Origin of the sequence: Pontiella sulfatireligans (assembly GCF_900890705.1) — a bacterium.
Classification (GTDB): Bacteria; Verrucomicrobiota; Kiritimatiellia; order Kiritimatiellales; family Pontiellaceae; genus Pontiella; species Pontiella sulfatireligans.
In genome coordinates this window covers 2,941,243-2,998,913 of sequence record NZ_CAAHFH010000001.1, presented here as the reverse complement: position 1 = coordinate 2,998,913, position 57,671 = coordinate 2,941,243, and the positions used below count along the sequence as shown (strand labels likewise).

50 protein-coding genes, 1 other RNA gene and 1 pseudogene (2 of these 52 only partly in view) are annotated in these 57,671 nt (G+C 56.1%); 33 read left to right on the top strand and 19 right to left on the bottom strand.

Annotated features, from left to right (window positions below; translation table 11 throughout):
- The 4 genes from SCARR_RS10320 to SCARR_RS10305 all read right to left on the bottom strand — a co-directional run.
- A protein-coding gene (locus SCARR_RS10320) for an efflux RND transporter periplasmic adaptor subunit (RefSeq protein ID WP_168433219.1) crosses the window boundary here: on the bottom strand, positions 1 to 226 show its 5' portion. Its footprint begins 821 nt before the window's first position; 226 of the gene's 1,047 nt are visible here — the first part of the coding sequence; its start codon is at positions 224 to 226; its stop codon lies beyond the left edge, outside the window.
- Between the two features lie 386 nt (positions 227 to 612).
- The gene (locus SCARR_RS10315; protein ID WP_168433218.1) at positions 613 to 1,782 is read right to left on the bottom strand and encodes a porin; all 1,170 of its coding nucleotides are present in this window, start codon (positions 1,780 to 1,782) and stop codon (positions 613 to 615) included.
- Positions 1,783 to 2,021: 239 nt separating this feature from the next.
- The gene (locus SCARR_RS10310) at positions 2,022 to 3,698 is read right to left on the bottom strand and encodes a Na/Pi cotransporter family protein (RefSeq protein ID WP_136061501.1); all 1,677 of its coding nucleotides are present in this window, start codon (positions 3,696 to 3,698) and stop codon (positions 2,022 to 2,024) included.
- A gap of 155 nt (positions 3,699 to 3,853) precedes the next feature.
- Positions 3,854 to 5,569, bottom strand: coding sequence for a Na/Pi cotransporter family protein (locus SCARR_RS10305; protein WP_136061500.1), 1,716 nt, complete (start codon positions 5,567 to 5,569; stop codon positions 3,854 to 3,856).
- Between the two features lie 220 nt (positions 5,570 to 5,789).
- On the opposite strand from SCARR_RS10305, the gene rpe reads away from it, so the two are divergent.
- The 4 genes from rpe to rpsT all read left to right on the top strand — a co-directional run bounded on the left by rpe (position 5,790) and on the right by rpsT (position 9,928).
- Positions 5,790 to 6,446, top strand: coding sequence for a ribulose-phosphate 3-epimerase (gene rpe, locus SCARR_RS10300; protein ID WP_168433217.1), 657 nt, complete (start codon positions 5,790 to 5,792; stop codon positions 6,444 to 6,446).
- Positions 6,443 to 8,248: a translation elongation factor 4 gene (gene lepA / locus SCARR_RS10295; protein ID WP_136061498.1), complete on the top strand. Its 1,806-nt coding sequence runs from the start codon at positions 6,443 to 6,445 to the stop codon at positions 8,246 to 8,248. The genes rpe and lepA overlap by 4 nt, the downstream gene beginning before the upstream one ends.
- Positions 8,249 to 8,295: 47 nt before the next feature.
- Positions 8,296 to 9,555, top strand: coding sequence for a signal peptidase I (gene lepB, locus SCARR_RS10290; RefSeq protein WP_136061497.1), 1,260 nt, complete (start codon positions 8,296 to 8,298; stop codon positions 9,553 to 9,555).
- Between the two features lie 109 nt (positions 9,556 to 9,664).
- Complete coding sequence (gene rpsT, locus SCARR_RS10285) at positions 9,665 to 9,928, top strand: 30S ribosomal protein S20 (RefSeq protein ID WP_136061496.1); 264 nt, start codon at positions 9,665 to 9,667, stop codon at positions 9,926 to 9,928.
- Positions 9,929 to 10,087: 159 nt separating this feature from the next.
- Here rpsT and lptE read toward each other — a convergent pair whose 3' ends face one another.
- Positions 10,088 to 10,597, bottom strand: coding sequence for an LPS assembly lipoprotein LptE (lptE, locus tag SCARR_RS10280; protein WP_136061495.1), 510 nt, complete (start codon positions 10,595 to 10,597; stop codon positions 10,088 to 10,090).
- 121 nt (positions 10,598 to 10,718) lie between these two features.
- Between lptE and SCARR_RS10275 the strand changes: the two genes are divergently transcribed.
- Genes SCARR_RS10275 through SCARR_RS10265 form a run of 3 tightly spaced genes read left to right on the top strand, consistent with a single transcriptional unit; the run spans position 10,719 to position 13,401 of the window.
- Complete coding sequence (locus tag SCARR_RS10275; RefSeq protein WP_168433216.1) at positions 10,719 to 12,296, top strand: NAD(P)-dependent oxidoreductase; 1,578 nt, start codon at positions 10,719 to 10,721, stop codon at positions 12,294 to 12,296.
- 32 nt (positions 12,297 to 12,328) lie between these two features.
- Positions 12,329 to 12,886, top strand: coding sequence for a chromate transporter (locus tag SCARR_RS10270; RefSeq protein WP_136061493.1), 558 nt, complete (start codon positions 12,329 to 12,331; stop codon positions 12,884 to 12,886).
- Positions 12,883 to 13,401, top strand: a complete 519-nt coding sequence (locus tag SCARR_RS10265) for a chromate transporter (RefSeq protein WP_136061492.1) — start codon at positions 12,883 to 12,885, stop codon at positions 13,399 to 13,401. The genes SCARR_RS10270 and SCARR_RS10265 overlap by 4 nt, the downstream gene beginning before the upstream one ends.
- Here the strand turns inward: SCARR_RS10265 and SCARR_RS10260 are convergent.
- Together SCARR_RS10260 and SCARR_RS10255 are read right to left on the bottom strand one after the other, a co-directional pair.
- A complete protein-coding gene (locus SCARR_RS10260; protein ID WP_136061491.1) occupies positions 13,376 to 13,861 on the bottom strand; it encodes a GGDEF domain-containing protein in 486 nt (161 codons plus the stop codon). The two genes, SCARR_RS10265 and SCARR_RS10260, sit on opposite strands and share 26 nt — an antisense overlap.
- Positions 13,862 to 14,512, bottom strand: a complete 651-nt coding sequence (locus SCARR_RS10255) for an ElyC/SanA/YdcF family protein (protein ID WP_168433215.1) — start codon at positions 14,510 to 14,512, stop codon at positions 13,862 to 13,864.
- Between the two features lie 135 nt (positions 14,513 to 14,647).
- Here SCARR_RS10255 and rplM point away from each other — a divergent pair, with 135 nt between their 5' ends.
- The 17 genes and pseudogenes from rplM to dapB all read left to right on the top strand — a co-directional run bounded on the left by rplM (position 14,648) and on the right by dapB (position 31,108).
- Positions 14,648 to 15,082 (top strand): 50S ribosomal protein L13, encoded by a 435-nt coding sequence (gene rplM / locus SCARR_RS10250; protein WP_136061489.1) that lies wholly within the window; start codon positions 14,648 to 14,650, stop codon positions 15,080 to 15,082.
- A gap of 15 nt (positions 15,083 to 15,097) precedes the next feature.
- Entirely contained in the window at positions 15,098 to 15,496 is a 399-nt protein-coding gene (gene rpsI / locus SCARR_RS10245) for a 30S ribosomal protein S9 (RefSeq protein WP_136061488.1), read from the top strand.
- A gap of 212 nt (positions 15,497 to 15,708) precedes the next feature.
- Positions 15,709 to 16,890, top strand: coding sequence for a bifunctional glutamate N-acetyltransferase/amino-acid acetyltransferase ArgJ (gene argJ / locus SCARR_RS10240; RefSeq protein ID WP_136061487.1), 1,182 nt, complete (start codon positions 15,709 to 15,711; stop codon positions 16,888 to 16,890).
- 14 nt (positions 16,891 to 16,904) lie between these two features.
- Positions 16,905 to 17,167, top strand: a pseudogene (locus SCARR_RS29260) (DUF4160 domain-containing protein).
- An 8-nt stretch (positions 17,168 to 17,175) separates the two neighbouring features.
- Positions 17,176 to 17,472, top strand: a complete 297-nt coding sequence (locus SCARR_RS10230) for a DUF2442 domain-containing protein (protein ID WP_136061486.1) — start codon at positions 17,176 to 17,178, stop codon at positions 17,470 to 17,472.
- Between the two features lie 41 nt (positions 17,473 to 17,513).
- Positions 17,514 to 18,386, top strand: coding sequence for an acetylglutamate kinase (gene argB / locus SCARR_RS10225; RefSeq protein ID WP_136061485.1), 873 nt, complete (start codon positions 17,514 to 17,516; stop codon positions 18,384 to 18,386).
- Positions 18,387 to 18,416: 30 nt separating this feature from the next.
- Complete coding sequence (locus SCARR_RS10220) at positions 18,417 to 19,658, top strand: aspartate aminotransferase family protein (RefSeq protein ID WP_136061484.1); 1,242 nt, start codon at positions 18,417 to 18,419, stop codon at positions 19,656 to 19,658.
- A gap of 465 nt (positions 19,659 to 20,123) precedes the next feature.
- A complete protein-coding gene (locus SCARR_RS10215; protein ID WP_136061483.1) occupies positions 20,124 to 20,486 on the top strand; it encodes a DUF3127 domain-containing protein in 363 nt (120 codons plus the stop codon).
- Positions 20,487 to 20,506: 20 nt separating this feature from the next.
- Positions 20,507 to 22,534 carry a plasmid pRiA4b ORF-3 family protein gene (locus SCARR_RS28590; RefSeq protein ID WP_222846256.1) on the top strand — a complete coding sequence of 676 codons (2,028 nt, stop codon included), beginning with the start codon at positions 20,507 to 20,509 and terminating at the stop codon, positions 22,532 to 22,534.
- A gap of 26 nt (positions 22,535 to 22,560) precedes the next feature.
- A complete protein-coding gene (locus SCARR_RS10205; protein ID WP_136061482.1) occupies positions 22,561 to 23,769 on the top strand; it encodes an argininosuccinate synthase in 1,209 nt (402 codons plus the stop codon).
- A gap of 115 nt (positions 23,770 to 23,884) precedes the next feature.
- Entirely contained in the window at positions 23,885 to 24,700 is an 816-nt protein-coding gene (locus SCARR_RS10200; protein WP_136061481.1) for an NYN domain-containing protein, read from the top strand.
- Positions 24,701 to 24,713: 13 nt separating this feature from the next.
- Positions 24,714 to 25,244, top strand: a complete 531-nt coding sequence (locus SCARR_RS10195; RefSeq protein ID WP_136061480.1) for a hypothetical protein — start codon at positions 24,714 to 24,716, stop codon at positions 25,242 to 25,244.
- A 49-nt stretch (positions 25,245 to 25,293) separates the two neighbouring features.
- On the top strand, positions 25,294 to 25,650 hold the full coding sequence (locus SCARR_RS10190; RefSeq protein ID WP_136061479.1) for a c-type cytochrome domain-containing protein: 357 nt from the start codon (positions 25,294 to 25,296) through the stop codon (positions 25,648 to 25,650).
- Positions 25,651 to 25,957: 307 nt separating this feature from the next.
- Positions 25,958 to 27,613: an IS1634 family transposase gene (locus tag SCARR_RS10185; protein ID WP_222846255.1), complete on the top strand. Its 1,656-nt coding sequence runs from the start codon at positions 25,958 to 25,960 to the stop codon at positions 27,611 to 27,613.
- 355 nt (positions 27,614 to 27,968) lie between these two features.
- Positions 27,969 to 29,234 (top strand): diaminopimelate decarboxylase, encoded by a 1,266-nt coding sequence (locus SCARR_RS10180; protein WP_136061477.1) that lies wholly within the window; start codon positions 27,969 to 27,971, stop codon positions 29,232 to 29,234.
- 98 nt (positions 29,235 to 29,332) lie between these two features.
- Entirely contained in the window at positions 29,333 to 30,202 is an 870-nt protein-coding gene (dapA, locus tag SCARR_RS10175) for a 4-hydroxy-tetrahydrodipicolinate synthase (protein WP_168433214.1), read from the top strand.
- A gap of 93 nt (positions 30,203 to 30,295) precedes the next feature.
- Positions 30,296 to 31,108 carry a 4-hydroxy-tetrahydrodipicolinate reductase gene (gene dapB, locus SCARR_RS10170; protein WP_136061475.1) on the top strand — a complete coding sequence of 271 codons (813 nt, stop codon included), beginning with the start codon at positions 30,296 to 30,298 and terminating at the stop codon, positions 31,106 to 31,108.
- Between the two features lie 75 nt (positions 31,109 to 31,183).
- Here the strand turns inward: dapB and SCARR_RS10165 are convergent, their stop codons facing one another.
- Entirely contained in the window at positions 31,184 to 32,143 is a 960-nt protein-coding gene (locus SCARR_RS10165) for a formylglycine-generating enzyme family protein (protein ID WP_222846254.1), read from the bottom strand.
- A 129-nt stretch (positions 32,144 to 32,272) separates the two neighbouring features.
- Between SCARR_RS10165 and SCARR_RS10160 the strand changes: the two genes are divergently transcribed.
- Positions 32,273 to 33,013 carry a nuclease-related domain-containing protein gene (locus SCARR_RS10160; protein ID WP_136061474.1) on the top strand — a complete coding sequence of 247 codons (741 nt, stop codon included), beginning with the start codon at positions 32,273 to 32,275 and terminating at the stop codon, positions 33,011 to 33,013.
- 67 nt (positions 33,014 to 33,080) lie between these two features.
- Positions 33,081 to 33,623, top strand: coding sequence for a DJ-1 family glyoxalase III (locus SCARR_RS10155; protein ID WP_136061473.1), 543 nt, complete (start codon positions 33,081 to 33,083; stop codon positions 33,621 to 33,623).
- A 69-nt stretch (positions 33,624 to 33,692) separates the two neighbouring features.
- On the opposite strand, the gene SCARR_RS10150 is transcribed toward SCARR_RS10155, so the two are convergent.
- Positions 33,693 to 35,981, bottom strand: a complete 2,289-nt coding sequence (locus SCARR_RS10150; RefSeq protein ID WP_136061472.1) for a Tex family protein — start codon at positions 35,979 to 35,981, stop codon at positions 33,693 to 33,695.
- Positions 35,982 to 36,085: 104 nt separating this feature from the next.
- Positions 36,086 to 37,744: a glutamine--tRNA ligase/YqeY domain fusion protein gene (locus tag SCARR_RS10145; protein WP_136061471.1), complete on the bottom strand. Its 1,659-nt coding sequence runs from the start codon at positions 37,742 to 37,744 to the stop codon at positions 36,086 to 36,088.
- A 368-nt stretch (positions 37,745 to 38,112) separates the two neighbouring features.
- On the opposite strand from SCARR_RS10145, the gene nifJ reads away from it, so the two are divergent.
- From nifJ to rnpB, 4 genes are all read left to right on the top strand, one after another.
- Positions 38,113 to 41,637, top strand: coding sequence for a pyruvate:ferredoxin (flavodoxin) oxidoreductase (nifJ, locus tag SCARR_RS10140; protein ID WP_136061470.1), 3,525 nt, complete (start codon positions 38,113 to 38,115; stop codon positions 41,635 to 41,637).
- A gap of 102 nt (positions 41,638 to 41,739) precedes the next feature.
- A complete protein-coding gene (gene pyrE, locus SCARR_RS10135; protein ID WP_222846253.1) occupies positions 41,740 to 42,318 on the top strand; it encodes an orotate phosphoribosyltransferase in 579 nt (192 codons plus the stop codon).
- Positions 42,319 to 42,400: 82 nt separating this feature from the next.
- Entirely contained in the window at positions 42,401 to 43,111 is a 711-nt protein-coding gene (locus tag SCARR_RS10130; RefSeq protein WP_136061469.1) for a zinc ribbon domain-containing protein, read from the top strand.
- Positions 43,112 to 43,195: 84 nt separating this feature from the next.
- Positions 43,196 to 43,555, top strand: an RNA gene (rnpB, locus tag SCARR_RS10125) — RNase P RNA component class A.
- Between the two features lie 260 nt (positions 43,556 to 43,815).
- Here the strand turns inward: rnpB and SCARR_RS10120 are convergent.
- Positions 43,816 to 44,484, bottom strand: a complete 669-nt coding sequence (locus SCARR_RS10120) for a response regulator transcription factor (RefSeq protein WP_136061468.1) — start codon at positions 44,482 to 44,484, stop codon at positions 43,816 to 43,818.
- A gap of 122 nt (positions 44,485 to 44,606) precedes the next feature.
- The gene (locus SCARR_RS10115) at positions 44,607 to 45,611 is read right to left on the bottom strand and encodes a permease (RefSeq protein WP_136061467.1); all 1,005 of its coding nucleotides are present in this window, start codon (positions 45,609 to 45,611) and stop codon (positions 44,607 to 44,609) included.
- Positions 45,612 to 45,727: 116 nt separating this feature from the next.
- Between SCARR_RS10115 and SCARR_RS10110 the strand changes: the two genes are divergently transcribed.
- A complete protein-coding gene (locus SCARR_RS10110; protein ID WP_136061466.1) occupies positions 45,728 to 47,200 on the top strand; it encodes an excinuclease ABC subunit UvrC in 1,473 nt (490 codons plus the stop codon).
- 99 nt (positions 47,201 to 47,299) lie between these two features.
- Positions 47,300 to 48,493: an aldo/keto reductase gene (locus tag SCARR_RS10105; RefSeq protein ID WP_222846252.1), complete on the top strand. Its 1,194-nt coding sequence runs from the start codon at positions 47,300 to 47,302 to the stop codon at positions 48,491 to 48,493.
- Between the two features lie 59 nt (positions 48,494 to 48,552).
- Here SCARR_RS10105 and SCARR_RS10100 read toward each other — a convergent pair whose 3' ends face one another.
- Entirely contained in the window at positions 48,553 to 48,735 is a 183-nt protein-coding gene (locus SCARR_RS10100; protein WP_136061465.1) for a hypothetical protein, read from the bottom strand.
- A gap of 451 nt (positions 48,736 to 49,186) precedes the next feature.
- Here SCARR_RS10100 and mnmA point away from each other — a divergent pair, with 451 nt between their 5' ends.
- Positions 49,187 to 50,269: a tRNA 2-thiouridine(34) synthase MnmA gene (mnmA, locus tag SCARR_RS10095; RefSeq protein ID WP_136061464.1), complete on the top strand. Its 1,083-nt coding sequence runs from the start codon at positions 49,187 to 49,189 to the stop codon at positions 50,267 to 50,269.
- On the opposite strand, the gene SCARR_RS10090 is transcribed toward mnmA, so the two are convergent.
- The 6 genes from SCARR_RS10090 to SCARR_RS10065 form a co-directional block, all read right to left on the bottom strand.
- On the bottom strand, positions 50,266 to 50,676 hold the full coding sequence (locus tag SCARR_RS10090; protein WP_136061463.1) for a sirohydrochlorin chelatase: 411 nt from the start codon (positions 50,674 to 50,676) through the stop codon (positions 50,266 to 50,268). The genes mnmA and SCARR_RS10090 overlap by 4 nt on opposite strands.
- A gap of 34 nt (positions 50,677 to 50,710) precedes the next feature.
- Entirely contained in the window at positions 50,711 to 51,970 is a 1,260-nt protein-coding gene (locus SCARR_RS10085; RefSeq protein ID WP_136061462.1) for a type II secretion system F family protein, read from the bottom strand.
- Between the two features lie 33 nt (positions 51,971 to 52,003).
- Positions 52,004 to 53,689: a GspE/PulE family protein gene (locus SCARR_RS10080; protein ID WP_136061461.1), complete on the bottom strand. Its 1,686-nt coding sequence runs from the start codon at positions 53,687 to 53,689 to the stop codon at positions 52,004 to 52,006.
- Positions 53,689 to 55,335 (bottom strand): GspE/PulE family protein, encoded by a 1,647-nt coding sequence (locus SCARR_RS10075; RefSeq protein WP_407984776.1) that lies wholly within the window; start codon positions 55,333 to 55,335, stop codon positions 53,689 to 53,691. Before SCARR_RS10075 ends, SCARR_RS10080 begins: the two co-directional genes overlap by 1 nt.
- A 263-nt stretch (positions 55,336 to 55,598) precedes the next feature.
- Positions 55,599 to 57,488, bottom strand: coding sequence for a PAS domain-containing protein (locus tag SCARR_RS10070; protein WP_168433213.1), 1,890 nt, complete (start codon positions 57,486 to 57,488; stop codon positions 55,599 to 55,601).
- Between the two features lie 37 nt (positions 57,489 to 57,525).
- On the bottom strand, positions 57,526 to 57,671 hold the end of the coding sequence (locus SCARR_RS10065; RefSeq protein WP_168433212.1) for a type I phosphomannose isomerase catalytic subunit. It continues 823 nt past the right edge of the window; 146 of the gene's 969 nt are visible here — the last part of the coding sequence; its start codon lies off the right edge, out of view; the stop codon is at positions 57,526 to 57,528.

The following is a 57,671-nucleotide window of genomic DNA, read 5'->3' as shown; positions in this document are numbered from 1 at the left end:
TGGGCTGTCCGGCCTTGACAGGGGAGCCGATATCGACGAGCACGGCTTTCACATAGCCGGTAACACGGGTGCCGATGCTGGCCGTGTGGAAGGCCTCGATGCTGACGGGCTGGGTGGTGGTGACGGCCAGATCCTTCTTTTGGACGGGTACAAGTTCCACGGGCGCGGCGGCGTAAGCCAGTGTGCCGGCGAGAATGCCTGCTGCTGTAAGGATGGTCTTTTCCATTTGTATCTCTCCTGGCGTTGGATGGATTCTTTTCATCGTAAAAAAGATGAAAAAGCAAAATATGACAAATATTATCATGTATTGCTAGTGAGAACGTCGCTGGATGCTGAAAGATGGACAGAATAAGGCGGAATTTACATAAAATTGGAATAAACCCCTGTAATAGAGTGAAAACGGCATTGTTAAGATTTCTTCAAGGGAGCGGAGGAGCGCTCCAGAAGTGCGGAGGGCCGGTGTTTTCGCCGGCCATGGTGCACAAGTTTTTCCTCATGCAAACATAATGGAGGGAATCTCTGTGGAACCGACTTTCGATCTGCTGGTTTGTGAAACAAAAAAGGGCTCCCGGATGGGAGCCCCTGATTCGGTTGTGCGGTGTGCGCGTCGCCTTACCAGCTGAGGCGGAGTCCGGAGGTGAGGCCGTATCCTTTGTAGGTGCCTCCTCCGTCAGCCAAGCGGTCGCCGTGGTTGTATTCGATCGCATTCTGCCATTTCAGCTTGTGGCCGTAGAGGTACCAGTTGAAGCCCAGCAGCAGGTTGTGCGCTGTTTCAACCTTCTGACCGGAATTCTTGCTGGCATAGCGCGCCATGTTGACATCCGATTTGTTGTTCAGACTGGAAACGCCGGCATACTGAAGAACCAACTGAAGCTCTTCGGTTAAGTTGTAGAAAGGCATGAGGTCGATGCCGACCAGATCGCTTTGGCCGGAGATGCCCTGCGCCCAGGAAATGTCGGACCAGAATCCAAGCTTTTCGTTCAGCATGTCTTTATAGACGAGGGAGACAACATGTTTGAGGTTTCTGGTGCCCACGCTGTAGTCGGTGCTGTAATCCGGGTCGTTATACACGTAGTCGAGGCGAAGCGATCCATCCTCTCCGATCGTGTGGCCGGCGGACAGCAGGGCAAAGTAGCCGCTGTCAAAGTGGCCGAACTCATCTTCGCCGCTGGACGAAAAACCGCCTACGTTGTAGGACCAATCATTGTTTTTCCCCGTCACGGATGCGCCGGTGAAATACTCGGTGCCGAACCAGATGTTTCGGGCCACGATGCTGCGTTCCGGAACGATGAGCTTTTTGGACGAGGTTGCACCGTCGAGGGTGAAGCCGGCGGACTGTTTGCCCACTTTTAGGCTCAAATCTTTGGAAGGGGCCCATTTAAGGTAGGAGTCGGTCAGGCGTTTGTAGAATTTATCCCATGAGTCGGAGTCTGCTTCGTTCATGTTCAGGTCCATTTCACTATGCAGGGTGAAATCGTCGAATACCTTGGCTTTGAAACCGAGGCGCAGACGTCTCCAGTCTGTATCGTCATGGGAGGAGTCTTCGTTTTGGAAGTTGACGGCGTCGCCCTGCAAGCGTCCGGTAAAGGCCAGGCTTTGGAGAACTTTTCCGTCGTTGTTTTTGTATAATTCAGCCGCACCCCATATTTTGTCGTAAATCGACTCTTCGGAGGCCGCTTCGGCCGCTTCTGCGGGAACCTGTGCGACTGCTTCTTCTGCAAATGCGGCCGATGCGGATACCGCAAGGCCGAGTGCTATGATAGCTATGTGTTTTTTATTCATCTTATTCATCCTCTCGTTGGAGTTATACGTTTCGTTATAAATGTGCAGCAAAGGAAAGCGGAAGGCACCTTTTCAGTCCCGGAGATTCCGAGCTCGCCATTCCAGTTTTTTCCTTTGCATGTGCGAAAAAGTAAATTCCGAATGTTAGGAGAGTATTAGGAGGCCGTTAGATATTAGTGGGCAGTGTTTAATGTTTGAGAAGTGTGGGCGGGGGCTTTTTATGGGGAGGGTGCATCCGGCTATTTTTCCCCGGCCACGACTTCGGCAATATTGAGGGCATGGTCTTTCATGCGGCGGTAGTCGTTGAGCATGTCGGTGAAGACCAGGCTGTGCAGCGGGGAGGACTTGCTTTCCGATAGACGCAGCAGGTGCAGGCGCCGGTATTCCTTCATTTGGCGCGTGATGACATCGCTGTCGGTCTGCGCCCGGCCAAGGATATCCTTGTTTTCGTTGCGCTCGGCATTGTTTACCATCTTAATGTAATCGAAGACCTTGTTGTGCAGGTCAATAAGTTCTGCGCGGCCTTTTTCCGAGACCGTCAGCTGGTTGGTCCGCAGTTTCACATGCCCTTTGAGGACATTCATGAGGTAGTCGCTAAGGCTTTCGAGCTCATCGGCCAAGCGCATTTGGCGACGCGCCTCTTCCATCACATCGTGCGTCACTTGGCCCGTCATCATTTCGCTCAGGAATACCACGATTTCCTTCTGCACGTTGTCGAGAATGCCTTCGTAGTGGAAAATCTTGCTTTCAAGCTCGTCGAGCTGCTCGTTGCTGGCAAGCACTTCGCCAAGCCATTCCGCCATCTTTTCGACGCTCTCCGCCATGAATAGCACTTGTTTTTTCGACTGCACGATGCCGAGCGCCGGCGTGTCGAGCATGCGGACGTCGAAGTAGGCGAGGTGGTTGATTTCGTCGGCCTTCTTTTCGGGGACGAGCCATTCAACCAAGCGGGCGAGCGGTTTCATTAGCGGCAGGAAGATGATGGTATTGATGAGGTTGAAGCCCGTGTGCACCAAGGCGATCTTTGCCGTGACGTCGTCGGCCATCTCGGGATTCTTTGCCATGAACCCATGGACGTGGCCGAAGATCCAGTCGATGCCTTTTACATAGGAAAAAAAGATGGGGATGAGCCAGAGTGTTCCGATGACGTTGAAGATAATGTGGGCGTAGGCCGCGCGTTTGGCGTTGGTAGAGGTGCCGATGGAGGCGAGGAAGGCGGTGATGGTGGTGCCGATGTTCAGGCCGAGCACCAGCGCCGCCGCCGTGCCGAAGTCGATGATGCCCCCTTGCGCTAAAACAATCGTTACGCCGATCGTGGCCGAGGAGGACTGCACGATCATAGTGGCCAAGCAGCCGAAGAAGGCGCATTTAAGCACGCCCGGGATCGTGGTTCCGTTCATGACGGAAAAGGCCTGTCTGAGGTATTCGTTGACTTCCGGGGTTTTGAATGCGCCGCCCATGGTCTGGAGTCCGAAGAAAACCATGCCCACGCCCAACAGTGCCATGGCGGTGTAGCGCACGCGCTCCTTTTTGGAAAACAGGAAGAAAAAGACAGCCACTCCAAGCACGGGCAGCCCGAATTTTCCGATCTTAAGCGCAATGATCCAAGCGGTTACGGTTGTGCCGATGTTTGCGCCGAGAATTACGCCGATCGCCTGCATCAGGGTCATGACACCGCTGTTCACGAATCCGACCACCATCACCGTGGTTACCGAGCTCGACTGGACAATGCCGGTAATCAGGGTGCCGATCGCGCACGCGGCGAAGCGGTTGTCGGTTACGGCGCTGATCATCTTGCGCAGGCGGCTCCCGGCCACGGCCTGCATGCCTTCCGACATGTATTTCATGCCCAGCAAAAAGATGCCGAGTCCCCCGACGACCTTGAAAAGGATATCCTGAATCGCGTGCCACTCCATGCTTTCCCCCGCAGTTGAAAATGCGCAAAGAAACTAACAAAATCCTGACCGTTTGCTAATCAATTATGCTGGCGTTTCCATTGCGGACGGCTCAGGTGCAAAAAAAGCTCTCCCGTTCCCGGAAGAGCCTTTGCGTAAACAGGAATGTTTATTCCTTATTTGTCGCCTGAGACCACCTCTGCAATGTTGAGGGCGTGGTCTTTCATGCGGCGGTAGAAGTTGAGCATGTCGGTGTAGGCCAGGCTGAAGTAGGGCGAAACCTCCTCTTTCTGCAGGCGGGCGAGATGCTCGCGGCGCGTTTCCTTCATGAGCTTCCCGATGGCCGCGCCTTCGGTGTTGGCCCAGGCAAGGTGGTCCGCGTTTTCGTCCTTCATGTGCTGATCGACCGTAGCGATGTACGAAGCAACCCTCTCGTGGAGCACCAGCAGCTTGTCTTTGGCGGGGCCGTCGAGGTGGAGTTTGTTTTGCTCCATTTTCTTGATCCCTTTTAGCACGTTTGCGATGTAGTCGGAGAGCGACTCGTATTCATCGGCGATACGCATCTGCATATGGGCCTTGGTGGTGACCTCGTGCGGAACCTGTCCCGAAACCATATTGCTGAGAAACAGGAAGATTTCCTTCTGGACGTTGTCGAGGATTTCCTCGCGGTGGAAAATTTTGCTTTCGATTGCTGTCGTTGCCTTTCCGCCGAGACATTCCTTCAACTGATCCATCATGCCTTCCACGCTCTCAGCCATGAAGTTGAGCTGTCCCTGCGACTGAACAATACCCAATGTCGGGGTGTCGAGCATGCGAATATCCAGATAGGTGAGGTGTGCGGATTCTTTCGTCTCTTTTTCCGGAGCCAACCAGGTAACAAATTTGGCCAGAAAGCCGATGAATGGCAGGAAGATAAGCACGTTCGCCACGTTGAACGTGGTGTGAGTAAGAGCAATTCCTGAGGTAATGACCAGTCCGAACTCCTTTTCATCCATCGAATCAATACTGATGTCCAGTGGGTTAAATCCGGTTTTGGAGGCAACCAGGGCCGAAAGCCCTTTTATGGCAATCGGGAATAGGGCAATAAACCAGATGGTTCCCAGAACATTAAAGAAGAAGTGGGCATAGGCCGCCCGTTTGGCATTGGTTGTTGTGCCGATAGAGGCTAATAGGGCAGTTATGGTGGTTCCGATGTTTTCGCCCATCACTAGGGCGGCGGCGGTTTGGAACTCAATCACACCGGTGGCTGCAAGGCCGATCGTGATGCCCAGTGTTGCCGAAGAAGACTGCACAATCATAGTCAGCACCATCCCGACGAGGGCGCATTTGATGATGTCACCATATGCTGCGAAAATTCCTCCATCCAACGTGATGTGAAAGGTTTGGAACCAGGCGCTGAATTCTTCCATGGAGCGTAGTGGCTTAAATCCGTTCTTCATCAGTTCAAGTCCGAAGAAGACCATGCCGATGCCCATAATGGTCATGCCGATATAGCGGATACGCTCGCTTTTAGAGAAGAGGAAAAAGAATGCTGCAATTCCAAGGATTGGAAGTCCCCATTTGCCAATGTTCAGCACCAGAATCCAGCCGGTAATCGTTGTGCCGATGTTTGCTCCGAGAATGACGCCGATGGCCTGCATCAGGTTCATGATGGCGGAGTTAACAAAGCCGACAACCATTACGGTGGTAACCGAACTGGATTGTACCAGACAGGTAACCAGAATGCCCATGAGCACACCCATGACCCGGTTGTTGGTGGCGACGCTGATAATTTTGCGCAAACGGTCGCCGGATACAGCCTGAAGGCCTTCCGACATGTGTTTCATTCCCAGGAGGAAAATACCCAATCCTCCCACTACATTTAGTGCAATTTGCAGGAAACTTACGTTCATTATCCTCTCCCGGTTCTGGTTGTTTTTGGAATGCGCGGTGAACCTAACAAAATCTTAATGGGAATCTAGCAAGAAAATGCGAACATTTGAGAGGCTCGCTTTTTTCCTTTTGCAGGAGTCCATTTGCTGAAGGTGTGGAACCTTGACCTTTGGAGCGGGGTTGGGTAGCTTCTGCGTTCATTTTTTCAAGGGAACGAGCAAAATGCCGGATATTCAGATTATGCCATCCATTCTAGCCGCCGACTTTGGCCGATTGGCCGAAGGTTGCGCGCGAGCGGAAGCGGCGGGGGCGGATCAGATCCATGTGGATGTGATGGACGGCGTGTTTGTGCCGAACATCAGTTTTGGGCCGGATGTGGTTAAAATGTCGGTTGCAGCGGTTCAGATTCCGCAAAACGTGCATCTGATGGTGACGCAGCCGCAAAACCACATTAAGGCGTTTGCCGAGGCAGGATCGGACACGATTCAGATCCATATCGAATCGAAGTGCGATGTTCGGGAGACGCTGGCGGCCATCCGTGCGCTGGGCAAGCGACCTGCGATTACGTTGAATCCGGAAACGCCGGTGGAGAGCATTTTTGAATGCCTGGAAAACCGCTGGGTGGACGAGGTGCTGGTGATGTCGGTGCATCCGGGCTTTGGCGGACAGAAATACCTCTCCTATGTAGAAGGGAAGGTGGCCGTGATTCGCCGGATGGCGGATTGGGTGGATATTGCCATCGACGGCGGCATTGACAACACAACGGTTGAACGCGCCGCGGCCTGCGGGGTCAATCTGTTTGTGGCGGGCTCGTATCTTTTTAAGCAGGACGACATGAAGCCGGCGGTTTCCGATTTGCGGAAGACCGCCCAAGACAACTATTGCAAGGCTGTATGAACGATCTATCTTTAGTACGAAATTTTTCAATCATTGCGCACATCGACCACGGCAAATCAACGCTGGCCGACCGTATGATGGAGCTGACTCATACCGTTGAAGACCGCAAGATGAAGGAGCAGCTTCTCGATTCAATGGATCTTGAGCGCGAGCGCGGCATCACGATCAAGGCGCATCCAGTGACGATGAAATACAAGGCGAAGGATGGAAAAATCTATACCTTCAACTTGATCGACACCCCCGGTCACGTGGACTTTTCCTATGAAGTGTCGCGTTCCTTGCAAGCGTGTGAAGGCGCGATTCTGGTGGTGGACGCTTCGCAAGGCGTGGAGGCGCAGACCGTTTCAAACACCTATCTGGCCAACGACAACGGCCTCAGCATCATTCCCGTGCTCAACAAAATCGAGATGCCTAATGCGGATATCGACGAGGTTTGCCAGCAGATCGAGGATATTCTCGCCATCGAGGCAACGGATGCGCTGCAGATCAGCGCCAAGAAGGGCATCGGCATTGAAGCGGTGCTCGAAGCCGTGGTGGAACGCTTCCCGCCGCCGACGCCGGGCAAGGACAAGTTTACCCGTGCGCTGGTTTTCGATTCGAAATACGACGCGTTCCGCGGTGTGGTGGTTTATATGCGCCTGTTCAGCGGCCGGCTCAAAGCGGGCGACAAGGTGCAGGTGATGAGCACCGGCGAAAGCTACGAAATCAAGGAAGTCGGTATTTTTACGCCCGAAATGGAAAAATGCCCGGTGCTGGAGGAAGGGTCCGTTGGCTATGTGATTGCCAACATTAAGGATGCCTCCGAAATCCAGATCGGCGACACGCTTACGATTGCAAAGACGCCCGCTCCGGACGCTTTGCCGGGCTTCAAAGAAATCCACCCGATGGTCTTTTCGGGCATCTATCCGGTGGAAACGTCCGACTACGAAAAGCTCGGCGCCAGCATGGATAAGCTGCGCCTGAACGACGCATCCTTTTCATTCCAGGCGGAATCCTCGATTGCGCTGGGCTTTGGTTTCCGTTGCGGCTTCCTCGGCTTGCTGCACATGGAAATCATCATGGAGCGCCTGCGCCGCGAGTTCAACCTCGATATTATTTCGTCGTACCCGAACGTGGTTTACCGCGTGATTCTGAAAAACGGCGACGTTCAGGAAATTGATAATCCGATGTATCTGCCCGATATGAGCAATATTGAGCACATCGAGGAGCCCATGATTAATGCCACCATCATCTGTCCGACGGATTATTTGGGTGAAATGATGAAACTGATCATGGAGCGTCGCGGCGACATCACCAAAACGGACTCTATCGACGGGCATCGCGTTATGCTCACGTGCTACATGCCGCTGAATGAGGTGCTGATCGATTTCTACGACAAGTTGAAAACCATCAGCCGCGGTTATGCCTCGATGGATTATGAGTATTCCGATTATCAGCAATCCGAGCTGGTGAGGATGGACATCATGATTCACAGCGAGGTCGTGGATGCCTTTTCGAGCATATTGCATCGCTCCAAGGCCGAGTCCCGCGGACGGCAGATGTGCAAGTCGCTGCTGGATGTTATCCCTCGCCAGGCCTTTGCTGTGGCGGTGCAGGCCGCGGTGAACGGCAAGATCATTGCCCGCGAGACCATCAAAGCCTACCGCAAGGATGTGACGGCCAAGTGCTACGGCGGCGATATTTCCCGTAAGCGCAAATTGCTTGAACGCCAGAAAGAAGGCAAAAAGAAGCTCAAGAAAATCGGCAAGGTGAACATTCCGCAGGAGGCGTTTATCGCTGTCCTGAAAACCAATACGCAGTAGGGAATGTCGAATAGAGAACAAGGAATTTTGAATTCCGAAGGGAAACAATGATTGATTTGCTGAAAAAGCGGAAGCTGCGCAAGCAGCTGAAGGAATATCTGCACGCGGCGCAGCATGCGCGGCACATGCGCGAAGACATTGCCGCCCCGGCGGACATCGAGGCGCTCCAGGCGGCCGAGGAGGTGGTGCGGGATATCCGCAACGGCGGGCAGGGCGATGTCGAGAAGGCGGTTGAAGTGCTGGCTGCGGCGTCCGACAAGGTTTATCCCACGCAAAACACATCGGGCATGCGCGAAAACATCGAAGTCATCATCGTCGCCCTCGGCGCCGCCATGGCGATCCGGGCCTTCTTTTTCCAGCCCTTCAAAATTCCAACCGGCTCGATGCAGCCCACCTTGAACGGCATCAATGCCTTTGCGCAGACGGGGCCGACCTGGAATGAGCGCCAGCCCTTCAAGCTGGTCAACTGGCTGGTCGCTGGAGAATCGTATAAAGTGGTGAAGGCAAAGGCTTCGGGCTATCTGACGAGCGGGGTTGGCACACGCGACAACAGTGTGGTCTACATCAATAACGTGCCGCACAAGATTCCCGTCTATTTGCGCGGTTTGGGGCAGATCGATTACGGGCACGAATATGCCAAGGGCGACATTCTGATTCCCGGGCCGAAGGGCACGGAAATCTGCACCCAGGCGGCGGGAACCATTCAAGGCATTAAAATCGATGCCAATGGCGACTATATTGTTATGATTGGCGCGACGCCCCACAGTGTTCCCGCCTACATGCTGCAGCCCAACAATAAGAAATTCTACAACAAGGGCGACCCCATTCTGGCGGGCAGGGTGGTGGCCGGCGACCATATCCTGGTCAATAAAATTAAATACAACTTCATGCGCCCAGAGCGTGGCGACATTTCGGTGTTCGACACGAGGCACATCGATTATGACGGGGTTCGCAGCGACACGTTCTACATCAAACGCATGGTCGGCCTCTCCGGCGAGAAGATCCAGATCCAGAACCATCGGATTGTGGCGGACGGGGAAGTTGTTTCCGACCCGCCCATGTTTGAAACGATCGCCACCGACCCGATCTACAGCGGCGGGCATGCAACCACGCCGGGGTCTCGATTGCAGGATGCGGATGATTTTATCCAGCTGGCGGAGGATGAGTATTTGATGATGGGCGACAACACCAGACCGAATATGAGCTTGGACGGCCGCTTCTTCGCCGGCGTCCCCCGCGATGATTTTCAAGGGCCTGCGTTTTTTGTTTATTGGCCTTTTAGGGATCATTGGGGAATCATTCGCTAGTTAAATAAAAATGCTCGATTTGCGGGTTGACTTCGATGCGCCCTGCGCTACTATCCCAACCTTCTTTTCCAGAAAATAGAACAAATTTGAATAAACGGAGTGATTTGATATGCCGAATCTTATAAGCGCCAAAAAGAGAATGCGCCAGAATGTAGTTCGCCACGACCGCAATCAGCAGGTGCGTACCCGCATCAAGACTGCTCGTCGCGAAATGTTTGAAGCATTGGAAGCCAAAAACACCGAAGCAGGCGAAACCGCACTGCGCAGCTATAGTTCGGTGCTCGATAAAGCGGCCAAGGCTGGGGTCATCAAGAAAAACACCGCAATCCGTCGCAAGACAAACGCAGCGAACGGCCTGCGTAAGATTGCCTAGTTGACGCAACCAAGCGTTCGACTAAAAACCCGCCATTGAGCGGGTTTTTTTGTGCCTGGATAGTTTCTAGGTGGTTGGGTTTTAAGGTGCCGTTGTTCCGAGAGGGGGGGCTTAAAAAACCTAAAGCTTAACGCCTGAGTCTTCGAGCCTTTGGCTCGCTTACCATTGCTCGATCAGATCATCAACCATGTATTCGGCCAGCTCGTAGGCCGCCCGAGGGGTGGCCTGCCGCTTGGCGTTGGTGAGGTCGGAGTCAAAGGTGAAGTTCGCGTTTCCGTAGGTTTTTGACTCCGACAGGATTTCATCGGTGGTGGTGCTCTTGAGGGATGCCACTGCGTCGATGCGCATGCGGAACTCTCTGGCGGTAGTCTTCTGTTTGCGTTGAAAGGCGATGGCTTTCAGTTTGAACTTCACGAGTTCAACTTCGATGACGGCATCGGCTTGGCTGGCATCGTTTACCAGTTTCAGCCGTCCGTCGTTCTGGATGCGCTCGCGCAGCGCTTGGGTGACGGGCAGTTCGATGGCCGTTTCGCCGGTTTTGTTCACGACCGGGGCAAGGTAGACTGTTTCAATCCCGTCCGGACGGGAGCCCCCCAGTTGATAGCCCATGCATCCGGTCAGAAACAGGGTGGCGACCAAGCTAGTTAGTAAATGGATTCGTCTCTTCATAGCGTCGTTAAATGGAAGTGGTAGACACTCTCAGCAAAAAATGGATTTGTCAAAGCTTGATTCTGCAGGGAAGCCTGCTCTAGGGTGGTTCTCGCTTTTTAACCCCAACCGAGAGGAAACAATGAAAAAGGTACTGATCCCGACCAAGCTGAATGCGGTTGCCCGCGAGACCCTCAACGCTCATGGAGGCTACGAAGTTGTTCAGGACGATTCTCAGGAACTCAGTACCCTTGCCTCTCAGCATCCCGACACGTATGCGCTGTTTGTGCGCTCCGAAAAGGTGACGCCGGAAATCATCGATGCCATGCCTATGCTCAAGGTCGTCATTCGCGCCGGGGCCGGCTACAATACGATTGATACGAAATACGCCCGCTCTAAGGGCATCGATGTTATGAACACGCCGGGCGCCAATGCCAATGCCGTGGCCGAAGAAGTAATTGCCCTGATGTTGGCCGATGCCCGCCATATCGTCCTCGCCGACGCCTCCACCCGCGTTGGAAAATGGGAAAAGAAAAACTTCATGGGTAAGGAAATCACCGGCAAAACCGTCGGTATTGTCGGCTTTGGTGCCATTGGCCAGTTGGTCGCCAAGCGCCTGTTCGGTTTCGATGCCAAGGTGCTGGCCTACGATCCCTTTCTCTCCGACGAGCGCGCCCGCGACCTTGGTGCTGTGCCTGCTGAACTCGGCGAGATTTTCGAGCAGTGCGACTATATTTCGCTCCACATGCCGGAAAACGATGATACCCGCGGGGTTATCAACAAGTCGCTCTTTGCCCGCATGAAGAATGGCGCCACACTCATCAATTGCGCCCGCGCCGGCATTATCAATGAAGACGATCTGCGCGAGCTGAAGGCCGACAAGGGTCTGCGTTTTCTGAACGATGTCTATGCCAAAGATGCCGAGGGCGACAAATCCGTTTCCGACATTGCCGACATCATGCTGCCGCATCTTGGAGCCAGCACCAATGAAGCCAACTTTAATGCGGCGCAACGCTCCGCCACCCAGCTCATTGGCTACGACGACAAGGGCATTGCCTCCTATGTCGTGAACCGCGATGTGCCGGAAGGTCTCGATCGCGCTTACTCCGAACTGGCCTTTGCTCTGGCGCACACCTGCCGCGGCATTGCCGGCGGCAACAAGCAGATGAAGCTCATCGAAACCAGTTTCTACGGCGACCTCGCCAAGTTCAGCGGCTGGTTGCTCGTGCAGATCGTGGCGGCGCTCTCCGATGACTTCGACCGCACGCAGGGCTACGATGCCGCGCTCGAATACCTCAAGGAGATGGGCGTGGAATATTTCAACCGCGAGACCGATACCTCCAAGGGCTACGGCGATTCCATCACCGTGGACGTCACCACCTCCGTCGATGCGGCCACCTTCAAACGCATCAGCGTCCGCGGCACCGTGGCCGAAGGCAACATGATGATTTCGCGCATCAACGATTTCGACAAGCTCTACTTCGAGCCGGTCGGAACTGCCGTGCTCTTCATCTATCAGGACCGTCCGGGAGTTGTTGGCCGGATCGGCAACGCGCTTGCTGAGGCCGGCATCAATATCAACGACATGCGCAACCCGCACGACCCGTCCGGCAAAAACTCACTGGCCCTCCTGCGGATCAGCGGGAAGGTTGACTGTGAAGTGGTTGAAAAAATTGCGGAACAAATCGAAGCGCTCCACGCCTCCTGCGTGAGCTACTAGGCATCGGCTTAGATCAAAAGAGAAAGGCTCCAATGGCTGAAAAATCGGAACGTCCGAAGCTGTTGGAGCTTTTTTGCGTCTTTGCGCGGGTGAGCGCCGTTACCATCGGCGGTGGCTATGTCATGTTTCCGTTGCTTAAAAGCGAAGCGGTCGACTCCAAGGGGTGGATCACCGACGAGGAGATGGTCGATTACTATGCCCTCGGCCAGTCGGTTCCCGGGATTATTGCCATGAACACCGCGGCCCTGATCGGCTACCGCAAGCGCGGGATTCCCGGCGCAGCCGCCTCGGCCTGCGGCATGGCCGCGCCTTCGCTGGCGGTTATTCTGCTGGTTGCCGCGTTTTTGACGCCGTATTTCGAGCATCCTTGGGTGCAGAAGGCCTTTGCCGGCATCCGCGCTGCGGTGGTGGCAATGATTGTGACGGCCGTTTGGCAGGTGGGCAGAAAGTCGGTAGACTCGATTACGAAGGGCGCGATTGCCGTCGGCGCCTTTTTGGCGATTGTCGGGATGCACTGCTCTCCGGTGCTGATGATTGTTGCCGGCGGTCTGCTTGGATTCCTTCTTTTCAGGAAGGAGGCCGGGGCGTGAGCATCCTGTTTCAGATGTTCTCCGCCTTTTTCACCATCGGGCTCTTCGCGTTTGGCGGCGGCTATGCGGTGCTTTCTTTTCTTCAGCAGGAGGTCGAGCGGCGCGGGTGGATGACCACCGAGCGCTTTGTCGATTTTATCGCCATTTCCCAAAGCACGCCGGGGCCGATTGCGATCAACATGGCGACGTTTGTCGGCTATGAGGTGGCCGGCGTTCCGGGGGCGCTGGCGGCCACGCTGGCGGTAGCCCTGCCGGGAATCATATTAATCATGATTTTCGCCCTTTTCGTATTCCACTTCTACGAACGCCCGGCCGTGCAGGCGGTATTCTTGGGGTTGCGCCCGGCCGTAGTGGGTTTGGTGGCGGCCGCCGCGTGGCAGATCGGAAAGGTGGCCGTGGTCAATTGGGTGGCTGGCGGTGTCTCGATCGTTTGCATTCTGCTCATTGCCAAATGGAAGGTCAGTCCCGTGATTCTCGTAATCGGTTCAGCTATCGCCGGGATTCTTTTTTTCTGAAAATCAAATGGGCGTCGGCTTCAGCTACGAGATTTTCGCAGGGGAGGGCGGCGATGCCGGCGGTGATTGTAGGGAACATTTGTTTCGCGGCAACCCGCTCCGCAAAGTGTTCCGCGCTGGCCTTGTTGGTTTCGGGAAGGATGACGGCGAATTCATCGCCGCCGTAGCGGCAGACGATGTCCGCGGCGCGGGCGGTGGAGGTCAGCAGTTCAGCAAAATGTTTCAGTGCGCTGTCGCCGGCTTCATGCCCGTTCTGGTCGTTGATTTGTTTGAACTGGTCGATGTCGAACAGCGCGAGGCTGAGTTCGCGGTCGTAGCGGTTGGCGGCGGCAACGTGATCGGCAAGCGTTTCTTCAAAATAGCGACGGTTGCGGAGGCCGGTCAGCCAGTCGCGGGTGGCCTGTTCGTTCAACGAAAGAAAGGCGAGCCAGAGGGGCAGGTTGGTTTCGGCGTCGCTCATTTATGGAAGAAAGAGGACTTTGGCGTAGGCGTAGGCGATGCATTCGCCGATGACTTTGCGGACGCCCTGGCTGTAGGCATACCATCGGTCGGGCTCATAGCCGGCGTCGTCGAGGCAGGTGACGCCGATGTGGTAGTCCTTGCCGAGCGCCTGCTGGAAGAGCAGGCGGCTGCGCCGGCCGTGGGGGCCGGTGGTGATGAGGTGGAGGTTGGTCTCTTCAATGTTGTAGGCCATGATGGCCTCCCGAAGCGCGACGGCAGCGAGATAGGTGCGGTCTTTCTGCGCTTCGTCCGCCACGGCGACGATGATTTGGTCGTTGGGGATGCCGAGCTTGCGTAGGCGGGCGGCGGTCATTTCGGGGTAGGATTTGAATTGTTGGATGTAGCTGCCGGTTTCAATTTGCACGCCGGTGCAGGCGATCCGGGTGTAGTTTCCGGTGCGGTACATCGCAACGGCTTCATCGAGTGCAAAGTCGTGGATCCACCCCTCCACAACCATAAGCCCTTTGTTGGGGTTGGCATTGGGTGCCAGAAAACCGTATATATTGGTTAGAAAACCGAAGGCAAGGCCTGCAAGCAGGATCGCAATCAGCAGCCAGCAGAGTCCTGTTGGCCTTCGGGCCGGCTCAATCTTTATTAGGGCGAATTTCATAGGGTTCATTTGTAGCACGGGGGCGGGGTTGTAAAAACAAGAAACTTCTTGCTCGGAGGGGTTGACACACATGCCCGCCTACTATAACTTCCCCGACCTTGTGTTTATACCGAACAGAGCTAGAGGACGTTTTAAATGAAAACTTTTATGCCCAAAGAGGCTGATGTCGTACGTGAGTGGTACGTCGTTGACGCCACAGATAAGCCGGCCGGACGTTTGGCCGTTGTTATTGCAGACGCATTGCGCGGACGCGACAAGCCAACCTACACGCCGCACGTCGATACCGGCGCATTCGTTGTTGTGCTCAACTGCGATAAAATTAAGCTGACCGGAAACAAAGAAGAAAATAAAATCTATCAGGATTATACGGGTTATTCCAGTGGCCGGAGGGAAACCAAGGCCAAGGATATCCGCGAAAAGAACCCTGAGCGCATCATCACGCAGGCCGTTAAGGGCATGTTGCCGGTCAACCGCCAGTCGCGTCAGACCCTGACCCGCCTTAAGGTTTATACCGGTGCCGAGCATCCGCATGCGGCGCAGCAAGTGAAAGAGCTGAAACTCAACTTCTAAGCAGGAATAATCATCATGGCAAAAGATACTTTGACACTAGAAGCAACCGGCCGCCGCAAAACCTCCGTTGCCCGCGTACGCATGACCGAAGGTTCCGGGACGATCACCGTCAACGGCCTAGAGTCTGATAAATATTTCAACACCGCCTTGCAGCAGGAAGTGCTTAAGAAGCCGTTTCAGGCTCTTGGAATCGAAGGAAAGCACGACATTATCGCTACCGTAAAAGGTGGCGGAAAGTCAGGGCAATGCGGAGCGGTGGTACACGCTGTTTCCCGTGCATTGGCGGCTTCCGATGAAGAGATGAGGGAGCTTCTCAAAAAAGCTGGATTCCTTACTCGTGACGCTCGCATGAAAGAACGAAAAAAACCGGGTCAGCCGGGTGCGCGTAAACGCTTCCAGTTCTCCAAACGTTAATCTTTGGAAACTGCAAGTGGCAAAAGCCTCCCGAAGCCGGGGGGCTTTTTTGCGTTGGGAGGTTAAGGTTCGCAGTTCCGCCTTCAGGCGGTTTAGGTTGAGCGGCAATGCGGGCGAGCCGCCTGAAGGCGGGTCTACAAACAATTATCTTCCTTCCAATTGCTTAGCAATCTCTTTAAGCTTAATCTTCATTCTCAATACAGGACTTTTAAATGTACTCAAACATCCATATGCCGAAAGGCTTTAAGTGCGCGGGGGTTTCCGCGGGCATCAAGCTGGGCGGCGCAAAAGATATGGCGTTGATCCTCTCCGATTTCCCCGCAACGGCCGCCGGCGTTTTTACGCAGAATCAGGTTTGTGCGGCGCCGGTCAAGGTTTGCCGGGCGCATTTGGAGCATGGTGTCGCTCGGGCGATTGTCATGAACAGCGGCATTGCTAACGCATGTACCGGTTCCGAGGGCATGGTGGCAGTGCGCGATATGGCCGCCGAGACCGCTAAGATCATCGGTTGCGAACCTCAGGAAATCTTTGTTTGCTCTACGGGGCGGATCGGCCCCCAGCTGCCCTTGGACAAGATTGTTCCGGGCATTGGGACGCTCTTCGAGTCAGCGTTGATCGAGCATGTGCAGGAGACTGCGGAAGCGATGATGACCACGGACACGCGACCGAAGGTTTCTGTTGCCCAGCTGCAGATTGAAGGCCGGGCAGTGAAGATCGTGGGTTTTGCCAAGGGCGCCGGAATGATCGAGCCGAACATGGCCACGATGCTTTCCTACATCACCACCGATGCCGCGGTGGAGCGCCACGCGTTTCAAAACGCGCTCAAGAAAGCAGTCGATGCCAGCTTCAACCGGATCTCCATCGACGGGGACCAGAGCACCAACGACACCGTGCTGGCGCTGGCCAACGGCGCCTCGGGCGTTAAGACGCTCGATGAATCGTCGGATGACTGGGACGCTTTTTCCCGTGCGCTGGAAAAGGTTTGCTTCGAACTGGCCATGATGATCGTCCACGACGGCGAGGGTGCGGACAAGTTCGTGACGGTCAACGTTGCCGGCGCCGTTTCGGACGCCGATGCCGACCAGGCCGCGCGGTCGGTGGCCAATTCCATGCTGAACAAGACCGCCTGGGCTGGGACGACGCCCAACTGGGGCCGGATCATGGATGCCGTTGGCTATTCTTTGGCGCGGGTCGAGGAGGAGAAGGTGGGTGTCTTCTACGACGACGCCCAAGTGGTGGCCGGCGGCGTGCGGACGGATATTGCGGTGGAGGAGCTGATTAAGGTGGTTTCCCAAACTGATTTTGCTATAAACATCGACCTGCATCTCGGGGACGGCGCGGCCACGGTTTACACCTGCAACTGCACCGAGGAATATGTGCGGATCAATTATTAGCTGTTTTGGGGTGGATGGATGCCGGTTGTTTCCATTTTTTTAGTATTTTCGTGCGGATGTATTATGATGACCATAATCCACCGCGCATACATGTTGAATATCAGAAAAATAAGCCGTGGTTGACTTTCAAGGCAATGTCCTGAAAGGGGGATTAGGTTCGCGAACGGCATTAAAGCTTGTTCGTGAATGGATCGATCTACACACCGTGGAGTTAGCGGACGATTGGGCGGTTGCGCGGAACGGTTGCGAGATTAGGAGAATTGATCCGTTGGATTGAGGTGATTTATGTGGGACATGAATGATGTCTGTAAAATCGAATGCCGGGGCGCCTACTCCTATTGGATTCAGTTTGACGACGGGCATTGCGGGGAGGTGGATTTTTCTTCCTATCTCGGGAAGGGGCCGGTTTTCGAGCCATTGAAGGAACTGGGTTTTTTCAAGCAGGCAATTATTGATGGCGGAACAATCGCATGGCCGAACGGAGCGGATATTGCTCCAGAAACACTTTATGAAGAGTTGGAGGAGCCGGTTTCCCGTGTGGCAGAAGAGCCTCCGGAATACAACGCAGGAAGCGGCAAGTAGGGATTGGGCAATACGTAATACGAAATACGCAGGGGAAATTAATGGACAAATTTATTGAAAAGGCCTCGGTGCTGATTGAGGCGTTGCCGTTTATTCAGCAGTTCCGCGGCGAGACCGTGGTGGTCAAGCTTGGCGGCAGCATCATGGAGCATAAGGACGGCTACAGCCGCATCATGCAGGACATTGCTTTCATGGAATGCGTCGGTCTCCGCCCGGTTGTGGTGCATGGCGGCGGGAAGGCCATTTCGCGTGCGATGAAGGAAAACAGTATTGCGACAAACTTTGTCCATGGCCTGCGCGTGACGGATGAGAAAACCATTCATGTGGTCGAGCGGGTGCTCAATCGCGAGGTCAATCCGCATTTGGTGGGAATCATCCAGCAATACCACGGCAAGGCGCGCGGCATTTATGGCGAGGATATTATTCGCGTCGAAAAAATGACGGGCAAGGATCCAGAAACCAATGAAGAGCTGGACTGGGGCTATGTTGGTAAAGTGGAGGAAGTCGATGTGGAGCCCGTTCGCGCCTACCTGAGGTCGGATATTGTTCCGGTCATCACGCCGCTGGGCAAGGGGCCCGACGGCCATCTTTATAATATTAATGCCGACGATGCCGCCACAGCCATTGCCTGCGCGCTGAATGCCCGCAAGATTGTTTTCCTAACGGACGTGCCGGGCTTGCTGCGCGATGCGGAAGACAAGTCCACCCTGATTTCCTCGCTGCATTTAAGCGAGATTGACGAGTTGATCAATCGGGGCGTGATTTCCGGCGGGATGCTTCCGAAAATCCGGGGCATGGCGGGGGCGGTGAAGACGGGCATTAAGAAGGCGCATATCATCGACGCCTCAATGCCGCATTCACTCCTGCTGGAGCTGTTTACGAGCGAGGGTGTGGGAACCGAAATAACCAAATAGAAACTTGAAATCTGAAATGGGAAAATTGAAATGAAGACAGGGGAAATAGCGGCGCTGCAAAAAGAGTACCTCATGCCGACCTATGCACCGGGCATTGCCTTGGTGGAAGGTTCCGGCGCATCCGTGTGGGATGCCGAGGGGAATGAATACCTTGATTTTGTGTCGGGCATTGCCGTCACAAACATTGGCCATTGCCATCCGAAAATGATTCATGCCATTCAGGATCAGGTCGAAACGCTGGTGCACGTTTCCAACCTGTACTACAACGAAAAGCAGCCGTTGCTCGCTAAGGCTTTGGCGGAACGCTCCAGCCTGCCGGGGGCAAAATGCTTTTTCTGCAACTCCGGCGCGGAAGCCAACGAAGGGTTGATCAAGCTGGCCCGCCTTTGGGGCAGCGAGCATGGGAAATATGAAGTCATCACCATGAGGCAGTCGTTCCACGGCCGCACGCTGGCTACGCTGACCGCGACCGGGCAAGAAAAGGTGCAGATCGGCTTCGGTCCGCTGCCGGAAGGTTTTGTCTACGCCAATTTTAACGACCTGCAGTCGGTAGAGGATTCCATTTCTTCCAAAACGGCCGCTGTGCTGGTTGAGGCATTGCAGGGCGAGGGCGGCGTTATTCCGGCCAATCCTGAATTCCTTTCAGGCCTTCGGAAGCTTTGCGATGAAAAGGGCATTCTTCTTTTGTGCGACGAGGTGCAGTGCGGCATGGGCCGAACCGGAAAATGGTTCGGCTTCCAAAGCTATGATCTGCAACCCGATGCCTTCTCGCTGGCCAAGGGGCTCGGCAACGGCTTTCCGATCGGGGCGATCGTGGCTGGATCAACGCTGGCGGACATTTTCCAGCCCGGTCATCATGCCACCACTTTCGGCGGCACGCCGCTGGCCTGCTCGGCCGCGCTCGCGGTCATCGATGTGATCGACTCCGAAGAGCTTTTGGCCAATACCATGATGATGGGCGCCTATTTTGTAGAAGGGCTTTGCGATATTGCCCAGAAACACAAGAAGTGGATCGCCGAAGTGCGCGGGCTGGGCTTGCTGCTTGGCCTCGTGCTTGATGTCCCGTCGGCGGCGCTGCAGAAAAAATTGCAGGAAAAAGGCATGCTTGCGCTAGCGACTGCGGGTAATACCCTCCGTTTATTGCCCCCGCTGAATGTTTCGCAGGAAGAAATCGAGCAGGCGTTGCAGTTGATTGGTGAAGCGTGCGAAGAGCTGCATGAAGAAATGGCGGCCCTGTCGCCCAACCCCTGCCAATGCGGCATGGGGGAATAATCTCAATCCGATTATGCCCAAGCTTTATGAATATTTTGGATTGGTTGTTTTGTTTTATTCAAACGAGCATCAGCGGATTAAGTCCGAACGCATTGATCGGAGGTTGAAATGAGCATGCAGGATGGCGTTGAGCTGAATGTTGTTTCTGCAGAATGGAATTCTGATTATCAGCTAGAAATCGGAATTAGTGACGGTCTGGTTCGAAAAGTTGATTTCGGGCCTTTTTGAAAGGATTCGTTGCAACCTGGAATTAGGAAGCACCTAGATTTGGATGCATTCAAAGGATTTGTAATTAACTTTGGAAATCTGATCTGGAATGACTATAATCTTTGCTTTTCGATCGAGGACTTATATTCGGGCGAAATCATGGCTCAAGGCCAGTCGCGTAAGATGGTAGCAGAAAACAGTGTTGAATGCCGCGTTGGCGGGACCGGTAAATAATTTGTGAACTAAAGGAGATGAAAAATGGCGTATGATTTAACAGGAAAAGTAAAACTCGTGCAGGATGCGAAAACAATTAGCGACAAGTTTACTGTGCGTGAGTTTGTGGTAACGGTCGAGGATGGGAACTATCCGCAAGACATTGTGCTGCAATTTGTGAACGACAAGGTGAGTCTGCTGGACAATGTTCAAGCAGGGCAAGAGGTGACCGTATCGTTCGATATCCGCGGGCGGGAATACAATGGACGCTACTTCAACAACCTGAACGCGTGGAAGCTCCAGACCGGCGCCGCGGCGCCAGCTCCGGCTGCAGGCGATAAGCCTCCGGTGTCCGACAAAGACGTCCCGGCCGACTTCGACGAATACGAAGACGACATTCCGTTTTAACCTTCGTTTTGGAGCAGCACATGAAGCAGGATGAACTGCTGGAGCTTGTCGATGACTATGGTCGGCTCGCGGAGTCCGAATTTTCGTTGGCGGATTTGGTCGGCCATGTCCAGTGCAAGGGCGTCAAGGCCAGTGAAGATGAGATATTCGATATCGCCATGACGTCGGACTACCTGCTTGAGGCGGATTCCCTGAACGAAATCTTTGTTCCACGGCGCACCTTTTTTCAAGGTGCGCAGTTTAGGATCACGCCGTTGAAGGCGGAGATCGAGGGTGGCTATGTGGTTCCGGGGCACCGCTTTTTTCCGTTTGTTTCGCGCGAGGTTTTTCCGGCAGATGCGCGTTTGGTTTTGCCGGACGGCGCCGCGCTCCAGACCCGCACGGTTTCTTTGCCGCAGGCGCAGGCCATGCCGTTCCTCCATTTCTGCGGTTTTGCGGGTGCAATGGAATACTTGCTGCTCGATCACGAAGGCAACATGGAGAAGCTCATGCCGCCGTTCGACGCTGATGTGGAGCTGACGGTTTTTGATCTGCGCGGCTATTTCGCCGCCAGTGGCTTCCGCCCCGGCGACTCGCTGATGCTGACGGTGGTTGATTGGCTGCAGGGTGTTTTTTCGATCGTGCGCGCAGAAAACGAAGGCGCGCGCGTCGATGCGGTCGCCGCCAAGAAGTGGATTGCTTCGATGGCAGGGGCGATGGGCGATGCGTTGGACGAGCTGGGAACGGACGGCGACTGCTATGAGCAACTCGCTTTGGCGTTGTGCAACGCCCAGGGCGACCCGAAATGCATTCCGCTCATGAAGGCGCCGCCGCTTGCCCTTGCAACCTATTTCAATTTGCAGAAAGACCTGACCGTGAAAATGGTGGGCGACCGCGCCCTCTTCTGGGACGTAGATGAAGATCCGCAGGAGGAGGCCGTTTTCGACGCGCTGGAGAATCCCTCCGAACCGGAATCCGAACTCGACGCTTATTTCCAGCAACTGGGCCTTTCCATTTCCGAAGCAGAGGTCGAGGCTTATATGCGCGACGCCCTTTGCCACGAAGGGAAAAGTCCTGAAGATGTATTGGCGCGCGTAGCCGAGGGAAGGACGCTTTTCTTTGCATCCGCCGAAGACCAGGAGGAATTCCACGATCTGTGGTGCGTCCTCTGGGATGAGGTGCAGCAGGACTATTCGCGGGAGGCCGATCCATTCGGCGAAATCCGCACCAGCTTCCTTGCCCTCAATGACAAGGCATTTGCCGTGATGCGCCAGCTCGACGCCCGCGGTCTGGGCATGGAAATCATGGACAATCCGGCGTTTATGGAGTTCAGCCAGCTGACCGCCATGATCAGTTCTGCCTTGGCCATGTTCAACATTCCAGAAACCGCCCATGAAGCGTTGCCAAACCCCTTGGAGGGAATGACGGGGCAGTTCGACCTGGCGATCGATGAGCTGGCAAACCGCCTTTTGCAGGATGCCCCAAAGCAGGGCGCCGCTCCGGCGGGCGACGGGATCTACCAGCTCAAGGTTTCGCTCAAAGGTGCGAAACCGCCGATCTGGCGGCGCATTCTTGTTCCTTCCGCCACGGAGCTGAATGACTTGCACTATATTATCCAAGCAACCATGGGATGGAAAAACTGCCATCTCTACCAGTTCAAACAGGGGGGCACCTTTTACCTGCCCGATCCTGAAGACGACTTTATGGGGTTCGGTGGTTTCGATACGGAGGACTCTGCCGGCGTGCGCATCGGTGTTCTGTTGCGGAAGGAAAAGCAGAAAATCGTATATGAATATGATTTCGGCGATTCATGGGTGCATGAAATCTTGCTCGAGAAAATTACGGAGCCTGAAGACGGACTGGCCTATCCCATATGCATCAAGGGCATGCGCGCCTGTCCGCCGGAAGACTGCGGCGGATTGTGGGGCTACTACAATCTGCTCGAAATCCTCGACCATCCGAAATGCGAAGAATACGAACAAATGTTGGAATGGGTCGGTGGGAAAATCGACCCTGAGGCCTTTGATCTCGCAGCGGCCAACGCCCGCATGCGTCAACGCTTTGACTAGTCTTATTAAATAGAAAGGAACGAATTATGAAAGTTGTACTCGCATATTCCGGCGGGCTCGACACTACGGTGTTGCTGACCTGGCTGCAGGAAAAATACGACGCCGAGGTCATCTGCTACTGTGCCAATGTGGGCCAGGAAGAAGAGCTCGACGGCCTTGAAGAAAAAGCGCTCAAGCACGGCGCGGTGAAGTGCTACGTCGACAACGTCGAAGAAGAGTTTGCCAAGGACTACATCTATCCGATGATGCAGGCCAACGCGATCTATGAAGGCACTTACCTGCTGGGCACCTCCATCGCCCGTCCGTTGATCGCCAAGCGCATGATCGACATCGCCAAGGCCGAAGGCGCGGAAGCCATCTGCCACGGCGCCACCGGCAAAGGAAACGATCAGGTTCGTTTTGAGCTGACCGCCTATGCATTGATGCCCGATGTGAAAGTGATCGCCCCATGGCGCATGCCCGAAGACTTCCCGTTCGAGGGTCGCCCCGATATGATTAAATATCTCGAAGACCGGAATATTCCGTGCTCCGTTTCCGCATCCAAGCCCTACAGCATGGACCGCAACATGTTGCACATCAGCTTCGAAGGAGGCATTCTGGAAGATCCCTGGAACGAGCCCGACGAAAACATGTGGTGCATGACCAAGCCGTTGAGTCAGGCCGCCGATGAGCCCGAAACTATCGAAGTCAGCTTTGAGAAAGGCATCCCCATTTCTGTTAACGGCGAAAAGCTCAGCCCGGCCGCGTTGCTGAAAAAGTTGAATGCTTTGGGTTGCGAGCATGCTGTTGGCCGTATCGACATCGTCGAAAATCGGTTCACCGGAATGAAAGACCGCGGTGTGTACGAAACGCCCGGCGGCACCATCTTGCACCATGCGCACCGTGCGCTAGAATCCATTACGATGGACCGCGAAGTGATGCACCTGCGTGATTCGCTCATTCCGAAGTATGCCGAGCTGGTTTACAATGGCTATTGGTTTGCGCCGGAACGCGAAATGCTGCAGTCCGCCATTGCCCAGAGCCAGGAAACGGCCACCGGCGACGTGCGCTTGAAGCTCTTCAAGGGCGCTGTGCATGTTTGTGGCCGCCGTTCGCCGTATTCGCTCTACAGTCCGGAGCTCGTCAGTTTTGACGAAGCGGGCGGCTACGACCAGTCTGATGCGACCGGATTCATCAAACTCAACGCCTTGCGCCTGCGCGTAGGCGCCACGATGAAGGCGAAGAACCAAGCTTAGTCCTCGGAAAGAGCAGGTTTATGAAAAGGATTCTTCTCGTTGAGAAGAATCCTTTTTTGTTGTGCCCGCCCGCGACAGGAGTAGGCTTTTACTACAACCTCAAGGAGGCAATGAAATGAACGATAAAAATGAAACCCGCATCATGGCGGTCTACTGCGATTTTGAAAATGTGGCGCTGGGCGCCAAAGATGCCGACAATGCCAAATTTGACATGGGCAAGGTGCTCGAGCGTCTGTTGCTGAAGGGCAATATTGTTGTGAAGAAAGCCTATTGCGACTGGGCGCGCTATAAGGAATACAAGGGATCCATGCACGAGTCGTCCTTTGAGCTGATCGAAATCCCGCATGTGCGCATGTCCGGCAAAAACTCGGCGGACATCCGCATGGTCGTTGATGCGCTCGACTTGTGCTACACGAAGGAGCACGTCGACACGTTTGTGCTCATCACCGGCGATTCCGACTTTTCTCCGCTGGTGAGCAAGCTGCGCGAAAACAACAAGGCCGTCATCGGCATCGGTGTGAAGAGTTCAACTTCGGATCTGCTCATCGCCAATTGCGATGAATTCATTTATTACGACGACCTGATCAAGTCCGCCCGGCCACGGAAAAAGACGGCTCCGAAAACCTCCAAGAAAAAAGTATCGGCCAAGAGTGAGGCCTCGCCCGCCCCTGGCGATAAAAGGCAGGAGGCCTGCGAGCTGGTGATCGAAACCTATGAGGCTTTGCTTCAAGAGCGCGGGGAGGAAGAGCGTATCTGGGGCTCCATGATCAAGCAGACCCTCAAGCGCCGGAAGCCTGGCTTTACCGAATCCTCTTATGGATTCCGCTCCTTCGGGGAGCTGCTTCAAGATGCTGAGCGTCGTGGGCTGGTTGAACTGGAGCGCGATGAAAAGTCGGGCGGGTTCATCGTAACGCCTCACCGATCCGCATAGCGGGAGGCGCATTTTGAAGGCGGTTTATTTCGCTGTTTCCCTGCTGGCCATACTGGCGTGCGCGTTGCTCACGCGGTTGCAGCCGGTGGGCGGCGAGGTTTGGCCCGTTGTGCTGGAGTTTGCCGGAAGCTTTCACCCGCTGGTGCTGCACCTGCCAATCGGTCTCTGGGTCGGCGTGCTTTCTGTCTTGGCCTTCCGGTCGAAATTCCAATCAGCGGATGCGGCCCGTTTGCTGTTCTGGGGGACGGTCTTGGTTTTTGTTTCTAGCTTGGTTTCCTTTGGAGCCGGGCTGATGCTGTATTTGGCGGGAGGCTATGTGGAGTCGGCCGTGCGGCCGCACATGTATGCCGCACTGCTGTTCATTGCAGGAACGGCTGGGTTCGGTCTTTTGGTGAAGCAGGGGATGGGGCCGTCAATCCTTTGGAGCTGGGCCGTGTTTGTTTCGGTCTTTCTTGGGATGGCCGGCCATCTCGGCGGCGTCATGACGCACGGGAATCCTATGGACAAGGCGCCGTGGGTTGTTTTAAAGCCATCCTTCTGTTGAAGCGGTGGAGGCCGTTGCAGAACCTGCGCTGGAGTCCACGGGCGGTCCATTGATTTTTGATGCCGTGATTCGTCCGTTGCTGGAAGAAAAGTGCATCTTCTGCCATGGCGTCCGCCGGAGCAGGGGCGGGCTGAATATGACCTCGCTCGAAACGATTCAGGCCGGTGGTTCGGAAGGCCCGGCCATCGTGAATGGAAGTGCAGCGGATTCGCTGCTCGTGCAGCGGATCGATCTGCCGGAGTCCAGTGATAAGCATATGCCTCCCGCCGGCGAGCCGCAGCTGAGCCCGGAAGAGTTGGCATTTCTGCGGTGGTGGATCGGCTACGGCCTTGACGCGGCCATGGATGACCTTCCTCCAGAGCACGCCCGGCTGGCAGAATCGTTCTTGGGGAAGAACGCTGAATAAGAGAGGTGGCTAAGGTGCGCGAAGCGCCATGGAGTGCGGAGACGCCGTCTCCGCTTTAAACCGAACTTCTGAGGAAATACGGCTCCTTCTGCGATGCAATCCTCTCGCACTCAATGAGTTAAACAAAAAGAATGTCCAAGTTTTTCAAAATCTGTACCCATGTAAACATAAACTTAGTGCTTGCATGTTTCGCTATGTCGCATATTGTGCGGCCATGTATATAGAACGAGTGCCCAATCGAAACTCTCCGCCCGCCGTCCTCTTGCGGGAGTCGTGGCGGGAAAATGGAAAAGTCCGAAAAAAAACAGTGGCTAATCTGAGCGGATTGCCCGATGAACTCGTCGAGGCGCTTCGGGCGGCCCTCAAGGGCGAATCGATCCCGGCATCGGAAGGGATTGCATCTCTTGAAAAAGCCATATCCATTCATGACGCCCGCCAGCACGGCCATGTTGCAGCCATCCATTCTGTGCTGAAAAAGTCGGGGCTGCTGGGCATGATCGACTCAAAACGTTCCCGTGAAAGGGATGTGGTTGCGGCGATGATTATTGATCGCATTATCAGCGGGGATTCCAAGCTCGCAACGGTTCGCCATTGCGACCCCCAGACCGCTTCAACCTCTCTGGGCGAGCTACTCTCCCTTGAGGATTTGCATGAAAACGAGTGCTATGCGGCAATGGATTGGCTGCTGGAACGACAGGATAAAATCCAAAAGAAACTTGCGAAAAAGCATCTTGCCGACGGCGCCCCCGTACTGTTCGATCTTTCATCCTCCTATTTCGAGGGGCAATGCTGCGAGCTGGCCCAATTCGGGTATTCCCGCGATCATCGGGGGGATCGCAAGCAAGTGAACTACGGAATCTACTGCAACACCGCTGGTACGCCCGTCGGCGTCGAAGTCCTGGCCGGGAACGAAAGCGACCGCATTGCCTTTCCCATAGCGGTGGAACGGGTGCGAAAGGATTTCAACCACAAGAATGTCATCTTCATTGGCGACCGCGGAATGATCAGCGGAAAAGCCATCGACGAATACCTTCGCGACGAAGAAGGCGCGGACTGGATCACGGCGCTCAATGCCGCCTCCATTGCAAAGCTTGAACGGTGCGGGAGCATCCAGCTCACGTTCTTCGACGAATGCGACCTCGCGAGCATAACCCACCCCGACTACCCGGACGAACGCCTCGTCGTCTGCCGCAACCCCGACCTCGCCAAACGCCGCTCAAAAAGGCGCGAAGCCCTTTTGCAAGCCACCGAAAAACTTCTCGCCGAAATCATCAAAAAGGTCGAACGCAAAAACAAACCCCTGCGCGGCAAGGATGCGATCGGGGTGGAGGTCGGCAAAATCATCAACAAGAAAAAGATGGCGAAACACTTCAACCTCACCATCGAGGACGACACCTTCGCCTTTGACCGCAACGAAGAAAAGATCCGTTCCGAATCCGCCACCGACGGCCTCTATGTCATCCGCAGCAGCGTCGACAAAACCCGTATGACCGACCAGGAACTCGTGGCCAACTATAAAAACCTCGAAATGGTCGAACGCGCCTTCCGCTCCCTCAAATCCATCGACCTAAACGTCCGCCCCATCTATCACCGCCTTGACAACCGAGTCCGCGCGCACATCTTCATCTGCATGCTCGCCTACCACATCGAGCACCAAATGCGCAGCCAGCTAGCGCCCCTGCTTTTCGCCGACGAACAAAAAGAAACCGCGGCCGAACGCGATAGCGTCGTCGACCCCGTCAAACGCTCCGACTCCGCCAAGAAAAAAGACCAAACCCGCCGCACCCCGGACGGGCAGCATCCCATATCGAGCTTTCGCGACATTCTCAACACCCTATCCGCCATCACCCGCTCGCGGGTCAAAGTGGAAGGCCATAAAAAAGGAGACTTCAAAACCACCTCAACCCCGACTCCCTACCAGCAAAAAATACTAGAATGGCTTGGAGCAACGCGAGGAATGTAGCCAGCAGCAAGAAAAGCGTATTTGTGCAACCGACTCACAGTCGGATAGATACGCATATTCATGCCGAGAAGTTCGGTTTAAAAGCGCCGACCCGCCTTCGCCAAGGCTGCGGTGTGCAAGCTGGGTTGGCGCTCTCCAAAACGGGCTGTGCCCGCACATGAGTGAGTGTGCAAATAGCCGTCGCGAAAACGCATAACACCACATCCAAGTTCACGGCCGTCAATTTGGATGAGTAGTAGTTGGCGCGGAGAGGCGGGCTTTCCTTCAATCGGAATCCCTCTTTTTTTTGTCTTCCAAACGTTGGAAACACTGGGGTTTCGTGTATAGTCCGCCCCAATAATTTCAGGAGAAAACCATGGCAGAAAAGAAGATTCCTTTAACCAGGGAGCAGCTGGAGGCGCTGACCGAGCGTTTTCCGACGCCTTTCCATATCTATGACGAAACGGGCATTCGCGAAAACGCGCGTCGGCTGAAGGTCGCTTTTGCGTGGAATCCCGGCTTTAAGGAATATTTCGCGGTCAAGGCCGCCCCGAACCCGTATCTGATGAAAATCCTGAAGTCCGAAGGCTTTGGCTCCGACTGCTCTTCGTTCGGCGAACTGTTGCTGTCGGAAAAGGTCGGCGTGGTGGGCGAGGACATTATCTTCACCTCCAACGACACCCCGGCGTATGAATACGCCAAGGCGAAGGAGCTGGGCGCAATCATCAATCTCGACGACATCTCGCACATTCAATATCTGGAAGACCACGTCGGCCTGCCGGAGCTGGTCTGCTGCCGCTACAACCCCGGTCCGCTCAAGGCCGGCAACGCGATCATCGGCCATCCGGAAGAGGCGAAGTACGGCTTCACCCGCGAGCAGCTGTTCGAGGGCTACCGCATTCTGCGCGACAAGGGCATCAAGCGCTTCGGACTGCATACGATGGTGGCCTCAAACGAATTGGATGTGACTTATTTCCTCGAGACGGCTCAGATGCTGTTCGATTTGGTCGGGGAGTTGACGGCGGAGCTTGGTATTGAGTTTGAGTTTGTGAATCTCGGTGGTGGCATCGGCATTCCGTACAAGCCGGAAGACGAAGCGGTCGATCTGGCCGCGCTGGGCGAGGGTGTGCGCAAGCTGTATGAAGAGCTGATCATCGGCAGGGGCATAACGCCGCTCGATATCCGTTTGGAATGCGGCCGCATGATTACTGGACCCTATGGCTATTTGGTGGGCCGGGTGCTGCATAAAAAGCACACCTACAAACAATACGTCGGGCTCGATGCCTGCATGGCCAACCTGATGCGTCCGGGCATGTATGGCGCCTACCACCATATTACGGTGGCCGGCAAAGAAAATGAACCGAGCGACTTTGTTTGCGATGTCACCGGATCGCTTTGCGAAAACAACGACAAGTTTGCCATCGACCGCGCCATCCCGCAGGTGGATGTGGACGACTTGGTTGTGATCCACGACGCAGGGGCGCACGGCCATTCGATGGGCTTCAACTACAACGCGAAGCTGCGCTCCGCCGAGTTGCTGCTCCGCGAGGACGGCGACGTCATTCAGATCCGTCGCGCGGAAACGATTGAAGACCATTTTGCTACGCTCGACCTTGATGGATTGAAATCCTTCGGAGTATAAAAAGTGTAGACGGAACTTCTAGCTCCGTTAGATTATGCAAAACACGTCGATGATTCAAAACGGAGCAAGATGCTCCGTCTACGAAGATGGAGATAGAGATGTATTTTACAGGGGTATACACAGCATTGGTCACGCCGTTTGCTGCAGATGGATCGGTGGACTTTCAAAAGCTGGAAGAGCTGGTGGAGTTTAACATTGCCGGCGGGGTGGACGGGATCGTTCCGGTTGGAACCACCGGCGAATCGCCGACGCTGCGTCCGGCCGAGCACTTGAAAGTGATCGAGACCGTGGTCGCGAAGGCGGCTGGGCGCTGCAAAATCATGGCCGGCACCGGGGCCAACTCAACCGCCGAGGCGGTTGAGTTGACGGAAGCCGCCAAAGAGTTTGGTATCGATGGCACGCTTCAAGTGACGCCGTACTACAACAAACCCAACAATATGGGGTTGGTGCGGCATTTTGCATCCGTGGCCGACATTGGCGTGCCGGTAGTGCTCTATAATGTGCCTGGCCGCGCTGCCTGCGAAATCCCGTTGGAAGTGGTTGCAGAACTGGCGCAGCACCCGGACATTGTTTCCGTTAAAGAAGCGGCGGGTTCGGTGCAGCGCGTTACGGACATCAAAGCATTGTGCGAAATCGAAGTGGTGTCGGGCGACGATTCGCTCGCGCTGCCGATGATCAAGGCCGGCGCGTGCGGCGTGATTTCCGTGGCCTCGAACATTATTCCCGCCGAAGTGGTCGCATTGATTCAGGCGGCGCTGTCGGGCGACTATGCATTCGCACAGGCGCAGCACGATAAATATGCACAGCTGTTCAACGATCTGTTTATCGACACCAACCCGATCCCGATCAAGGCCGCGATGGCGATGAAAGGCATGTTGGAAGAAACCTACCGCCTGCCGATGTGTTCGACGACGGACGAAAACAAAGCTGTGTTGCGCGCATCGCTGGAAGTTGCTGGAGTTCTGTAGCGTAGACGGAGCTTCCAGCTCCGTTTGATCGTTCAAAGCGCGTTGAGATATCCAACGGAGCTGGAAGCTCCGTCTACGTTGAAAGGAAATCCTATGAGTGTAAAAGTTGTTGTTCTCGGCGCCGCCGGACGTATGGGCAAAGCCCTGATCCGCTGCATCATGGAAGAAAAAGTCCAAGGGTTGGAGCTCGTTGGAGCGGTCGACCTCTGGGATTTGCCCGACCTTGGAACCGATGCCGGTCTGATGGCTGGAACAAAGAAGGCTGGACTGAGTCTGATCACGAATCTCGAAGAGGTGGGGCCGGATGCGGATGTCATTGTCGATTTTTCGTCGCACTTCGGTACCGCCGGCAATGCGCCGCGTATTGCGGAGTGGGGCACCGCCTGGGTGATCGGCACAACCGGCCTCAATGAAGAAGAGCTGGCAGCTATCGATGCGACAGCGGAAAAAGCAGCGGTTGTGCTTTCGGGCAACATGAGCCTCGGCATCAACCTGCTTTGCAATCTGGTCGAAGCCGGCGCCCGCGCGCTTAAAGGCAAGGGCTACGACATCGAAGTGCTCGAACGCCATCACAACATGAAGAAGGATTCGCCCAGCGGCACCGCGCTGATGCTCGGGCGCGCCGCGACCGACGGCTACGGCTGGGATCTGAAGGATGTCCAGCAGGATGGCCGCACCGGTTTGCCGGGCGAGCGGCCTGAAAAGGAAATCGGCTTTCACTCGATCCGCGGCGGCGACATTGTCGGCGACCACACCGTCATGCTGGCCGGCATGGGTGAGCTTCTCGAACTATCGCACCGCGCAACAAGCCGCGATGTCTTCGCCATCGGCGCGCTGCAGGCCGCCGCTTGGGCGGCGGGCAAGGAGGCTAAGCTTTACAGCATGAAGGACGTGCTGGGGTTGTGAAAAGATAAGGTTCGTAGTTCCGCCTTTAGGCGGCCATTCCAGTGAGGCCGCCTAAAGGCGGAACTACAAACTTTTTTACACATCCCTTACGCACCGGAACCCAAGGTTGCCCGTCGATGAGTCGGGCGTGTTGGAGGTGCGGGCGGCAACGCGGTAGCGGTTGCAGTAGGAATCATGGCAGAGGTATGACCCTCCGCGGTTGACGCGGCGCTCTCCTTCGGCGGGGCCGATCGGGTTGTTGCGCGGGCCGGTCAGATGGAAGTCGGTGCTCCACCAGTCGAAGACCCATTCCCAAACATTGCCGGCCATGTTGTAGAGGCCGTAGCCGTTCGGCTCGAAGGCATCCACCGGTGCGGTTCCAATAAAGCCGTCCTCGCCGGAGTTGTAGCTGGGGAACTTGCCCTGGAAAATGTTGCACATGTGCTTTCCGCCGGGCAGCAGCTCGTCGCCCCAGGCGTAGCGCTTCTGCACCAGCCCGCCGCGCGCGGCATATTCAACTTCGGCCTCGGTCGGCAAGCGCTTCCCCGCCCATTCGCAGTAGGCGAGGGCGTCGCGGTAGGAGACGTGGGTGACGGGATGGTTTTCCAGTCCTTGGAAGTCCGAGTTGGGCCCGAAGGGATGCGCCCAGTCGGCGCCTTCTACGTTGTACCACCATTCGAGCCCCGCGACGGTGCGCCCGAGCATGTCGAGCGTGCGTTTGGTGCTGTCGGAGAGCAGGGCGTGGAAGACGTAGGAGTAGCCAAATTTTTCAGCGTCGGTTTCGTAGCTGGTCGCTTCGATGAACTTGGCGAAATCGGCGTTCGAGACAGCGAACTGATCTATGTAGAAAGGATCGAGGGTGATTTTCCGAACCGGACCTTCGCCGTCGTCGGGGTAGCCGATGGCATCGTCGGTGCCCATGAGAAAGGCGCCGCCTTCAAGACGAACCATATGGTCGGTGAAGCCAGAGGCAATGCGTTCAAACGGTTTTCCGAGGTGGCCGTCGTCGCATCCGCATCTTTTTTCTCCGGGGGTGCAGCAGGTTCCGTTGCCCATAGCGCGATATCCTTAAAACATTACAAGAGAGCTCATATATACTAAGGCTCCGCTGGGCCGTCAGTAAAAAAGAGACTTATTCCGGTCGGTTATTGTGTCGGCCTGACGCTTATTCTATAGTTTCCGCCTATGGAAAATCTGAATGAAGCTTTGAGCAGCCGTTTTGCGCAGGTTTATGGAAGCCCCGGCGAAGCGCCGCGTGTTTTGGGTCTGTTGCGCGCCTTCTGGCCGCTGTTGCTGGTTTGCCTGGTTTCGGGCTACTTGATCCGCGCCTGGCTGCCCTTTCCGAACCTTAGCATTTCGCACGTGGGCATCCTTTTTTTCCTCGTGGCTTTGGCAACCGCCTTTCTGTTGGTTTGGGGCGACCGCCGGCTGGGCAACTTTCTCAAGGGCGCAAAGGGCGAAGAATGGGTGGCGCACGAGCTGGCGTTTCTGAGTTCGGAATACACCGTATTCAACGGACTGCGGCTCGGTGGCGGCAAACAAAACTTTGACCATATCATTGTCGGGCCGGCCGGTGTATTCGTGGTGGAAACCAAAAACTGGAAGGGCTCGGTCGAATTCCGTGAAGGCCGGCTTTATGCCGGCGGAAAAGAACCGTCGCGCCCGCCGCTCAAACAAGTCAAGGCGGCCACTACGGAGCTGGTGTCGTGGATCGACGATGCCGGATGCGGCGATCTGCCGATGCACTCGGTACTGTGCTTTTTGGGCACTAAGCTTCCCGAAGATATTATGAATGTGAACGGGGTCGTGATCTGCAAAGGCGAACGGTTGGTTGAGGTGCTGCAAGAAACCTTCGACAAACCCATTTCCGAGTCCATGCGCAAAGAAGTTGTGGACGGGTTGAGAAAAGTTATTAATGACGAGTGACGATTGAGCCGTGACTTTTAAAATCACGTTTCAATCGTCACGGATCACGAAACACCGGAGGTCAAACATGAAAGCATTGGTACCGATCGCCAACGGCTGCGAAGAGATGGAAGCCGTTATCATCATCGACACGCTGCGCCGCGCTGAATGGGACGTTACGGTGGCGGGGCTCTCCGCCGGAACCATTGAGGCCTCGCGCGGGGTCAAGCTGGTGGCCGACACCGATTGGGATGCAATCAATCCCGACGACTTCGATGTCCTCCTGCTACCCGGCGGGTTTGGCGGCACCATGGCGCTGAGCGAGCACGCCGGCGTCCAGCAGGCGCTTCGTGACTTTACCGAGCAGGGCAAATGGGTCGGCGCCATCTGCGCGTCCGCGCTGGCGCTTCACGCCGCTGGAATTCTGGAAGGCAAAAAGTTTACCTGCTATCCCGGCGTTGAAGCAAAGCTTCCTGCGAATGTGCAGCCCGTGAACGAGATTGTTGTGGTCGACGGCCGCCTCATCACCAGCCAAGGCCCCGGCACCGCCTTTGAGTTTGCGCTCAAGGTCATCGCCGAATGCAGCAGTCCCAGTCTCGCCGCCGAAGTCCGCGCTGGCCTGCTTCTCTAACGAAAGTATAAACACAAAGACACTAAGGACTCAAAGCTTCGTGCTCTTTGTGTCTTCTATATATTTTCCCTACAGTCCCTCGAAAGGATTGTTGCTGAAGCCTTTTGGCTTGGGCGGACGGTTGTCGCGTTGCGGAGCTTGCGGCTTGTTTGGCCGACGTTGGCCCTGAGGCTGTTTGTTCGGTGCTTTCGCGGTCTGTTTCTTTTTGGCGGTGAGCGAAATGCGCTTGCGTTTTAGGTCGATTTCCAAAACGCGGACAGCGATGCGGTCGCCAGCTTGAACCACATCGGCCGGATCTTTGACGTAGTTGTCGGAAAGCTGGGAAATGTGGACGAGGCCGTCTTGGTGTACGCCGACGTCGATGAACGCCCCGAAGGCGGTAACGTTGGTGACGATGCCTTTCAGTTCCATGCCTTCTTTGAGGTCCTTCATCGTCATGACGTCTTCGCGGAAGCCGACGGCTTCGAACTGTTCGCGGGGATCTCGGCCGGGTTTTTTGAGTTCGTCGATAATGTCTTTCAGCGTCAGCTCGCCGACGTCGTCGCTGATATAGGTGCTGAGCTTTACTTGGCTGACGACGTCAACGTTGCCGACGAGTTTTTCGAGCGGCTCGCCGAGGTCGGCGGCAATCTGCTCGACCAGCTTGTAGCGCTCGGGGTGGACGGCGGAGGCGTCGAGCGGCTGGGTGCCTCCATGGATGCGCAGGAAGCCGGCCGCCTGTTCAAAGGCGCGCGGACCGAGACCGGCAACATCGAGGACTTCCTTCCGGCTTTTGAATGCGCCGTGTTCGTTGCGGTATTCAACAATCTTTTTGGCGAGGCTGTCGCCGATGCCTGCCACGCGAGAGAGCAGGGGAGCGCTGGCGGTGTTGAGCTCCACGCCAACGTGGTTCACGCAACTCACGACCACTTCGTCGAGCTTGTCCTTGAGCAGCTGCTGGTAGACGTCGTGCTGGTATTGCCCGACGCCGATGGATTTGGGATCCACCTTCACGAGTTCGGCCAGCGGATCCTGCAAACGGCGGGCGATGGAGATGGCGCCGCGGATGGTGAGATCGAGGTCGGGGAATTCTTCGCGGGCGACGGGCGATGCGCTGTAGACCGAGGCGCCGGCTTCGCTGACGGAGACGACGCTGATGTTGGAGACTTGCATGTCTTTGAGCAGGGCCTTGGCAAACGCTTCGGTTTCGCGTCCGGCTGTTCCGTTGCCGACGGCGATGGCTTGGGGCTGGTGCTTTTCGATGAAGCTGGAGAGGTCGATGTTGGCCTGCCGTGTTTTGGCGTCGCTTTGGGCCAAATAGATGGTGATGGTGTCGAGGTATTTTCCGGTGGCGTCGACAGCCACGCATTTGCAGCCGGTGCGTAGGCCGGGGTCGATGCCGATGATGGGCTTTTCGCCGTAGGGCGCCGCCAGCAGCAGGCTGCGCAGGTTTTTGGCGAAGACCTCGACGGCGGAGCGGTCGGCCTTCATTTTCATTTCAACCGAGACGTCGATTTCAACGCTGGTGGTGAGCAGCCGCTTGTAGGCATCGTGCATCGCTTTTTCCATTTCGGGATAAAACGGCGAGGCGGGGTTGGTTTCGCAGATTTCTTTCATGCGCTCGATCTGCGGGTCGGCATCAATCACGAGCTTGCGACGCAACTCGCCCTCGGTTTCGCCGCGGCGGATGGCGAGGTAGCGGTGCGACGGGATATCGCCGATGGGCTGGGAGAAATCAAAGTAGTCTTTGTATTTGGAATCTTCGTCGGCCTTGGATGCGATGGCGGGCACGGAGGTGATGGCGCCGGTCTTGAAATAGGCTTCGCGGATGAGCGCGCGCACCTCCGCTTTTTCAGCAACCTGCTCGGCAATAATGTCGCGTGCGCCGGCCAGGGCTTCTTCTGCGGAGGCGACTTCTTTTTCCTCGTTGATGAACTTGGCGGCTTCGGTCTCCGCGTCTCCGGTGGCGGCTTGCGTCAGAATCAACTCGGCCAGCGGTTCGAGGCCTTTTTCTTTTGCAATCATCGCACGTGTGCGGCGTTTAGGTTTGTAGGGCAGGTAGAGGTCTTCGAGCGTGGTCTTCGATTGGCACTCCTCGATCTTCAGCCGGAGGTCGTCGGTCAGCTTTCCCTGTTCCTCGATGGAGTTGAGGATGGTTACCCGGCGCGCTTCGAGCGTGTTGTAGTAGGTCAGCTTTTCCTGAATGTCGGTAATCTGGACTTCGTCGAGGTTGCCGTGCGCCTCCTTGCGGTAGCGGGCGATGAACGGGACGGTGTTGCCCTCGGCAAACAGCTTCGCAACGGCAGTGACTTGCCGGGCGGAAATGTTCAGGTCTTTGGAGGCAAACGGAACGGGGTCAAAGAAAGGTGTTTCTAACATGGGATAATCCTTATTCTTGAAATTGGGTTTTACCACCCGCTTCGCTAGAGAACACGGAGGCTCGGAGGGTTCTCTGTGACTCCGTGTTCTCCGTGGTGAAGAAATTACATAACCTTCTTGGGGGCGCGGAGGGTTAGGGTGCGGTTGAAGACGGGGGCTTCCTCGGTGGAGTCCTTGTCGGCGCAGAAGTAGCCGACGCGCTCGAACTGGAATCGGGTGCCGGGCTTGGCTTTGGCGAGGCCGGGTTCGAGCTTGGCGGTGATCAGCTGCAACGATTCCGGGTTGAGGAAGTCTTTGAAGTCGGCCTCTTTGTCGGCCAGCGGGTTTTCGACGGTGAAGAGGCGGTCGTAGAGGCGCACTTCGGTGTCGACGGCGTGCTTGGCGGAAACCCAGTGGATGGTGCTTTTTACTTTCCGACCATCGGGGGCGCTTCCGCCTTTGGTTTCGGGGTCGTAGGTGCAGCGCAGCTCGGTCACTTCGCCGTCGGCATCCTTAATGACTTCGTTGCAGGTGGCGAGGTAGGCGCCGCGCAGACGGACTTCCCGGCCGAGGGTGAAGCCTTTAAATTTGTTGGGCGCGTCGTCTTTGTAGTCGGTGCGTTCAATCCACAGCTCGCGGCTGAAGGGCACGGTGCGCTTGCCTTTCTCTTCTTTCTGGGGATGGTTGGGAAGCTCGAACTCTTCTTCGAGTTCGTCGGGATAGTTTTCAATCACCACTTTAATGGGGTCGACCACGGCCATGGCGCGTAGCGAGTTTTCGTTGAGGTTGTCGCGGACGCAGCTTTCGAGCAGCTCGACTTCGGAGATGCTTTCGACTTTGGTGCAGCCGACGATGTCGCAGAGCTTGCGGATGGACTCGGCGCTGAAGCCGCGGCGGCGCATGCCGCAGAGCGTCGGCATGCGGGGGTCGTCCCAGCCGTTGACGAGCTTTTCGTTCACGAGCTCCAGCAGCTTGCGCTTGCTCATGACGGTGTAGGTGAGGTTGAGGCGCGAAAATTCGATCTGCTGGGGCTGAAAAACGTCCAGTTCGCGGAGGATCCAGTCGTAGAGCGGGCGGTGCACTTCGAACTCAAGCGTGCACATGGAGTGGGTGACGCCTTCGATGGAGTCTTCGATGCAATGGGCGAAGTCGTACATCGGGTAGATGCACCATTTGTCGCCGGTGTTGTGGTGCGTTGCGGTTTTGATGCGGTAGATGGCGGGGTCGCGCAGGTGCAGGTTGGGGGAGGTCATGTCGATCTTGACGCGCAGCACGCAGGCGCCGTCTTTGAAACCGCCGTTTTTCATTTTTTCGAAGAGCTCGAGGTTTTCCTCTATAGAGCGGTCGCGCCCGGGCGGTTCTTTGCCGGGTTCGGTGGGAGCGCCGCGGTAGTCTTTGAACTCTTCTTGCGTGAGCTCGCAGACGTAGGCCTTACCCTTATTAATAAGCCGGACGGCGTATTCATACATGGCGTCGAAATAGTTGGAGGCCCAGAAAAGATTCTCGCCCCAGTTGAAGCCGAGCCATTTGATGTCTTCCTGAATGGCCTGCACGTATTCTTCGTCTTCGGCCTCGGGGTTGGTGTCGTCAAAGCGGAGATGGCACTTCCCGTTGTATTTTTCGGCGGTGCCGAAGTCGAGGCAGATGGCTTTTGCGTGGCCGATGTGGAGATAGCCATTGGGTTCCGGCGGGAAGCGGGTAACCACTTCCGTGCGTTTTCCGGAGGCGAGGTCGGCATCAATGATGTCGTGGATGAAATTGGTGGTCTTAAGTTCTTCGCTCATAAAAATCCTGTATTTTAAAAAGGAGCGCCCTTTATCCATGAATAAGCAGTCGATTTCAATCCTTACGTGTTTAATTTGGGAGCGGAAATTACAGTTGCGGGTGCAAATGTCCTTTATTTTGAGCGCGACTCAATGCAAAAAAGACAACTTCAACCCGAAAGCGGCCGCATTCCTTATTTAAACTGAGTTTCAATAGGTGGTTTAGGTCGTTTTGCCGTAAAAATTCATGCTAAAAAAACTTTTAATTCGGCGGAGTTCTGGGAATATGCGGGGCTTTTACGGGGAGACCCGTGTCGAGAAGTGTTAAATAGGTATAAATTTCGTACTTTTTCAAATTCAAGGGATGCTTAACTAAGGAGTAGACTCACATGAGCAAAAAAATGGTTACCATCGATGGTAATACCGCTGCCGCGCACGTTGCGTATGCGTTTTCAGATATTGCAGCAATCTATCCGATCACCCCGTCGACCGTGATGGGTGAAGTGGCCGAAGTTTGGGCCACGCAAGGGCGCAAGAATCTTTTCGGAAAAGAACTGAATGTGGTCGAAATGCAGTCCGAAGCCGGAGCGGCCGGAGCGGCGCATGGGGCGTTGAGCGCCGGTTCTCTGACGACCACCTTCACCGCCTCGCAGGGGCTTCTGCTGATGATCCCCAACATGTATAAGATCGCTGGTGAAATGCTCCCGGCAGTTTTCCACGTTTCCGCCCGTTCGCTCGCCGCCCAGTCGCTCTCCATTTTCGGCGACCATTCGGATGTGATGTCCGTTCGCAACACCGGTTGGGCTTTAATGGCGGCTAGCTCGATTCAGGAAACCATGGATCTGGGTATTGTTTCCCACCTGGCCACGCTCAAAGCCGAGATTCCTTTTCTCAACTTCTTCGACGGCTTCCGCACCTCGCACGAAATCCAGAAGGTCGAGGACGTCAGCTACGATGTGATGCAGTCACTGATGGAACCGGAATACGTCGAGCGTTTCCGCAACCGCGCCCTGCGCCCGGAAAACCCGGTCCTTAAGGTGGCCGCGCAGAACCCCGACGTCTATTTCCAGGGTCGCGAAACCAGCAACAAATACTACGACGCCATTCCGGAAATCGTTCAGGAATACATGGACAAGGTCGGTGCGGCGGTTGGACGCAAGTACAACCTCTTCGACTATGTCGGTGCACCCGATGCCGAAAAAGTCGTCATCGCCATGGGCTCCGCCTGCGACACCATCGAGCAAACCATTGAAAAACTCAATGCCAACGGCGAAAAGCTCGGTCTCGTCAAGGTTCGTCTCTACCGTCCGTTCTCCGCCAAGGCCTTTGTCGGCTGCATTCCGGAAACCGCTAAAAAGATTATCGTGCTTGACCGTACGAAAGAGCCGGGTGCGTTGGGCGAGCCGCTTTATCTTGACGTGGTCGCCTCGCTCGAAGGCAAGGGCTGCAAGATCATTGGCGGACGCTACGGCCTCTCCTCCAAGGAATTCACTCCGGCCATGGTCAAGGGAATCTACGACCACATCGACGCCGGAGCGTGGCACGGCTTCACGGTCGGCATCAACGACGACGTGACCAATCTCTCTATTCCGGTGGGCGCTGAACTCGATATTGAACCGGCTGATGTGAAGAGCTCCATCTTCTGGGGCTTCGGTTCGGACGGGACGGTCGGTGCCTGCAAGAACACCATTAAGATTATCGGCGACAACACCGACATGAAGGCGCAGGCGTACTTCGTATACGACTCCAAGAAGTCTGGCGGTGTTACCGTTTCCCACCTTCGTTTCGGCGAAAGCGGCGTAAACTATCCGTACCTCATCCAGCACGCCGGCTATGTGGCCTGCCACAACGTTTCATACATCGGCCGCTACGACATGCTCGGTGCGATCGCCGAAGGCGGAACGTTCGTGCTCAACTCGGAAATCCCGACTTCGGAAGTATTCAACCACCTCACGAAGGAAGAGCAGCAGATCATCATCGACCGCAAGATCAACTTCTATAACGTCAACGCGCTGCAGATTGCTATGGATGTTGGTTTGGGTGGCCGCATCAACACGGTCATGCAGACGGTCTACTTCGAACTCTCCGGCGTGCTGCCGGCCGAGAAGTCCATTCAGCTCATTAAGGATTACGCCAAGAAAACCTTCGAGCGCAAGGGCATGGACATCGTCGAAATGAACTGGAAGGCCATCGATTCCTCCGTTGCCGCCATCGAAAAGGTCGAGGTTCCTTCCGAGATCACCAAGTCCTACGTGCTGCCGGATCTGATTCCTGCCGACGCCTGCGGATTCATGAAAGATGTAATCCTTCCTTCCATGATGCTGAAGGGCGACGACATTCCGGTTTCGAAGCTGACCTGCGACGGCTCCCTGCCGACCGGAACCACCAAGATCGAAAAACGGGGCATTGGTCCGCGCGTTCCGAAATGGCTCAGCGAAAACTGCATCCAGTGCAACCAGTGCGTCATGGCCTGCCCGCATGCGGTCATCCGCGCCAAGCAGATCGATCCGGCTGAGCTGGGTTCCGCTCCGGAAACCTTCAATACCGTTAAGTCCAAGACCAAGAACGGCAAGGATCTCGACTACAAGATCCAGATCTATGTTGAAGACTGCACGGGGTGCGGCGTTTGCGTTGAAACCTGCCCAGCAAAGAGCAAGGCGCTTGAGTTCACTACGCTGGAAGATGAAAAAGAAGCCGGCGAAGTTGAAAACGCATACTTCTTTGATGCCCTGCCGAACAACGTTCTCGACGGCGCCAATCCGGCCACCGTCAAGGGGCTGCAGTTCAAGAAGCCGCTGTTCGAGTTTTCCGGCGCCTGCGCCGGCTGCGGTGAAACCCCGTACGTGAAGCTTGTTACGCAGGTTTGCGGCGAGCACATGATCGTGGCCAACGCCACGGGCTGCTCCTCGATTTACGGCGGCACGTTCCCGACCATCCCGTACTGCAAGAGTGCCGAAGGTCGTGGCCCGTCTTGGGCGAACTCGCTCTTCGAAGACAATGCCGAATACGGCATGGGCTTCCGTCTCGCGGTCGACAACAACCGTGCGCTGTTGCGACAGAATGTTGCGCAGCTGCTCGAAATCGGAACCACCGCAGACCTGACGGCCGCCCTGAACAAGGCGATTGAAATCTGTGTGGACAACGAATTCGGCGACGAAGCGCTTGCCGCCCAGAACGCGGTGAAGATTCTGCTGTCTTCCGCGAAAGCCGAAGCCTCCGCCGAAGTCGCGCCGATCGTCCGCAAGGTGATCGAGTTGCAGGACTACTTCATCGACAAGGCCGTCTGGATCTTCGGTGGCGACGGCTGGGCGTACGACATTGGCTACGGCGGTCTCGACCACGTGGTTGCTTCCGGCAAGAACGTGAACATTCTCGTCCTCGATACCGAAGTCTACTCCAACACCGGCGGCCAGGCTTCCAAGTCCACGCCGATCGGCGCCGTGGCGAAGTTTGCCAATGCCGGCATGCGTTCTGGCAAAAAAAACCTCGGCTTCATGTGCATGAGCTACGGAATGGTTTACGTTGCGCAGATTTCCATGGGCGCAAACCGCATGCAGACGCAGAAAGCGATTCAGGAAGCGCTGGCGTACAATGGTCCTTCGATCATTATCGCCTACGCTCCATGCATTGCCCACGGCATCGACATGATGAAGACGCAGACCATCGCGAAGAACGCGGTTGAATGCGGCTACTGGCCGCTCTACCGTTTCAATCCGGCTGCGGAAGAAGGCAAGAAATTCACCTGGGAAGCGAAGGCTCCGACCGGCGACTTCCAGGCCTTCATCCGCAACGAGCGCCGCTATACTGCGCTGCTCAAGACCGCTCCGGATGAAGCCGAAGGGCTCTTCAAGCTGGCTGAAGCCGATGCGAAGAAGCGCTGGGACTTCATGCAGGCCGTCGGCCCGCTGATGTAGCAGCTCCCGTATAACAAGGCCCGTCGCAAGACGGGCTTTTTTTTTCCTTCCCGCCGTGTGGGCTTTGGTTCCAAGATGCGCGTTGATTTGAAAAGGAGATAGATGATGACTCAGCAGGAAGTATTGAAAATGTTTGAAGGTACCGGAGCCTTGTTGAACGGCCATTTTGAACTGCGCTCGGGATTGCACAGCAACCGGTTTTTTCAGTGCGCCCATTTGTTGGAAAATCCGCGTGTGGCCGCCCAGTTGTGCGAAGCGCTGGTTGAAAAGATCAAGGCCGAGTTGGCCGATCTGCAGATCGACACCGTAATTGCTCCGGCGATGGGCGGCATCACGATCGGTCACGAAGTGGCCCGCTCGCTGGGCATACGTTTTATTTTTGTCGAAAAGGAAGATAATGTGCTGAAGCTTCGTCGCTTTAAGATCAAAGAGGGCGAGCGATTTGTGATTGCCGAAGACGTGGTGACCCGTGGTGGACGCGTTCAGGAAACTATTGATATTGTCGAAGCAAACGGCGGTGTCGTGGCGGCGATCGGTATTTTGGTTGACCGCAGCGGCGGCAAAGCCGTATTTGATGCGCCGTTGGTCAGTTTGCTGGAAATCGAGCCGGTCACCTACGATCCTTCCGATTGCCCCCTGTGCAAAGATGGTCAGGAGCTGGTGCATCCGGGTAGTAAATAAGTCGATCCATCGCTTTGACTTGTGTCCGTTGAAGGAGTAGCTTTTGAGGCTTGTTTTTTAGAATTTGAATAGGAGGTTGCCCGTGTCGCATCCGTTGGAACCGATTTATGCATTGCAGAAGAAAGACCGCAGGCTCATTAAGATTTTGCGGGAAATCCGCGATATCCCGCAGCGGAAAAGTGATATCGAGGCGCAGCTGAGCGGCTCTAAGCAAAAGCTGGAGATGGCGCTCGACAGCCGGAAGCACACCGAAGCCACGCTTAAAGAACAGGAGCTTGGGGCCGAAGTCCTCAACGAAAAGATCACGAAGTACAAAAACCAGCAGATGGAGGCGCAGACCAACGACCAATACCGGGCTTTCGTCAAGGAAATCGGCATGGCCGAGGACGAAATCAAGGCGCTTGAAGAAAAGGAAATCCAGCTGATGGAGTCCCTCGAGCAAGGCAAGGCCATCGAGGCCGAGTGCAAAGCCCGCTTGGATGAAGACATGGCAGGCATTGCCGACGAGCTGGCCGAGCTAGATGCCCGTGCCGCAGAATTGCAGGAAAAGGCCAAGCATATGAAGGCCGATCGCGCACGCGCCGCCAAGAGTTGCGACAAAGCATTGCTCCAAAAGTACACGCGCATCTTGAACAACAAGCGCGATTTCGCGGTGGTGATGGTGGAGCCCGGCGGCCATTGTGGCGGATGCCATATGAAGCTTCCGCCTCAGGTGACCAATGATGCGCGCAATCCGACTAAGATTGTGGCCTGCAACTTTTGCGGACGCATTGTCTACAATCCGGCGCCGTAAAAAAGTTCGTAGTTCCGCCTTTAGGCGGCAGAGCGTGTGAGCCGCCTAAAGGCGGAACTACAAACCATTCACATCATTTTTAAGCAGGCAGGGTGTATCGGTCGCTCTTCGCTTCGGCGGGGGGAGGAAAGTCCGGACTCCGCAGGGCAGGACGTTCCGTGGTTAACGCGGGAACCCGTGTGCGATATCGCACGGGATGGAAAGTGCCGCAGAAAATATACCGCCATGCCCGCTCTTTGAGCGGGAATGGTAAGGGTGAAAAGGTGGGGTAAGAGCCCACCGCCCCGAGGGCAACCGAGGGGGCAGGGTAAACCCCGTCCGGAGCAAGATCAAATAGGCGACGATGATGCTGCCCGCATCGCTAATAGTCGCGGGTTGAACGCACTAGATAAATGACTGACTCCTTCGGGAGAACAGAATCCGGCTTACCGCCCTGCCTGTCTTTTTTTTAATGCGTGATGGTTGAGTCGTGATTCGTTTCGTGAAAAGTGACGGTTGAGCCGTGATTGTTCTTGAAGGGCTCCCTGCGCTGCAAAACAATTTTCACGTTTCACGTTTCACGTTTCACGTTTCACGTTTCACGTTTCACGTTTCACGTTTCACGTTTCACGTTTCACGTTTCACGTTTCACGTTTGCTTCGCCTTCGGCTTGCCCTTCGGGGCTTCGCTTCGCGTAAGCCTCGCTCCTTGCAGTCGCGTCACGTTTACTTCTTTTTCGGAAGCTTGCCTTGCTGGATGACTTCGAAGGAGTAGCGGTCGAGCGCCTTTCCGTTTTTAAGCTCCAGCTTGTTCTTGATGTTGATGCGGTGGGTGTCGACCGTGTTGCGGGTGATCTTAAGCTTCCGGGCGATGTTGGCTGCGTCAAGCCCCTGGCCGATGAGCTTGAAGATGTCCATTTCGCGGTTGGAGAGGCTGTCGAGCGGGCTTAGGGGGCCTTCGCTTCTGCCATTCGACGACTTTTGGATGCGCCGCAGGATATCTTCCGGGAAATACATTTCGTCGGCGAGCACTGAGCGTATGGCCTGTTTGAGCATACTCGGCGGCGATGTTTTCATGATGTAGCCGTTTGCCCCTGCGCTTGCCAGCCGTTCGGCAAAAAGCTTTTCTTCAGACATGGTGTAGATCAGGATCCGCAGCTTGGGGTGCTTGGTTCTGATGCGTTGGATCAGGTAGGAGCCGTCAGAATCGCCCAGCGAAAGGTCGATAATGGCCAAGTCGGGCAATGAACCCTTCAGTTTCTGCAACGCTTCGCGGGCCGAGGTGGCGGTTGTAACGATTTCCAAGTCGTGCTCGTTGGCAAGCAAGGTTCTCAGCCCGTCATGAATAATCGGGTGGTCATCGACCACTAGGATGGAATATATATTCGGTTGCATCTATTTAGCTTCCCGCCACTGCTTACTGAAAAGTTTAGGTGAGTTTTTCCAATAAAGAAAGGGTATTTTTTGAGAGAGCGAATGATTTTTTGAGCAGCGGATTTTCCTCTGATGTTGCGGCGTTAGCCGGCCGGCTTCCGCTCGGGAAGCATGCCTTTGGCAAGGACGGCGATGAGCAGGGCGGTCCAGACCAGATCCAGGATGCTGTTCGTTCCTCCTTCGTGGCAAACCTGCTCGATTATGCCGAGACTCGGCGTAAAAAGATTAATCAACATTCCGGCCAGCAGCGCGCATCCCGCCAGTGTGGCAAGGAACACGCCGAGCTGCTTTTTGCCGATGATCTGCCACAGCGTCGTGAGCGTGGCTGCGTTGGTGGCCGGCCCCGTAATCAAAAACACCAGGGCCGCGCCGGGGGAAATGCCGGCTTTGATGAAGGCGAGCGCAATGGGAACCGACGCCGCCGAGCAAACGTAGAGCGGAATGCCAATCAGAAGCATTACGAACATGGTGGCTGGAGAACTGCCCAGCTGGCCTTCAAAAAAGTTGTCCGGGATTAGGCCGCTGATGATGCCGGAAGCCACAATGCCCAGTGCCATGGAGCGGGAGATATCCCGGGGCAGCGAAACGAAGCCATACAGCAGCATGCGTTTAAGCACCGGCTGTTCGTTGGGCTGGCAGCACTCGTCCCGGCATTCGGGCGGTGCCTCCTCGTCTCTGGGCGAGACCGCGGCAACAGCGGTGCCGCAGACGATGCCTGAAACAAAAGCCGCCATGGCGCGGAATAGGGCGAACACCCAGCCGAGCAGGGCATAGGTGATCATTAGGCTGTCTACGCCGGTTTGCGGCGTTGAGGCGAGGAACGAGGCGGTTGCGCCCCGGCTGGCGCCATGTTTGCGGAGCGAGGCGGCCAGCGGGATGACGCCGCACGAGCAGATCGGCATCGGCACGCCGATCAGTGCCGCCTTGACCGAGCCTAGCACGCCATGCCCGCCCAGATGCCGGCGGACATAATCCTTCGAAATCAGAACGGAAAGCACGCCGGCCATCAGGAAGCCAAACAGCAAATACGGCGCCATCGCCGTGGTGACCAGCCAGATTTCCTTCAGGATGTTAATTGGGATATCCATGTTCCAAACCTCGGGGCATGCTTATACCTCGTCTAAACAAGCACAAGCCTTAATTCCAGAGAAGTGGCGGGAAACTGGTCTTTTGGCCGCGCCGCCTTCGTGGTTTAATCCTGCCTATGCCGTTGACTGAAAACATCAAGACCAAGCTGAAGGCGCTGCCGGACGAACCGGGGTGCTACCTGATGCGCGACCGCGACGGCAAGATCATCTATGTCGGCAAGGCGGCTTCGTTGCGCAAACGTGTGCGGAGCTATTTCCGGCAGCATACCAAACGCACGGCGCAGCCGAAGATCCGCAGCCTGATCAGCTCGATTGCGGATTTCGACATTGTGGTGCTCAAGTCGGAGGCGGAGGCGATTCTGACGGAAGGCAAGCTGATCAAGGAATACCGCCCTCACTACAATACGCTGTGGAAGGACGACAAGCGCTTTGTGATGATTCGCGTGGATGTGCAGCACCCGTTTCCAACCATTGGAAAATGCCGGATCAAGAAGAAAGACGGTGCGGCCTATTTCGGCCCCTATACCTCGGGCATGGCGGCGAAGGTGGCGGTCGAGTTTTTGGAGCGGCGCTTCGGCCTGCGCCGGTGCCGTCCGCGCGAGCCGGACGCCGACACCTATAAGCACTGCAGCAACGACATTATCGCCAACTGTTCGGCGCCGTGTGTGGGAAAGGTTACTCAAGAGGAATACCGTCTGCGCGTGGAAGACGCCTGCGCCTTTCTGCGGGGCGAGCGCATGGAAATGCTTAAGGAGCTGCGCGCCGAAATGGAAACCGCGGCGTTGGAGCATCGGTTTGAAGATGCCGCCGCGCTGCGCGACATGCTGCTCCATCTCCATCACGCGGTGAAGGAAAAGGCCAAGGTGCGCAAGTCGCCAAAAATGAAGCAGGCCGAGGCGAGGCTGGGGCTGAAGGAACTCAAAAAGCAGTTGAAGCTGACGGCGGAGCCTCGCGTGATCGAGTGCTTCGATATTTCCAATATATCAGGAACCAATTCCGTGGCCAGCATGGTGTGTTCAGTCGATGGCGTGCCGTATCCCAACCGCTACCGCCGCTTCCGCATCAAAACGGTCGAGGGCGCAGACGATCCGCGCTCGATGGCCGAGGTGGTGCGCCGGCGCTATTCGCGCCTGCAGCGCGAAAACAAGCCGATGCCGGAGTTGGTGATGGTGGACGGCGGCATCACGCAGCTGCGCGCCGCCAAGGCCGAGCTGTTGGCGCTAGGGCTGGACGATCTGCCCATCGTGGGGCTGGCCAAGCGGTACGAGGAGGTGGTTTGGGACTATGAATCCAATTCGGGAAATCTGGTGCTGCCCCGCCACTCGGACGGGCTGACGGTGGTGACGCGCCTGCGCGATGAGGCGCACCGCTTCGCCATTACCTATCACCGCGATCTGCGAAGGCAGCGCATCATGGAATCGCGCCTCGATGAAATTCCAGGGATTGGAAACGCGAAAAAGGAGATGCTTCTGAAGCACTTTGGATCGATTGTCCGGCTGAGCCGCGCTACGGTTGAGCAGATTGCCGAAGCTCCGGGCATTGGAACAAAAACAGCAGAGCTGATCCGCAGCGAACTTGACAAGAAGTAGAAACACGAAGATACCAAGAGCACCAAGTACGATGAGTGTCGTAGATCTTTGTGCCCTTGGTGCCTTCGTGTTTGAAATATAATCGGATAGGAATTTAGGATGAAGGTGCCAACGAAACGATTTGGAAGAACAGAAGTGCAGATGCCGGTGCTGACCTGCGGCGGCATGCGCTATCAGCAGGGGTGGGATGATTTAGATCCGGGGAAAATTGATCCGAAAATTCAAGAAAACCTCGAAGACTGCATTCACTATGCGCTGGAGCTGGGCATCAACCATATTGAAACGGCACGCGGCTATGGCCCGTCCGAAATGCAGCTGGGGTGGGTGCTGCCGAAGATCGACCGCAGCAAGCTGCTGGTGCAAACCAAAATCGGCGTGAAGAAAACCGCGAAGGAGTTTCTTGAAACGTTCGAAACCTCGATGAACTATCTCCAACTCGAGCACATCGATTTTCTCGCCATCCACGGCATTAATACGCTCGATGACATGGAAACCTGCCTAAAAAAGGGCGGTTGCGTTGATGCCGTCCGGCAACTGCAGAAGGAGGGCCGGGTTCGCTTTTGCGGATTTTCGACCCATGCCGGGCCCGATGTGGTTTCGCCGGTGTGCGAATCCGGCGAGTTCGATTATGTGAACCTGCATTGGTATTTCATCTACGACCAGCTGCACTGGCCGATGGTGGAAAGCGCGGCGAAAATGGATATGGGCGTGTTTATCATCAGCCCCAACGACAAGGGCGGCATGCTCTATAATCCTACGGAAAAGATGGCTAAGCTGTGCAGCCCGCTAACGCCCATGCAATGGAACGGCCTCTACTGTCTGGCCCGGCCAGAAGTGCATACACTGAGCATCGGCGCGGCGAAGCCAACTGATTTCGATGAGCATGTGGCGGCGGTGTCCAACCATTGGAATTCTCCAATGGTTGGAGAAATCGAGGAGCGGATCGTCCAATCCTTGGAAAATGATTTGGGCGCGGATTGGGTTCATCAGTGGCACAAGGGCCTTCCCCTCCATACGGAAACTCCAGGGCATATCAATGTGAGGGAAATCCTGCGCTTATGGACGTTTGAAAAGGGGCTTGGGATTACTGAATTCGCAAAAATGCGCTACAACCTGTTGGGCAATGCCGGGCACTGGTTCCCGGGCGAGCAGGCGGTTGATGTGGATGCGCATAACTGGAGCTGCCTTTCGGCCAGCCCCTTTGCCGACCGCATTCCCGGACTCCTCAAAGAGGCCCATGCGTGCTTCCACGAAGAAAAGGAAGCCAAGCGTCTCAGTGAGTCCTCTCAGTGAGTCCTGAACCAAAAAAGGTTCCTTGAAGGAACCTTTTCGGTCAAAAAATACAGTAAAATCTATTGTTTTTCCTGCAGCGTCAGTTTTTTTCCGGAACTCAGCCATTCGGTTAGGATGACCTTGCAGTATTTGCTGGTGGAAAGGTGCATTGAGTTTGCACGTTTTTCAAGTTCGTCTGCCATATCTTTTTGCATATTGATGCCAATCGTTTTTGTGTTTTTCCCAATTGGATTTGTTGCCATGATGTTCTCCTTAGGTTTGTTAAAGTGTTGGTTTTTTTAATACAAATCCTAGCCGGGGTCTAGTAAAAAGTACTAAAAAAAATTAATGGATGTGCTTTACCCGGGCACCGCCCTTTGAAAGATTAGCCTTTATTGCAGAGTCTGTATCAGGAAGGTCTTTATGTGGAAATTTTGGAAAAAAGTAAAAAAGGAAGAGGAGTCTGTCAGCATTTGGAAAACTGATTTTTCCGATTGCGTTACGGCGGACTATCTTCCGACCTATTCCGTTTGTAAGTGCGATAACAACCGCCATTGCCGGTTTATTGTCTATTATGAGGGGATGAGGCTGTGCAGTCATCCGGAGCACAGGAACTTCATTCCTGAGGGCGCCCCGCGGTTCGATCCGCATAAGAACCAATTTAGGGACTAACCGGCACTTGCCAACTGCGCGCAGCGCGTCTATCTTCCGCGCATGTCAAATCAAGACCAATCCAGTACCAAAGGCCGTGTTGCCGTTGGCATGAGCGGGGGCACCGATTCTTCGGCGGCCGCGGCCATGCTGGTTGATCAAGGCTACGAGGTCATCGGACTCACCGCCCATATGTGGAAGGATGGCTCCCGCTGCTGTTCGCTGGAGGACGTGGAGCGGGCCCGCAAAGTCTGCTCCTATCTCGATATCCGCCATTATGTCGTCAATGCGCAGGAAATCTTCACCGATAAAATTGTTGATCCGTTTGTCGAGGCCTATGCCGCCGGTCGGACGCCTTCGCCCTGCATTTACTGCAATTCGTTTGTTAAATTCGGGTTTCTGGTCGATCGCGCTCTCCAGTTGAACTGCGACTATCTGGCCACGGGGCACTATGCCGGCGTCGAGAAGCAGGCCGACGGGAAGTACCACCTTTTAAGCGCCAAAGATCCGAACAAGGACCAGTCCTACTTTTTGCACCGCCTGAACCAGAAGCAGCTTGCCTTTCTGCTGTTTCCGCTGGCCGACCTGCCCAAGCCGGAGGTGAAGGCCTATTCAAAAGAGCGCGGGCTTCCGATCGTGCCGCGCGGCGAAAGCCAGGACCTCTGCTTCATTGAGGAGGGGCGCCTCGCCGAATTTGTCGAGCAGCGCGATCCTTCCGTAGTGAAGAAAGGCGAAATCCACGATCCAGACGGAAACGTGGTTGGGCATCACAACGGCCTGCACCGCTTTACGGTGGGGCAGCGCGGCAAGCTTGGCATTGCCTTGGGCGAGCGGATGTATGTTAAGCGCCTCGACAAGGAAAATAATGTGGTTGAAGTGGCGCCGCGCCCCGGTGTTATGCAGGTGGCGTGTGCCTTGGACGAGGTGCATTGGATTTCCGGCGATGAGCCGGAAGGAGAGCTGCGGTGCGAGGTTCGTCCGCGCTACCGCAGCAACGGCGCTCTTGCCAACGTCCGGTTTGCCGGCGGAGGAAAAGCGGATGTGGTGTTCGACGAGCCGCAATTCGCCCTCACGCCCGGCCAGGCCGCGGTTTTCTATAAGGATGGCGAAGTGCTCGGCGGCGGTTGGATCGACGAAGCGTCCTAGTCGGTTTCGAGTTCCAGCGCCTGAAGCTGCGGCGCCAAGGGAGCGCCTTTGTAGATCTGGTTCAGGATCAGGGTGCTGATGCCCTGCAACGCGCCCAGATGCGGTAAAAACTCGAAGTGCACGTTTGGAAAATTCTCTTTCTCTTCGCCAATCAAGCGCGGGATATCGTTGACCACGTGGGTGCCGGCGGCAAGGAAGTAGGGGAACACCTTGATTTCGATGGCGCCTTCGTCGACCAAGTCGGCCACGGCCGAATCGATTTGCGGGCTGGAGATTTCAAGAAAGGCGCTGGTCACGAGATCAAAGGCCGGCCCCGAGTTTTCATTGATCCGGCAGGCCAGCCGGCGTACCTCTTCGTTCGACTCTTTGCGCCGGCTTCCGTGGGCGACAATCAGCAGTGCTCTCATGGTGTGGTCTCCTCAAAACGTGAATGTTTTTGCGCTAACTCAGATTACCGATAATAGACACCATGGGAAGGAACATTGCAATCACTATCGTTCCGACGACCAAGGATAGAAGTACAATCAAAATGGGTTCGATCACCGAACTAAGGGCGGCCACGGCATTGTCCACTTCGTCCTCATACATATCGGCTGTTTTCAGCAGCATGGCGGGCAGTTCGCCGGTTTCTTCGCCGACTTCGACCATGCCTCCGAAAATCGGCGGAAAGATCCGGTTGGCCTCGACGGGCGCGGCCATTGGCTCGCCTTCTTTAATGTTGTCGTGGATCTCTTCCACGGCGCGTTCCACGGGTTCGTTGCTGAGCGTTTCCTTGACGATGAGCAGCGCCTGAAGGATGGGGACGCCGGATTCCATCAGCGTACCCAGTGTGCGTGCAAACCGGGCCAGCACCGCCATGCGCGTGAGGGGGCCAAGCATCGGAGCGGCCATTTTGATTGAGTCCAGCACCATCCGGCCGGCGCGGATGCGGCGGAGCAGGGCGATGAGTGCCGCGAGCCCGGCGAAGACGGCCAGCACCACCGGCCAGTCGTTCTGGATGCGCTCGCTTATGCCCATCACAAACAGCGTCAGCGGCGGCAGCGCCCGGCCTTCGAGCATGTCGGCAAAGATGGTTTCGAACCGCGGGATAATCGCCACCATTAAAAACATCATGATGCCGGTGGAGGCGACGAGGATGACGAGGGGATAGGTCATGGCGCTTTTGACCTTGTTCTTCACCTTTTGCGCTTTTTCCATGTAGGTCGCCAGGCGTTCAAGCACCACGTCGAGAATGCCGCCTGCTTCGCCGGCCTTGACCATATTGACGTAGAGCTTGTTGAAGATGCGCGGATGCAGTGCGAGCGCATCGGCGAACGTGCCGCCGCCCTCAATGGATTCCGCAATCTCGGCCACGGCCTTCTTGAGTGCCGGATTCTTTTCCTGGCGCTGCAGGATGTGCAGTCCGCGCAGCAGCGGCAGACCGGCATGGATCAGCGTTGCCATTTGGCGGGTCAGCACCATCAGTTGTTTTGGGCCGACGCTCGACAACGCGGCGGGCAAACGGATTTCCCGGTCGAGCCCAACGCCTTTGGCCGGCTTCTTTTCCGCGCTTGGAACCCGCAGTTCGGTTCCGGATACCTCGACGGGGAAAAGTCCTTTATTGCGCAGCTGCGCCGTGGCGGCCGCTTGGTCATGGGCATGCACCGATCCGGATTTTTCTTCGCCGTTGATGTCGTGGGCTGTGTATTTAAATTTAGGCATGGCATGAGGCTCGTTGTTCCGCCTTCTCCTTTCTTAGGTATATTGCACGATTTCTTCAACGGTGGAGCATCCGTCGAGAATGAGCCGGAGGCCGTCTTCGCGCAAGGTGCGCATGCCGAGCTCGACGGCTTTCTGGCGCAGTGCAACCGTTGGCTTGCGGTCGATGATGGCTGCGCGCAGCGGATCGGAAATCTGCATGTATTCAAAAATGGCGCGGCGGCCGCTGTAGCCGGTTTGGTGGCAGGCATCGCATCCGGCGCCGTGGTAGAAGGGCTGTTCGCCGATTTGGCTGCGGTCGAGCTCGAGCAGTTCCCGCATCGCGTTGTTGGGGCGGAAGGGAGTTTTGCAATCGGGGCAGATGGCGCGTACGAGGCGCTGGCCCATCACGGCTTCGAGGGTTGATGCAATCAGGTAGGGCTCCACGTCCATGTCGATCAGGCGGGTAACGGCGCCGGGCGCGTCGTTGGTATGCAGGGTGCTGAACACCAGATGCCCGGTCAACGAGGCCTGTATGGCGATTTGCGCCGTTTCCTGGTCGCGTATTTCGCCGACCATGATGACGTCGGGATCCTGGCGCAGGAACGAGCGCAGCGCGGAGGCGAACGTGAGGCCGATGTTTTCGCGGATGGGCAGCTGGATAATGCCGTCTACGTCGTATTCGACTGGATCCTCGGCGGTCAGGATTTTGGTTTCGGTTCGATTGATGTGCTGCAGGCCGGCGTAGAGCGTAGTGGTTTTTCCCGAGCCCGTCGGCCCCGTAACGATGACGATGCCGTTGGGCTTCTGGATGTCTTCGATGAAGCTGGTGCGGATGTCGTCCGGGAAGCCGATGTTGCCGATGTCGAGTTGGACGTTCGAGCGGTCGAGCACGCGCAGGACGACGCTTTCGCCAAACTGGGTGGGGAGGGTGGAAACGCGGAAGTCGATCGTGTGGCCGGCCACCTGCAGCTGGATGCGTCCGTCCTGCGGGAGGCGAGACTCGGCAATGTCGAGCCCCGCAATCACTTTGATGCGCGAGATGACCGGCAGGGCGAGGCGCTTGGGCGGCGGGGCCATTTCAAACAACGCTCCGTCAACGCGGCAACGGATCTTGAATTCATGCTCGAAGGGCTCGAAGTGAATGTCGGAGGCGCGGTCCTTCACGGCTTGGTAGAGCACGAGATTGACAAACTGGATGACCGGCGTGGCGCTGGCGGCGTGTTCGAGGTCGGCAAGATCGATCATGTCTGTGCCGACTTCTTCAAGGTTGGCTTCGAGCGCGGATAGGAGGTCGTTCTCGGAGGCGCTTTCTTCGCCGTAGAGCCGGAGGATGGCGGCGTCGATGTCCGCTTGCGGCGCAACGACGTAGTTGACGTGCCGCGAAAGCACGAATGCAATGTCGTCCGTTACAGCGGGGCTGGGCAGGTCGGCTACGGCAAAGACGGCCGAAGCATGGTCCACCTGTACCGGCGCCGTGCGGTAGAGCCGGGCAATGCTGGCGGGAACCGCTTGTTTGACGTTGTCGTCGATGGCGAGCATGGCAAGGTCGGTCTGATCGACTCCCATCACGCGGGCAACGGTTTCCAAGTAGGTTTCCTCTTCGATGTAGCCTTGCCCAACGGCAACCTCGTGGATGGGTTTTTCCTGCTCCAGATGCTCTTCGTGAATGGCGTCCGCTTGGTCCGCAGTGAGCCGGCCGGTGTTCAGCAGTTCCTCTAAAATGAGATTGCGGTGTGCCATCAGTTTTCGTCCCTCATGGTAACGCGGAGCACTTCCTGGACGGTGGTGATGCCGTCGGCGGCCTTGCGCAGGCCGTCCTCGCGCAGGGTGCGCATGCCCATCGAGCGCGCCTTGGCGCGCAGCTCGGCCACGGGTGCGCCGGAATAGATCATCTGCCGCACATCGTCGTTGATGGCCAGCAGCTCAAAGATGCCTTTGCGTCCGGCATAGCCGGTGTCTCCGCATGCGGGGCAGCCGGTGCCGCGGTAGAGCTGCGCGGCGGAGGCGAGCAGCCGGCTTTCGGCCTCGGTGGGGGTGTATGCGGTTTTGCATTTTTCGCAGACGGTGCGCACCAGGCGCTGCGCCATGATGCCGCGCACGGAGGAGGAAACGAGGAACGGCTTTACGCCGATGTCGGCCAGCCGCGTAATGGCGCTGGGCGCGTCGTTGGTGTGAAGCGTGCTGAGCACGAGGTGGCCCGTGAGGGCGGCATTGATGGCGATCTCGGCGGTTTCGCGGTCGCGGATTTCGCCGATCATAATAATGTTGGGCGCCTGGCGCAGGATGGAGCGCAGGGCGGCGGAAAAGGTGAGGCCGATGTCGGCGCGCACATGCACCTGGTTGATGCCGCTGAGCTGGTATTCCACCGGATCCTCGACGGTGATGATTTTTCGGTCGGGCTGGTTCAGGTGGTTGAGGCAGGCATAGAGCGAGGTGGTCTTGCCCGAACCGGTCGGGCCGGTGACGAGCAGGATGCCGTCGGGGCAGCGGATGAGGCGCTCGAACGTTTGCTGGTCGTCGGGATGGAAGCCCAGGTTGGGGAGCCCGAGCGTCAGGCTCTGCTTGTCGAGGATGCGCATGACGATGCTTTCGCCGTGGTTGGTGGGGATGGAGGAGACGCGCAGGTCGAGGGCGCGCCCCATTACGCGGATTTCGATGCGGCCGTCTTGCGGGAGCCGCTTTTCAGAAATCTTCATGTTGGCCATGATTTTGATGCGGCTGATCACGGAGGGGTGCAGGCGGCGGGGCGGGCCTTCCACTTCGCGCAAGGCGCCGTCGATGCGGCAGCGTACGCGGAACTGCCGGTTGAGCGGCTCGAGGTGGATGTCCGACGCGCGTGCGCGGAAGCCTTCGACAATAAGCTGGTTGACGAGGCGGATGATCGGCTCGTCGGCCTCCGAGGCGGTGTCCTTTTTTTCGAGGGGGGGCTCTTCGATATCCAGCACCGGGCTTGACTCGGGGTAGAGGCGGGCCAGGGCTTCTTCGATTTGTTCGGGCAGGGCGGCGAGTATTTCGACGGAATCCGTCAAGACATAGCGGAGGGTGTCGAGCGTATCGATGTCGAACGGATTGCCGATGGCTGCCGTCAGCACGCCATCCGTTTTGTGAACCGGAACGACGCGGTAGCGCCGGGCGGTCTCGGCCGGCATCAGGGTGGCCGCGGCCGGAGTTGGTTGACTGGAGGATAGCTCGATGGGTTCCATGCCGCATTGACGGGTCAGTTCGTTGAAAAGCTTCTGCTTGTCGTGGCCGCGCTCGGCGAGTACATCCAGCAGACCGGCCCTGCGCTGGGTTGCCGCCGCAAGGGCGTCGGCGGCCGCGGCCGGGTCGAGTTGCTCCGCCTGCCGGAGCATGTCTGCAATTAGTTGGTTGTTCAAAGTCTCCACGCCCCGTTCTGCCGCATTTTAGTTCCAAGCCTTGCCAAAAAGCGTGGCACAGATGCCGGAGCTTTGTCAATCAGCGCCAAGGAAAACGAAGCCGCATCCCATCAGGCTGCCTGCCGTTAAAGACGTTCGGCTATGGTTTGTAGAGGTTGCGGGATAGGCGATTTGGAGCGCGCTCAAATGTTTGTTGAAATGGGCGCCGACCGCCTTGGTGTAAACGGGTTTTCCTGCGTGGCCATGGGCGAAGGCGCGGCTTTTCCGGGAAGCTACTGGATCTTTAGAAGCAGGGAAGGCAATGGGCAGATAATCAAGACCTTGGTGCCTTTGCCGGGTTCTGATTGAATATTCATCAAACCGCCCATCTGGGCGAGGTTTTCCCGAATGCTGAACAGGCCGAATCCCGTGCCTGATCCATTTTCCAGTTCGGAGGTGTCCATCCCTTTTCCTTGGTCGGTCACCACCATGTAGATCTTGTCGGTGTATTGGGAAACCGCAATGTCGGCGGCGGTGGTTTCAGCATGTTTTGCCACATTCACCAGCAGTTCCTTGGCCCAGCGGAAAATAAAGGCGGAGGCTTCCCGGTCAAGTTCGATGCGGAGGCCGGCGGTCTGAATGCTGACATCGATCCCGAAAAGGTCTTTGAGGTCTTCGGCCATGCGCTCGAGCCCCGCGGCGATGTCCGTTTCGTAGAGCGACGGCGGGCACATGGTCCAAGTCAATGATTTGCACTTTCCCATGATGTGCTGAAGCAGGGTGTCGACCTGCTCAAAGAGATCGTCGATGCGATCCCGGTCCACGGCTTCTTTGAGGGCTGTGAATTTCATGTTGAGCCCGGCCAGCATTTGCCCTACGTCTTCGTGCAGGGCTTCGGCGAATTGGCGACGTTCCCGATCTTCGGTGGTGGCCAGATCCTGTGACAGGGCTTTGAGCCGTTGCCGATATTGCCCGTCCCGCTCCTGAGAGATTTTGCGATCTGTAATATCTACAAAAATTCCATGAAGGTGCGTAATGTTCCCTTTGCCATCCCGGATGAATCGGTTCCAACTGTGCATCCAACGGATCTCGCCCGTTGCCGTGAGCATCCGGCTTTCCAGATTGAATGCATCTTCCCCCTGATCGATGACCTCTTTAACGAATTTCTCCACGGCGGGGATGTCCTCTGGATAGTTAATGCAATACCATGGGCTTTGGCCGGACAGCAGTTGCGCTGCTGAATAACCAAGCTGGTTAATGTTGTTCGAGACAAACTCAACAGGCCATTCCTTCGGCGCGTAACGCAAGCGGTAGACGATGATGGGGCTGCTGTTTACGATCTGCTCGAAATTACGCAGCTCGTCCATGGCTTTGGCGAGCGAGGCCATCTGGTCGCGGATCGCATCGCGCATGTCGGCCAGTTGGTGGGCCAAAACATTGACTTCGCGGGAGCCTTCGATGTTGATGTCGGTTTCGTAGCGGCCTTCGCCGATTTCTTCGGCGGCATCGGCCAAGCGGGCGATGGGACTGGTTAGCCATTTTGAAAAGATCAGGCTGACCAGGATTCCGGGGATGAGAAGGATCAGCAAGGCGAACAGGGCATTGCGCAAGAGCGTTGCGGTGTTCGCATGGATGTCGGAGAGTTTTTTGCTGGCGCCGAAAAGGCATTTCCGCCCCTGGCTGTCGTAGAAGGGAACCAGCACGGCGCGGATGCTTCCCCATTTGTCGATATTGTTCTGGAATTGTGGCTCCATGGTTTGGAACGCGTGTGCATAAAGTTCGGGGTTGGCGTGCGGTTCAAGGAACTTGGCATGCTGGTGGTTCTCGACCTTTTTGTCCGGCGAGGTGGCGGAGGTGAAGCATAGCCGGCCATCCAGCAGCATTAGGCTCCACAAATATTCCAGCCCCAGTTCTTCGCACAACTTGTTGTTCCGGTCGACGATGCGGTCGAACGCTTCGGGGGTGACGGTTGCGGCATCCAGAATGGCGTCGTGATAGTTGTCGGGCAGGGTGGCCTTGGCGAGGACGGCGGCGTTGAACAACTGGGCGTCTATATGGCGCAGCTCGTTGCGCTTGTAAAGATGGAAGTCGAGCGCCGACGACAGCAACGAGAGCGGCAGCACCATGGCCAACATGATCAGCAATACCATGTTGCGAATTTTCCATCCCTTGAGCCGGTTCAAGCCAAACCTCCAAATATGTTGAAGCTTCTGTTTTGTTCTATGGAATTGTAGTCCGCAGCACCGTGGCCTTTCCATTCAGCGTGTAGGCGGGGAGGGCGGCCGGCACTAGAATGGAGGTGCCGGCCGGGGCGGTCAGCGCATCCTCTCCCCAAGAGACCGTCGCTTCGCCTTCCGACACAAAGA

Coding starts and splice junctions, on each gene's coding strand:
- nifJ (WP_136061470.1), top strand. CDS start 38,113: ATGAGCAAAAAAATGGTTACCATCGATGGTAATACCGCTGCCGCGCAC.
- SCARR_RS10100 (WP_136061465.1), bottom strand. CDS start 48,735: ATGGCAACAAATCCAATTGGGAAAAACACAAAAACGATTGGCATCAAT.
- SCARR_RS10220 (WP_136061484.1), top strand. CDS start 18,417: ATGAAGACAGGGGAAATAGCGGCGCTGCAAAAAGAGTACCTCATGCCG.
- SCARR_RS10200 (WP_136061481.1), top strand. CDS start 23,885: ATGAACGATAAAAATGAAACCCGCATCATGGCGGTCTACTGCGATTTT.
- SCARR_RS10080 (WP_136061461.1), bottom strand. CDS start 53,689: ATGGCACACCGCAATCTCATTTTAGAGGAACTGCTGAACACCGGCCGG.
- SCARR_RS10155 (WP_136061473.1), top strand. CDS start 33,081: ATGAAAGCATTGGTACCGATCGCCAACGGCTGCGAAGAGATGGAAGCC.
- SCARR_RS10255 (WP_168433215.1), bottom strand. CDS start 14,512: ATGAAATTCGCCCTAATAAAGATTGAGCCGGCCCGAAGGCCAACAGGA.
- SCARR_RS10120 (WP_136061468.1), bottom strand. CDS start 44,484: ATGCAACCGAATATATATTCCATCCTAGTGGTCGATGACCACCCGATT.
- SCARR_RS10230 (WP_136061486.1), top strand. CDS start 17,176: ATGTGGGACATGAATGATGTCTGTAAAATCGAATGCCGGGGCGCCTAC.
- SCARR_RS10165 (WP_222846254.1), bottom strand. CDS start 32,143: ATGGGCAACGGAACCTGCTGCACCCCCGGAGAAAAAAGATGCGGATGC.
- dapB (WP_136061475.1), top strand. CDS start 30,296: ATGAGTGTAAAAGTTGTTGTTCTCGGCGCCGCCGGACGTATGGGCAAA.
- SCARR_RS10105 (WP_222846252.1), top strand. CDS start 47,300: ATGAAGGTGCCAACGAAACGATTTGGAAGAACAGAAGTGCAGATGCCG.
- SCARR_RS10145 (WP_136061471.1), bottom strand. CDS start 37,744: ATGAGCGAAGAACTTAAGACCACCAATTTCATCCACGACATCATTGAT.
- rpsT (WP_136061496.1), top strand. CDS start 9,665: ATGCCGAATCTTATAAGCGCCAAAAAGAGAATGCGCCAGAATGTAGTT.
- dapA (WP_168433214.1), top strand. CDS start 29,333: ATGTATTTTACAGGGGTATACACAGCATTGGTCACGCCGTTTGCTGCA.
- SCARR_RS10315 (WP_168433218.1), bottom strand. CDS start 1,782: ATGAATAAAAAACACATAGCTATCATAGCACTCGGCCTTGCGGTATCC.
- SCARR_RS10310 (WP_136061501.1), bottom strand. CDS start 3,698: ATGGAGTGGCACGCGATTCAGGATATCCTTTTCAAGGTCGTCGGGGGA.
- lepA (WP_136061498.1), top strand. CDS start 6,443: ATGAACGATCTATCTTTAGTACGAAATTTTTCAATCATTGCGCACATC.
- mnmA (WP_136061464.1), top strand. CDS start 49,187: ATGTCAAATCAAGACCAATCCAGTACCAAAGGCCGTGTTGCCGTTGGC.
- SCARR_RS10305 (WP_136061500.1), bottom strand. CDS start 5,569: ATGAACGTAAGTTTCCTGCAAATTGCACTAAATGTAGTGGGAGGATTG.
- rplM (WP_136061489.1), top strand. CDS start 14,648: ATGAAAACTTTTATGCCCAAAGAGGCTGATGTCGTACGTGAGTGGTAC.
- argB (WP_136061485.1), top strand. CDS start 17,514: ATGGACAAATTTATTGAAAAGGCCTCGGTGCTGATTGAGGCGTTGCCG.
- SCARR_RS28590 (WP_222846256.1), top strand. CDS start 20,507: ATGAAGCAGGATGAACTGCTGGAGCTTGTCGATGACTATGGTCGGCTC.
- SCARR_RS10085 (WP_136061462.1), bottom strand. CDS start 51,970: ATGCCTAAATTTAAATACACAGCCCACGACATCAACGGCGAAGAAAAA.
- rpsI (WP_136061488.1), top strand. CDS start 15,098: ATGGCAAAAGATACTTTGACACTAGAAGCAACCGGCCGCCGCAAAACC.
- lepB (WP_136061497.1), top strand. CDS start 8,296: ATGATTGATTTGCTGAAAAAGCGGAAGCTGCGCAAGCAGCTGAAGGAA.
- rpe (WP_168433217.1), top strand. CDS start 5,790: ATGCCATCCATTCTAGCCGCCGACTTTGGCCGATTGGCCGAAGGTTGC.
- SCARR_RS10260 (WP_136061491.1), bottom strand. CDS start 13,861: ATGAGCGACGCCGAAACCAACCTGCCCCTCTGGCTCGCCTTTCTTTCG.
- lptE (WP_136061495.1), bottom strand. CDS start 10,597: ATGAAGAGACGAATCCATTTACTAACTAGCTTGGTCGCCACCCTGTTT.
- SCARR_RS10115 (WP_136061467.1), bottom strand. CDS start 45,611: ATGGATATCCCAATTAACATCCTGAAGGAAATCTGGCTGGTCACCACG.
- SCARR_RS10090 (WP_136061463.1), bottom strand. CDS start 50,676: ATGAGAGCACTGCTGATTGTCGCCCACGGAAGCCGGCGCAAAGAGTCG.
- SCARR_RS10180 (WP_136061477.1), top strand. CDS start 27,969: ATGGCAGAAAAGAAGATTCCTTTAACCAGGGAGCAGCTGGAGGCGCTG.
- SCARR_RS10160 (WP_136061474.1), top strand. CDS start 32,273: ATGGAAAATCTGAATGAAGCTTTGAGCAGCCGTTTTGCGCAGGTTTAT.
- SCARR_RS10150 (WP_136061472.1), bottom strand. CDS start 35,981: ATGTTAGAAACACCTTTCTTTGACCCCGTTCCGTTTGCCTCCAAAGAC.
- pyrE (WP_222846253.1), top strand. CDS start 41,740: ATGATGACTCAGCAGGAAGTATTGAAAATGTTTGAAGGTACCGGAGCC.
- SCARR_RS10215 (WP_136061483.1), top strand. CDS start 20,124: ATGGCGTATGATTTAACAGGAAAAGTAAAACTCGTGCAGGATGCGAAA.
- SCARR_RS10275 (WP_168433216.1), top strand. CDS start 10,719: ATGAAAAAGGTACTGATCCCGACCAAGCTGAATGCGGTTGCCCGCGAG.
- SCARR_RS10205 (WP_136061482.1), top strand. CDS start 22,561: ATGAAAGTTGTACTCGCATATTCCGGCGGGCTCGACACTACGGTGTTG.
- SCARR_RS10110 (WP_136061466.1), top strand. CDS start 45,728: ATGCCGTTGACTGAAAACATCAAGACCAAGCTGAAGGCGCTGCCGGAC.
- SCARR_RS10270 (WP_136061493.1), top strand. CDS start 12,329: ATGGCTGAAAAATCGGAACGTCCGAAGCTGTTGGAGCTTTTTTGCGTC.
- argJ (WP_136061487.1), top strand. CDS start 15,709: ATGTACTCAAACATCCATATGCCGAAAGGCTTTAAGTGCGCGGGGGTT.